Here is a 42,752-nt window from a genome sequence, read left to right as displayed (position 1 = left end):
CTCCCTGGTTCAGAGCGGATGCGGTAGCAGCTCCACTCTGCCGGGAGGTTCTCGTCACATCAGGGAAGCCAGATCAAACAACGTCCCTGGGCAGTACACCTAGCGCTCACCACCCGAGAACTCGGGGCACATGCCCCAGATGCCCAGGCCCTCGGCCTGGGCATCGTGCTGTGCGGCGAGCAGCGCCGCGTAGTGCGCGTCGTTGCGCCCCACCCGGATCGCCTCGCCCGCTCCGGATGCCACCAGCTCCCGGTTGACGAAGGTCCCGTCCTGGGTCCACACGTAGAGCAGCGCACGACCGTACCGATCGCGCTCCTCGATGTCCGCCGCCGCCCACACGGGCGCGCCCACCGGCGCCATCCGCCGCAGCGCCTCGCGCGCCTCGTCGGCCCCGCACTCGGGCTCATCCGACCCGGACGCCCCCGGCCCCTCGGGCGTATCCACCCCGATCAGCCGCACCCGCTCGACACCCCCGTCGGCCCGCTCCAGGCTCAGCGTGTCGCCGTCATGCACATACTCGACGACCCACCGCTCGGCCCCCTCCGGCACCCCTCCCGAAGGCGTCCCGGTCCCAGGCCGCAGGCCCGACCACCACACCAATGCGGCCCCGACCACGACCACAACAGCCGCCACCACGCTCAGTCCCCGCCGCATCCCGGCCCTCATCCCTCCCCCGTCACCTCGACCGCTGTCGCCCGCCCCGCGGCACAGCGCACCACCCCGCGGCACAGCGCACCACCCCGCGGCAGAGCGCAGGCGCAAGGGGGTCCGGTCGCGAACTAGGGGGGAGCGAAGCGACCCGGGCCCCAAGTTCGCGACCGGATCCCCCGGAGCCGGAGCGGTCTGAACCCCGGAGCCGAAGCGGCCCTGAAGCCGGAGCGGAACCTACCGCAGCCCCGCCGCGACAGCCGCCGTGACCTCCAGCCAGGCCTCCCGCGACTCGTCGCTGAGCGCGTCGTAGTCGATCACGTCGCCGCGGTCGAGCGCGGGGTCGAACGGCACGGACACGACCTCGCGCGTCAGCTCGCCCATGTGCCGCAGCAGGCGGCGCTCGAGGTCCGGGTAGCTGGTGGGCGACGGGTGGCTCATCACGGTGACGGCGTTGCGCAGCTTCTCCTCGTGGCCGTGCGCGACGAGCGTGTCGGCCATCGAGGCGAGCGTGCGGGCGCTGTCCTCCTTGACGATGGTGGTGAGCACGAGCACGTCGGCGGCCGCGACGGCGGACTGCCACGTGCCGGCCTTCGAGTTGTTTCCGGTGTCGACGATGATGACGCGGTAGGAGCGGGCGAGCGTGTCGTGGAGCAGGCCGAACGCCTCCTCGTCGATCACGTCGCTGTCGCCGTCGAGGCTCTGCGACGCGAGCACGTCGAACTTGTTCTCGCCCTGGGCGCGCACGAAGTCGATGAGGTCGGCGGCGCTGAGCGGCGCATCCGTCTGCTGCACGTGGTTGAGCAGGTCGATCGCGGTGTGGTCGTGGTCGGGCGAGCGCAGGGCTCGGATGCCGAGCGTGCCCTTGTACTCGTTGTTGTCCCACGCGAGCACGCTGCCGCCGCGCACGCGACCGAGGGTCGCGCCGAGCAGGTAGGTCGTGGTGGTCTTGCCGACGCCGCCCTTCTCGCCGATGACCGCGATGGTCTTGCGGCCCGAGAACGCGCGCTGGATGGTCTCGCGGCGGTCGCGGCGCGCCTGCTCCTCCTTGCCCGGCTTGAGGCGGAAGCCCATGCGGTTGAAGGATCCGCGCCAGCCCTCGGTCGCGGGGATGGGCTTGGTCGGCGCCGCGGTCTCGGCGAAGTCACGGGCCGTGAGCAGGCGGGCCGAACGTCGGGTGAGCGGCTCCGCGCCCGCGTCGTCGGGCACGACCGACTCGGTGTCGACGGGGGCGGCCGCGGCCGACACCGGGGCGGGCCCGGCGGGCGCGGGCTCCGGCTGCGCGGGGCTCTCGGCGGCAGCGACGGCCGGCGCGGACCGCGGCACGCTCGTCACGATCTCGGGCGCGAGCACGGACGGACCGGAGACGACGGCGGGCGCGGGCGACTCGATCGCCTCCTCGACGGCGCCGTCCGGAGCGACGATCAGCGTGCGCAGCCCGTCGCTGCCGCTCGCCGCGACCCGCACCGGGCGGCCGTACTGCTGCGCGACCTCGACGACCATCGCGAGCACCGCCTTGCGGGCGCCCGCGGCGTCCGGGGCGCTGACCGGACGGGTGGAGCCGTCGACGGTCACCATTCCGGACCCGTCGTCATCGGTCACGACCGAGATGCGGGGCCGGTCGGGGATGTCGTCGCGATCGGTCACGGGGTCTCCTTGGCTGTGCGTCGACGCGGGACCTGGCATTCTGTGCGGATCCGCGTGAAAGAACTCGGAATCAACCGTACCCGCGCGCGATCCGAGCTCCGCGCACGGAACGGGGCCGCCCGCAGCACGGATCGGCCCGTTCGCGGTTCGGCTCAGGCGCCGGGCGTCTGGGTCTGGCCCGCAGCGGGCTGGTCGCCGTCGAAGACGTCCTTGACCTTCTCGGTCGCGTCGCCGGCGACGTCCTGCACCTTGGCGACGACGTCCTCCGAGACGTCCTTGACCTTCTCGGTCGCCTCGGCGGCGAACTCCTTGACGTTCTCCGTGGCCTCCGTCGCGAACTCCTTGACGTTCTCGGTCGCCTCGGCGGCGAACTCCTTGACGTTGGCGGTCGCCTCGGTCGCGGCCTGCTCGGCGCCGCCGAAGACCGACTTGGCCCACTCCGTGAAACCCATGGTGATTCCCTCCCGAATCTGCGGGAGCGCGCTCGCGCTCCCTGCGCCAGGGTAGCGGTCGCACCCCCACTGTGTGGGACTGCGGCGGCGGGGAGGCCTCCCCAGGCGGCACCGCGTAATCTGGCGGAATGGCGCAGACGGGACGGGGCGGCAGGCGACGCGGCGCTCCCGCGCGCACGGCGCGCGCACGCACCCCTCAGCGGCGCGTCCCGAGCCCGCAGCCCGGGCCCGCACCGCGGCCCGCCCCGGAGGAGCCCCGCACCTTCCGGCTGGGCGCGGTGGCCGGCGCGACGCCCGGCAAGTGGATCGACCGCTGGCGCGAGCGGATGCCGCACGTCGCGCTCGAGCTGGTGCCGCTCGCCGCCGAGGAGCAACGCACGTCCATCCTCGCCGGCGACGTGGACGCGGCGATCGTGCGGCTGCCCATCGACCACGAGGACCTGCACGTGATCGCGCTGTACGACGAGGAGCCGGTCGTGGTCGCGTCCGTCGACTCGGCGCTCACCGCGGCGGACGAGCTCGACCCCGAGGATCTGGCGGGCGAGGTCGTGATCACCCCGCGCGACGACGTGCTCGGAACGCTCGAGCTGCCCGGCACGGAGCCGCCGCGCTTCGAGGCGCCCGAGACCACGGCCGACGCGATCGCGACCGTGGCCGCCGGGGTCGGCGTCGTGATCGTGCCGATGTCGCTCGCGCGCCTGCATCACCGGCGCGACGTGACGTACCGCCCGCTGCGCGGCGGGCCGGTCTCGTCCGTGGCGCTCGCGTGGCACGCCGACCGCACCACGCCCGACGTGGACGCCTTCGTGGGGATCGTGCGCGGCCGCACATCCAACTCGTCGCGCGGCTAGGCCCCGCCGGGAGGGTCGCGCAGCAGGTCGATGCGCTCCGCGAGGTAGGAGGCGAGGGGCATCAGCGCACCGGACGCCGCCCAGCGGATCATCGCCCGGTCGCCGTCCCAGGTGAGCGGGCCGTCGGATCCGCCCGCGGCCACGGCGGGCAGGTCGATCGCGCGCCAGCCCAGGTTCACCGTCTCGCCCGCCGCGAACCCGCCGCGCAGCGCCAGGGCGCGCAGCTCGGCGCGCCGCCGCGCGGACTCCGCCGCGTAACCGCGCCGCCCCGGATCCTGCGCGCGCAGCACCTCGTCGGCCTCGAGCACCTCGGTGTCGCCGATCAGCAGCGCGCCCACGCGCCACGCGTCGCCGACCCGCGTCATCCGCGGTCCGGCGCCCAGCACCGCGCGCACGCGTCCCGGCTCCCGGATCTCGCCGAGCGCCTCGCGCGGCAGCCCCGCGAGGCGGCCGCGGGCGTCGTCGAACAGCCGCGAGACGTCGTCCCTCACGATGCGCCCCGCTCCACCGTCCACCGCGCGAGCCGCCGGACCAGGGCGCGGTGCCCCTCCGGCTCGTACGAGCGCTCGTCGTGTCCCAGCACGTCGACCGCGATGCGCGCGGCGCCATGCTCGCGCACCCAGGCGGCCGGCTCGGGGCCCGTGCCCGCCTCGTCCCCCTCGTGCCAGGCGACCGGCGTCGACCGGCCGATCGGCTGCAGGCGGCAGTACCGCTCGTCCTGCACGTCGAAGTCCTCGCCCCAGTCCGCCTCGGTCCGGATCCGCGTGACCCCGGCGGCCGGGTGGAACGACGTGCCCGGCAGCCAGACCGCCCCCACGGCCGGCGCCCACTCCGGATGGTCGCGGAGGCTCGCGACTGCGCTGTGCAGGGCGAGCACCCCGATTCCGCGGGCGAGCGCGGCGGCGAGGCCGTCGACGGAGGCCGCCGGCGGCGCGATCCTCTCCCCCTCCCACCAGGGATCCCCGGCCGCGACCACGAGCAGGTCGACGCCGACGAGCGCGGCGAGCGCCCGGTCGACATCCGGCACCACGTCGACGTCGAAGCCGTCGCCGCGCAGGATGTCCGCGACCGCGGCGCCCGTGCGCGCGAACGGATGCCACGGGTCGGCATAGCGCCCGGTTCCGACGGCCACCAGTGCCCGCGGGGTGGTCTGCGTCGACATGCCGCCTCCGATCGGTCTCGTCGATCATCTCAGCGCACGCGACGGCGCCGCGCCCGGGGGAAGCGTGACGCCGCCTCAGGCGTGGGATGCGCGGCCCGACGGCAGCGTGCGCAGCGGAGCGACCGGCGCCGCGTGCTCGCCGTGGATCTCGCGATGGAGGCTCTCCATGCGCGCGTCGAGCTCCGCGGCCGTGATCGCGGCCTCTCGCAGGCTGTCGGTGAGCCGGGTCGGCACCTGCTTGTCGTACTTGTAGTAGATCTTGTGCTCGAGGCTCGCCCAGAAGTCCATGGCGATCGTCCGGAACTGCACCTCGACGGGCACGTGCACCGTCCCGGTGGACAGGAACACCGGGACCTCGACGATCGCGTGCAGGCTCTTGTAGCCGTTCGGCTTGGGGTTCGCGATGTAGTCCTTCACCTCGCGGACCGTGACGTCGTCCTGGGACACCAGCAGTTCGAAGAGCCGGTACACGTCACGCACGAAGCTGCATGTGACCCGCACTCCGGCGATGTCCGTGATCTGAGCCCGGATGGACTCGAGGTCCGGCTCGATGCCCTTGCGGGCGACCTTCTCGGCTATCGAGTCCGGCGACTTCAGCCGGCAGCTGACGTTCTCGACCGGGTTGTACGCGTGGGCGTGCTCGAAGTCCTCGCGCAGGATCGACATCTTCGTCTCGATCTCACGCATGCCGAAGCGGTACTCCGCGAGGAACCGGGTCATCTCGTCGCGCAGCCCGCGGACGTGCTCGATCAGGTCGTCGTCGACCGGGAGGGACGTCATGCCCGTCACGCTAGGAGCCGGGTCTACGAGTGGGCTGGGAGCCGGGAGGCAGCCGAACCTCTCCCGCGTGTTTCCGCGGGCCCACGCGCACGTTGCGTCACTCGCCAGGAAGGACCGTTAGGGTCCCAACGATTTCCCGTATCCTGGTCCACATGGGCATCCTTCACTACGGCACGGACTCGACGCCGATCCACATCGACGATCGAGCGCTGGCGCATCTCAAAGTGGTCGTCGTCAGCAAGCTCCGTCGCCAGGAGAGCTTCCCGGTGTCGTGGCAGCACCCCGAGGAGGACGGTGCGGGTCGCAGCACCATCTGGCTGAACCCCTCGATCCCCGTGCGCTTCCAGTTCGACGCGGCCGTGGCTCCCGAGCTGAACCGCGAGTGGCTCGAGGAGCTGGCGCAGTCGGCCAACGCGCTCGGCGGCATCACCCTGGTGTCCGAGCACGTCCACGGCGAGGCCTCACCGTCGCTCCAGCCGGCGGCTCCCGCCGCGACGCCCGCGGCCTGACCCCTTCAGACCCGCCCTCCCCCCGAAGCGAAGTCCCCGCCCGGCTGATGCCGTGGCGGGGACTTCGCGGTTCTCGGGTCACTCCTCCGGGGAGCCGATGTCCGCCGGGTCCGGCGGCTCGGGCATGACGGTCAGCCCGTTGGGCCCGCTCGCGGCCTTCATCATCTCGTCGAGCCACGCGCGATTGATGCGCGGCGCCCTGCCGCCCGAGAAGTGGAACTGGAGCGGCACGGACGGGTGCAGCCAGAAGCTCCGCCGCCCGATCCCGTCGCCCAGCTTGGTGTCGTACATGAACGGCTCGCCTCGGCGCAGCTTGTTCATGACGACGATGCGCAGATGCGCGAGGGTCCGGTCGTCGACCTCGACCGAATCGCCGCCTGCTCCGTAGATGAATCGCCCCATAGTCGCGACAATACTCACCTTGCGAGCGCGCGACAGTCCCGCGGCCCGCGGAACGACGCTTCGTGACCCTAAACGAAGGTATCGATACCGGTATACGAGCCGGGGACCCTCATCCGCTTCACTGGTCGGGACTGGTCTCCTGTCGTCCGTGGACCTCGCCGCGCCATCCGCCGGTCTCGGCGCCGCGGCTCTCGATGAACTTCTTGAACCTCTGCAGATCGAGCTGAGCCTGCGCGTCGTCGATGTTGAGGGCCGCGCCCACCTTCTCGATGAAGCCCTCCGGCTCCCACTCCATGCGCAGCTTCACGCGCGTCTCGTTGCCGTGCGGCTGGAAGTCGACGCGGCCGGCGTGGAAGGTCCCGTCCGTGCTCTGCCACGCGACGTGCGAGTCGGGCACCTGGTCCACGATGTCGGCGTAGAAGTCCTCCTCCTTGCCGGCGATGCTGACCGTCCAGTGCGTGCGCACGTCGTCGATCTGCCGCACCTCCTTCACCGCGCCCAGGAACTCCGGGAACGACTCGAACTGGGTCCACTGGTTGTAGACGACGTCGACCGGGGCGTCGACGTCGATCTCGGCGGTCAGGGTGGTGGTCATGTCATGCCTCCATTGCTCGGTCACTCACGTTGTGCAGTCGACGCTAGGCACGTCGCGCGCGGGCATGAACGGGGTTGACGTAGGCAGGAGCGGTCATTAGAACCCGCCCGCCTTCCCCCCTCCGGCTCACTGAGCGGGAGCACTTCTCGCCCGCGGCGCCGATTGTCAACCCCGTGGCGACCCGCCGCCCGGCGCTCGTAGCGTGCAGGCATGTCAGACACGAACAGCGACGAGACCGTCGAGGAGACCGCCGGCATGCGGTTCGCCTTCTGGAGCTGGATGGCGATCGTGATCGCGGGCCTCGCCGTCATGATCGTGCTGCCGCTGGCCGGGAGGTGAGCATGCGCGCCGTCAAGGACAACGCCCTGAGCCTGTTCTTCCTGGCCCTCTTCGCGCTCACGGTGCTGGGACAGGCGCTCGTCGGCCACGCGAACGAGAACGAGGAGCTCATCCGGCACGACCAGGCCCCCGTCTCGCTGGGCGAGTTCGTGACGTCGTCCGAGTTCCTGGTCGACGTGTCGGAGAACTGGCAGTCGGAGTTCCTGCAGTTCTTCCTGTTCATCCTCGCCACGGTGTGGCTCGTGCAGCGCGGGTCGCCCGAGTCGAAGAAGCCCGGTGACGAGGGGCTCGGCACCGACGAGGACCAGATGGTGGGACGCCACGCCCGCCCCGACTCGCCGCCGTGGGCGCGGGCGGACGGGTGGCGCCGCTGGCTGCTCGCGAACTCGATGCTGCTCGTGATGGGCACGATCTTCCTGCTGTCATGGTGGGCGCAGTCGCTCGGCGGGCTCGTCGTCGCGAACCAGGAGGCGATGGACCACGGCGAGCTGCCGATGACGTGGCTGTCCTACGTCGCGAGTCCCGAGTTCTGGAACCGGACGCTGCAGAACTGGCAGTCCGAGTTCCTCGCGGTCGGCTGCATGGTCGCCTTCTCGATCTACCTGCGCCAGCGCGGCTCGGCCGAGTCCAAGCCCGTCGGAACCCCGAACGGCACCGCGGCGCTCGAGTCGGAGTAGGCCCGCACGCGGAGAGGGGCGGAGCAGCTGCTTGAGCCGGTTCGACAGCTCCTGGCTCGTGTGGATCTCCTGCTCGGCGTTGGCCTTCAGGAGTGCGAGGGCGTCGGTCGCACCGAGCACCTGGACCGGCAGGATGAGCGCCTCGTACGCCGCCATCTCGTAGTGCTCGTTGCCGAGGGCCGCCGAGAGCGTGACCTGGTCGCGCAGCTCGGGCGCCGTGCGCGCGATGAGCGCCTCGGCCTGCTTGCCGATGCCCTTCGTGCTGGGCGACGCGGCGGTCGACTCGGGCACCTCGAGGAGCGTGAAGACCTGCTGCAGGTTCGCGATCTGCTCGCGGGTCTCCTCCGCGTGGTGCGTGAAGAGCTTCTTGATGTCGGCCGACTTCGCGGCCTCGGCGAGCTCGCCGAGCGCCGCGAGCGAGTCCTCCTCCATCGTCATGGCGGTGCGCAGCTGGAAGCGCAGCAGGTCCTCCGGGGTCTCCAGGTGGGTCTGGCTCATGTGGTCCTCCTTGCGTCTGCGGTCGCCGGCGGTCGGCCGGCACGTCGTCGACCGTAGGCATGCCGGCCGTGCCGTCGTCAGGGGATTGCGCCCGGCCGCATACGCCGCTACGCACGCCCGCTGGGCGGGGGTACGGCCGAGGCGCGCTTCTGTCAAGCCGCTTCTTGCCTCCGGGAACCGCTCCTAGCGTCGCTCCAGGGGGAGCGACGACGGGACTGGATCACATGAGAAGCAATCGAATGGCCGCCTCGGCGCTGATGGCGGGCGGGATCCTCGTCCTCACGACCGCGTGCGCGGTCGGCACGGGAGGTGCCGACGACTCCGGCGCCGAGTACGACTCGGAGGCCGAGCTCACCGGCGAGCTCAGCGTCATGGGCTTCGGCGGCGTGGACGAGGTCGCGACCACCCGCATGGACCTGGCGAAGGAGGCGCTCGGCGAGGTCGAGGTCTCGGTCGCCGAGGGCGAGCTCGACCTGCAGCAGTTCCTCTCGGCGGCCGCGACGGGCGACCCGCCGGACCTCATCTACGCCAACCGCGACCAGATCGGATCGCTCGCGGCGCGCGGCGCGATCGTCCCGCTCGAGCGCTGCATCGAGGGCGAGGGCATCGACACCGGGATGTTCGTGGAGTCGGCGATCGAGCAGGTCACGCTCGACGGCCAGGTCTACGGCATCCCGGAGTTCAACGTCGTGCAGGTCACGATGGCCAACGCCGACCTGCTCGAGCAGGCGAGCCTCGAGCTGTCGGACGTCGACGGGTCCGACTGGGAGGCCGTGAGCGCGGCGAACGAGGCGCTGACGAGCTCGGACGGGGGCAAGCTGAGCGTGATCGGGTACGACAGCAAGCTGCCCGAGTTCTTCCCGCTGTGGGCCAAGGCGAACGGCGTCGACCTGCTCAGCGCCGACGGCCGCGAGGCGAACCTCGACGACCCGGGCGCGATCGAGGCGCTCGAGTGGGCGGTGTCGATCTACGACGCGCAGGGCGGGTTCGGCGACGTGAAGGCGTACCGCGACTCGGCCGACTTCTTCGGCGAGGGCAACCAGTTCGCGACCGACCTCCTCGGCGCGATGCCCATGGAGCAGTGGTACATCAACGTGCTGGGCGACGTCTCGCCGGATGCGCCGATGGCGTTCACGACGGTCAAGGACCGTCAGGGCGAGCCGATCGCGTTCTCCTCTGGCTCGGCGTGGGCCATCCCGGCCGGCGCCGCCAACCCGGAGGCCGCGTGCCGCTGGGCGCGCGTGATGACCGCGGTCGACTCGTGGGAGGCCGCCGCGCAGGCCCGCGTGGACCTGCGCGAGGAGGAGGGCAAGCCCTTCACCGGCCTGCTGACGGGCAACGCCGAGGCCGACGAGCTCATCCGGGGCATGGTCACCTCGGGCGGCGAGCCGTGGGACACCGCGGTCGCGTCGACCTACGAGGCGAACGAGCACACGTTCGCGCTGCCCGCCAGCCCGGCCGACGCGGAGTTCGAGTCGGCGATGCAGGATGCGGTGAACTCGGTGCTCTCGGGCGAGGCTGAGCCCGCCGACGCTCTGGCGGAGGCGCAGCAGACCGCGCAGAAGGCGCCCGACGACGCCTGGGCCGAGATGGAGCAGTCGCAGGAGGAGGGATGACCCGGCGCGAGAACCGCGCCGCGCTGCTCTTCCTGTCGCCGTGGCTGATCGGGTTCGCGGTCTTCACCGCGTGGCCCCTCATCTACAGCGCCTACCTGTCGCTGACCGACTACGACGTGATCAACGATCCGACGTTCGTCGGCTTCGACAACTACGCGGAGCTGTTCTCCGACCCCAAGGTGGCCCTGGCCCTGTCGAACACCCTGTTCTTCACGGTCGTGCAGGTGCCGCTGTACGTGATCGTCTCGCTCGCGCTGGCCCTGCTGCTGGCGCGAGCGGGACGCGCGTCCGGGTTCTTCCGGACCGTGTTCTTCCTGCCCAAGATGACCCCGCCGGTGGCGGTGGGCATCCTGTTCCTGCTGCTGTTCAACGGACAGAACGGCCTGTTCAACACGGCGCTCGGCACGGTCGGGATCGACGGGCCGTCCTGGACCACCGACCCGGCCTGGGTGAAGCCGGGTCTGGTGATCATGAGCCTGTGGACGGTCGGCGCGTCCGTCCTCATCCTGCTCGCCGCACTGCGCGGTGTGCCGGATGAGCTGCACGAGTCGGCGCGCATCGACGGCGCCGGATGGTGGCGGCAGTTCCTCAGCGTGACGCTGCCCATGATCAGCCCGGCCGTGTTCTTCATCGTCGTCGTGAACACGATCGCGGGCCTGCAGACCTTCGACGAGGCCTACACCGCGTTCTTCGGCGCCGGCAACACCACCTACGGCAACGACGCCGCCCTGTTCTATGTGATCTACCTGTTCCAGCAGGCGTTCCAGTTCCTCAACATGGGGTACGCGGCCGCCATGGCGTGGCTCCTCTTCCTGGTGATCATGGTCGTCACGGCGATCCAGGCGGTCGTCTCGCGGCGCCTGGTCCACTACGAGGGAGGGACCGCGCGATGAGCACGCTGTCCGGATCGCTGGGGAAGCCCGGGCCGCTCGGTCAGGCCGAGGCCCTCGTCGCCGCCCCGGTGACGGCCGACGCGCAGGACGAGCCCGCGGTGCACCGGAAGCGCCTCCCGTCGCGGCGCCGACAGACGCGGGCGGGGCGCGTCCTGACCGTGATCGCGCTGACCGCGGTGGGCGTCGTCTTCCTGTACCCGTTCGTGTGGCTGGTGAGCGCCTCGTTCAAGCCGCGCGGCGAGGTGTTCGACAACCGGCTGATCCCCGAGACCTTCATCCTCGACAACTACGTGCAGGTCTGGCAGGAGGCGCCGCTCGCGCTCTGGCTCACCAACACGCTGCTGGTCACGGTCCTCGCGGCGACCACCGTGACGCTCTCCAGCGCGATGGTCGCGTGGGCCTTCGCGTACTACCGGTTCAGGGGGCGCGGGCCGCTGTTCGCGCTCGTGCTGGGGTCGATGATGCTGCCGGGGGCCGTCACGATGATCCCCACGTTCCTGATCTGGAACTCGCTCGGAACGGTGAACACGCTGATCCCGATGTGGGCGCACAACCTGTTCGGCAGCGCGTTCTACATCTTCCTGCTGCGCCAGTTCATGCTGTCGCTGCCGCGCGACCTGTTCGACGCGGCCCGGGTCGACGGCGCCAACCCGTGGCAGGTGTTCTGGCGGATCGGGCTGCCGCTCAGCCGCCCCGCGATCGCGGTGACGCTCGTGTTCGAGGTGCAGGCGGTGTGGACCGACCTGATGCGATCGCTGATCTACCTGCGGGACTCGGCCAACTTCACGGTGCCGCGGGGACTCAAGGCGCTCGTCGACAACTTCGGCTTCGGCGGCGAGTAGCACTGGGAGATCCTCGTGACCGCGAGCGTGATCACGACCATCCCCATGATCGTGCTGTTCTTCGTCGGCCAGAAGCACATCATCGAGGGCGTGACGGCCGGCGGCGTGAAGGGCTGACGCGGGCGTCTGTTCGGGCGCTCAGTCCTCGGGGCCGCGGCGCGCGTCGAACGCGCGCTCGTAGCGCTCGGCGGCCTCGTCGAGCAGCTCGGGCGTCAGCGTGGCGAGGGGCCGGATGTCGGCCAGCAGCGGCTCGCAGTCGGGCCCGCGGCCGACCGTGCGGCCGTCGAGCACCCACGCGAACCGGTCCGGGTTCTTCTCGGCGAGCTCGGCGTACTGGCGCACCTGTCGGGCGAGCCAGTCCTCGAGCGGACGCGTCCACCACGACTCGGGATGCAGCGGGTTGACCGACAGGCCGGGCAGATCGAGCCCGCTCTCGGTGTCGCGGCTCTGCTCGGCCGCGTCGTGCTCGGGGCCCTCCGAATAGCGGATGTACGACGCGTCGCGCCCGCGCACGAACTCCGCCAGCTCGGCGAGCGAGCCGAGCTTCGGCAGCGAGCCGGGGGGCGTCACCCTCAGTCGACCTGCTCCGACTGCGTCTCGATGTAGGCGCGGTCGTCGTCCGTCAGGCGCGCGCCCTGCCCGACGTCCTTCCCCGTGATCTCGGAGATCGCGGCGATCAGGGGCGGCGGCAGCTGCGCGTCCAGGTTGGCCAGGAGCAGGTGCTTCCCGTCGATCGGCAGCTCGGGCCACCAGGTGTGGATCGGCGGCAGTTCGGTGTGCATGGCGCCCCCTTCGGTCGTCCTGCTCCGACGGTAGGACGCGCGGGGGTCGCACTCAACGGGTTGACTTGTGCGCCGGGATCAGCCACGCGGCGAGTGCGATGCCGATCGCACCGCCGACGAGCTGCGCCGCAATGTAGGCCGGTGCGGAGCTCGGCGCGATGCCCGCGCAGCTGGAGCCCCACGTCGGCGGGCGACAGGCGGGCCGCCATGATCCCCGAGCCGATCACGACCGAGGCGAGCAGCGCCGATCCGAGGAACTCGCCGGCGAGCTCGCGCGGCGAGACCGCGCGCGGAGCGGGGGGAGCGCTGGGACGGGCGGCCGCGACCTGCTAATTCATAGACAGTCGCCTATGAATCGAGAGGAATCCGCGCGAATCAGCCCCGCAGGACGTCGGCGATGCGGTCGAGCGCCCCGGGCACCAGCGCGTAGTAGGCCCATGTCCCGCGCTTGCTGCGCGCCAGGAACCCCGCCTCGGTCAGCACCCGGAGGTGATGCGACACCGTCGGCTGCGCGAGCCCGACCGGGTCGATCAGGTCGCACACGCAGGCCTCCTGACCCTCGCTCGCCGCCACGATGGACAGCAGTCGCAGCCTCGCCGGATCGGCGAGGGCCTTCATCGTGCGCGCGAGGTCCTCGGCCTCGGCGGCCGCGAGCGGCTCGCGCTGCAGCGGCGCGCAGCACGCGCCGGCGGGCTGGATGACGTCGAGTGCGGGACCGGGCATGCATCGATCATAGTCGATATTGACATCCATCGATAGAGCGGTGCAGACTCGAACATCGACAGCCATCGATATCCTGTCCAGGAGCCGCACATGACCCTCATCGACCTCACCCCCGCTCCCGCCGCGACGGCGCGGGCGAACGCGCTTCCCGTCGCCATCATCGGCGCGGGGCCCATCGGGCTCGCCGCGGCCGCTCGCCTGACCGAGCGCGACATCCCGTTCGTCGTGCTCGAGAAGGGCGAGTCGGCCGGCGCCGCGATCCGCGAGTGGGGCCACACGCGCCTGTTCTCGCCGTGGGAGCACCTGGTCGACGACGCCGCCGTGCGACTGCTCGGCGCCTCCGGATGGCAGGCGCCCGCCGCGGGGCGCGCCCCCTCCGGTCGCGAACTGGTGGACGAGTACGTCGCGCCGCTCTCGGCACATCCGGCGATCGCCCCGCACCTGCGCACGGGCGTCGAGGTGCTGGCCGTGACGCGCGAGGGCATGGACCGGACGCGCACCGCGGGTCGCTCCCGGGCGCCGTTCGCCCTGCGCCTGCGGCTGGCGGACGGCACGATCGTCGACGAGACCGCGAGCGCCGTGATCGACGCCTCGGGCACCTGGGGACAGGCGAACCCGCTGGGGTCGGGCGGGCTCGCCCCGCTCGGCTGGGACGCGGTCGCCGACCGGGTCGCTCCGGCCCTCCCCGACGTGCTCGGCGCCGACCGGGAGCGCTTCGCCGGCCGCCACACGACCGTCGTGGGCGCCGGGCACTCCGCCGCGAACACGCTCATCGCCCTCGCGTCGCTCGCGCGCGACGAGCCGGGCACCCGCGTGACGTGGCTCATCCGCAACGCGGCGGCCGCCCGGATCTCGACCGGCGGCGACGAGCTCGAGGGGCGCGGAGCGCTCGGCGCCCGGCTCGAACGTCTCGTGGCGGACGGCCGCGTGGAGGTGCTCGACCGGTTCGAGATCCTGCGCGCCGAGCCCGCCGGCGACGGCGTGCGCCTGCACGGCCGGCGCGCGGGCGAGGCAGCGGCGCACGACACCGACCTGGTGGTGGCCGCGACGGGCTTCCGGCCGGACCTCGGCATGCTGCGCGAGCTGCGGCTCGAGCTCGACGACATCGTCGAGGCGCCGCGTCGCCTCGCGCCCCTCATCGACCCCAACGTGCACTCGTGCGGCACGGTGTCGCCGCACGGGTACCGCGAGCTGGCGCACCCCGAGCAGGGCTTCTTCATCGTGGGCATGAAGAGCTACGGCCGGGCGCCGACGTTCCTGCTCAAGACCGGGTACGAGCAGGTTCGCTCGGTCGTCGCGTGGCTCGCGGGCGACGCCGCGTCGGCGGGGCGCGTCGAGCTGACGCTTCCCGCGACCGGGGTGTGCTCGACGTCCGCGGGCGGATGCTGCTGACGGCCGAGAATGGATCCGTGATCTCGATCCGCGACCTGACGCCCGAGGACTGGCCCGCGGTCGAGCGCATCTACCGGGAGGGCATCGACACGGGCGTCGCCACGTTCGAGACCGCGACCCCGTCGTGGGAGGCGTTCGACGCGGGCAAGGTCGCCGCGCCGCGGCTCGTGGCCGTCGACGAGACCGGCGCGGTGCTCGGCTGGGCGGCCGCCTCGCCCGTCTCGGCGCGGCCGGTGTACCGCGGCGTGATCGAGCACTCGATCTACATCGCGTCGGCCGCGCGCGGGCGCGGCGTCGGGCGCGCGCTGCTGCGGGCCTTCGTCGCGGCGGCCGACGCCGCTGGGTACTGGACCATCCAGTCGTCGGTCTTCCCGCAGAACTCCGCGAGCTTCCGCCTGCACCTCGCGGAGGGCTTCCGCGAGGTCGGCCGCCGGGAGCGGATCGCGCAGGCCCAGGCGGGCCCGCACACGGGCGAGTGGCTCGACACGATCCTGCTGGAACGCCGCCGCCCCGACTGAGCGAGGACGCCCCCGTGGTCGTTGAGCGAGCGAAGCGAGTCGAAACGGCGTCGAACCCGCCGGCACGCTTCGACCGTTTCGTCTCCCTCGCTGGCGCTCGGTCGCCCAACGAGCACCCCGAGCGCCGCCGGCGGCTCCCACCGCACATAGACTTGCATCTATGGATGCCGCACGCTCGCTCGCGACGCTCGCGGATCCGACGCGCGCGCGCATCCTGCGGCTGATCCTCGACGCACCGGACGGGCGCGCTCGCGTCGGCGAGCTCGCCGAGCGCCTGGAGCTGCGCCAGCCGACCGTGAGCCACCACATGAAGGCGCTGCTCGCCGAGGGTCTGGTGACGCGCGAGCAGGACGGCCGCCGGGCCTGGTTCTCGGTCGCGCCCGATCGCGTCGACGCGGTCGCCGAGCTCGTGGGCGCCGCCCCGCGCGGCGCCGAACCCGACCTCGACCGCATCGCGGCCGACCTGGCGCTGCGCTTCCGCGGGGTCTTCAGTCCCGAGACCGTCGCGGCGTACGTGCGCGAGAGCCGCGACCTGCTCGCCCGCGGCGACGAGCCGCCCCGGCACCTCGCCTCGCGCACGGCGGCCTTCGCCGCCGGACGGCTCGAGGCCCTCGCGCGCGCGGACCGCTCCCACCGCGACCGCCCCGAGGTGCTGTTCGTCTGCGTGCAGAACGCGGGCCGCTCGCAGCTGGCGGCGGGCATCCTGCGGCACCTCGCGGGGGATCGCGTGCGCGTGCGCACCGCCGGGTCGCTTCCGGCGCCCGACATGCGCTCGACCATCGCGCTCGCGCTCGACGAGATCGGCGTGACGGTCGGCGGGGAGTTCCCGAAGCCCCTGACCGACGAGGCCGTGCGCGCGGCGGACGTCGTAGTCACGATGGGCTGCGGCGACGTCTGCCCGGTGTACCCCGGCATCCGCTATCTGGACTGGGATCTCGCGGATCCCGCGGGCCTGCCGCTCGAGGGCGTGCGCCCCATCCGCGACGACGTCGAGCGCCGCGTCCGCGCTCTGCTGGACGAGCTGCTCTGACGCCGGCGACGCCCGGAAGGTATGCGAAATGCATGCGGTGCGGCGTCGGAAGGTGCGTTTCGCATACCTTCGCACCCCGGCGCCGCTCAGCGGCGGCGCAGCAGCTCGATGAACTCGTCGGCCATCGCGAGCTGGGCGCGCGCCTTCTCGCGGCGCTCCTCCGCGTCGGCGATCAGGCGCGCCAGACGCTCCCTCGCGACCGCGTGCTCCGGGTCGGCATCGAGACCGTCGGCGATGCGCAGCAGCTCGGCCATCTGCTCGAGCGAGTATCCGAGCGGCTTCATGCGGCGGATCAGCAGCAGGCGTGCGAGGTCGCGCTCCGTGTAGAGCCGGAAGCCGCCGTCGGTGCGCGCCGAGGGCTTGAGCAGGCCGATCTCGTCGTAGTGCCGGATGGTGCGCAGCGACAGCTCTGCGCGCTCGGCGAGCTCGCCGATGTGCATGGTCCCGCTTCGCACGGCGTCGTCATCCAGCACGCGGCCCCCTCCCGGAGCTCAACCCTCACGTTACGGTAGGGTTGAGCGCGCCCGCGGCTCTCGCGCGGCGCAGTCATCCATTATCCGGCGGTCTCCCCTGCGTCCCGCGCGCCTGCCCACGCCCTGGAGGATCCATGCCCCCTGTCCTGACGTCGGCCGACGGCCGGTTCGCGACCTCCGTGCGCGATGCGCTGCGCTCGCCGCGACTGCTCACGCGCGAGGTGCTCGCCGGGCTCGTGGTGGCGCTGGCGCTGATCCCCGAGGCGATCGCGTTCTCGATCATCGCGGGCGTCGACCCGCGGGTCGGCCTGTTCTCGTCGTTCGTCATGGCGGTCGCCATCGCGTTCCTCGGCGGACGCCCGGCCATGATCTCGGCGGCGACCGGCGCGGTGGCGCTCGTGATCGCACCCGTGATGCGCGACCACGGCCTCGACCACCTGCTCGCCACCGTGATCCTGGCCGGCGTCATCCAGGTCGCGCTCGGCCTGCTCGGGGTCGCGAAGCTGATGCGGTTCATCCCGCGCAGCGTGATGGTCGGCTTCGTGAACGCGCTCGCCATCCTGATCTTCCTGTCGCAGCTCGAGCAGCTCGTCGACGTGCCCTGGATGGTGTACCCGCTCGTCGCCGCGGGCCTGCTGCTCCTGTGGCTGTTCCCGAAGCTGACCCGCGCCGTGCCCGCACCGCTGGTGGCGATCGTGCTGCTCACCGCCGTCGTCGTGGTGTTCGCGATCGACGTGCCGACCGTGGGCGATCAGGGCGCGCTGCCCGAGAGCCTGCCGTTCCTGCTCATCCCGAACGTGCCGCTCACGCTCGAGACGCTCGGGATCATCGGGCCGTACGCGCTCGCGATGGCGGCGGTCGGCCTGCTCGAGTCGCTCATGACGGCGAAGCTCGTGGACGACATCACCGACACCCGCTCGTCGAAGACGCGGGAGTCGTGGGGCCAGGGCGTCGCGAACGTGCTCTCCGGCCTGTTCGGCGGCATGGGCGGCTGCGCGATGATCGGCCAGACCATGATCAACGTCAAGGCGTCGGGAGCCCGGACCCGCATCTCGACCTTCCTCGCGGGCGTGTTCCTGCTGATCCTGGTCGTGGCGCTCGGCGATGTGGTCGCGATCATCCCGATGGCGGCGCTCGTGGCGGTCATGATCATGGTGTCGGCGCTCACCTTCGACTGGCACAGCATCCTGCCGTCGACCCTCTCGCGGATGCCGAAGAGCGAGACCGCGGTGATGGTCACGACCGTGGCGCTGACGGTCATCACGCACAACCTCGCGATCGGCGTGATCGTCGGCGTGATCGTCGCGGCCGTGCTGTTCGCGCGCCGCGTCGCGCACTTCACGACGGTCGAGCGCGCCGTGGCACCCGATGGCTCGGAGGCGCGCTACACGGTCGACGGCGAGCTGTTCTTCGCGTCGTCGAACGACCTCACCACGCAGTTCGAGTACGTCGACGACCCGGCTCGCGTCGTGATCGACATGTCGCGCTCGCACGTGTGGGACGCCTCGTCGGTCGCCGCGCTCGACGCGATCGTCACGAAGTACGAGCGCCACGGCGCCGAGGTCGAGATCGTCGGGATGAACGAGGCCACCGCGGGCATCCACGGCCGCCTCTCGGGAGGGCTCGGTGGCGAGCACTGACCCCACCTTCGCGGCGGGGCGATCCCGGTCTGGCGCAACACATAGATCGTGATCTATGCTTTAGGCACACCCCGCCGATCGAGGAGAGCGCCCATGACCGCCACCAAGCCCACCGTCCTGTTCGTGTGCGTCCACAACGCCGGGCGCTCGCAGATGGCCGCCGGATGGCTGCAGGCGCTCGCGGGCGACCGGGTCGAGGTCCTCTCGGCCGGCTCGGCGCCCAAGGACGAGATCAACCCCGTCGCGGTGCAGGCCATGGCCGAGGAGGGCGTCGACATCGCCGGCAACACCCCCAAGGTGCTGACCGTCGAGGCCGTCAAGGAGTCCGACGTCGTCATCACGATGGGCTGCGGCGACGCCTGCCCGATCTTCCCCGGCAAGCGCTACGAGGACTGGCAGCTCGACGACCCGGCCGGCCAGGGCATCGAGGCCGTGCGCCCCATCCGCGACGAGATCAAGGCCCGCGTCGAGGCCCTGATCGCCGAGATCGCGCCCGCGACGGCCCACTGACCCCCCCCGACGCGACGCCGAGAACCCGAACCCGCCGTCGCACCCCCGCTCCCGCACGCGGTCACGACCGAGGACCTCGCCACGGCCGACGTGGTCGTCACGATGAAGCCGGGCCTGCAGCTGCCCGGCCCGGTGCGGGGCGAGCTGGTCGAGTGGGTGTTCCCCGACCCGGAGAGCTGGGACGACGCGGGCATCCGCGGCCTGCGCGACTGCGCGGCGCGCAGACGCTCGTGCAGGGCTCCGCGGTGGCCGAGCGCTGGGGGACGCGCGACTACGGCGCGATCAACGGCGTGTTCGCCACGCCCATCACGATCGTCGCGGCGCTCGGCCCGACGCTCGGCCCCGTCGCGGCGACCGCCGCGGGCGGCTACGGCGCGGTCGCGATCGCGGCCGCGGGGGTCGCGCTGCTGGGCGCGCTGATCGCCCGGTGGTCCTGATCCGCGACGAGCGGGGGCCGATACTTCATCGATCGCGAAAGATCGCATGATCTTTCGGGGCATCGGACGGGCAAGAACCGTTGTGCGCGGTGGGAATCTGGTTCCACCCCACCGACATCCCGGAGCGACGATGACGAGCATTCTGGAGACCCCGGCCACGACGGCCCCCGCCCTGCCGACCACGGAGACCGCCGGCCACGCGATCGTCCGCACGCTCGAGGAGCACGGCATCCCGCGCGCGTACGTCGTACCGGGCGAGAGCTACCTCGAGGTGCTCGACGGCCTGCACGCCTCGTCGATCGAGACGATCGTGTGCCGCCAGGAGGGCGGCGCCGCATACATGGCCGAGGCCGAGGGCAAGCTCAGCGACCTGCCCGGCATCGTCATGGTGACGCGCGGCCCCGGCGCGGCGAACGCTCTGGTGGGGCTCCACACGGCCTGGCAGGACTCCACCCCGCTCGTGCTGTTCGTCGGGCTCATCCCGATGGACCACCGCGGCCGCGAGGCGTTCCAGGAGTTCGACATCCACGGCTGGTTCGACAAGGGCGCCAAGCGCGTGCTGGTGCTGGACTCGGCCGAGCGCGCCTCCGAGACCGTCGCCGAGGCGATCTTCGCGGCCCGCTCCGGCCGCCCCGGCCCGGTGGTCGTCGGCCTGCCCGAGGACGTCATCCGGCGCGAGGTGCCCGTCACGGTGCATCCGCCGATCCCGGTCGCCGCCGGCGGCGTCTCGATCTCCGACGCGGCCGCGCTCACCGAGGCGCTGCGCGAGGCCGAGAAGCCCCTGTTCGTCACGGGCGGCAGCGACTGGACCCCCGAGGCGTCGGCGCAGCTGACCGCGTGGCTCGAGAAGCACGGCATCGCCGCGGCCGCCGAGTGGCGCACGGAGGGCGTCGTGGGCTTCGACTCGCCGAGCTACGTCGGCCCCATCGGGTACGGCCGCCCCAAGCCCACCTACGACCTGTTCGAGGAGACCGACCTGCTGGTCTTCGTCGGCACGGTCCCCGGCGACGTGCTGACCAGCGGCTACATCGCCCGCCAGGGCTGGCACCGCCGCAACTTCCTGATCACGATGGACGCCTCGCTGCGCGGGCGCTCGGGCGCCGTGTCGCACCAGATCGTCGCCAAGCCGAGCGCGTTCGTCCGCGACCTGCAGGCGCTGGACGTGCCCACCAAGCCCGAGTGGGCCGAGTGGACAGCGCGGATGCGCGGCCAGCAGGAGGAGTTCGCGGCCCTTCCGCCCGCGCGCACCGACGCCGAGGCGCCCGCCCGCATGGACACGCTCATGGCGCACCTCGTGCCGCAGCTGCAGGACGACGCGCTCGTCACGCTGGGCGCGGGCGAGCACACGAACTGGGCGCACCGCTACTTCCCGGTCCGTCAGTATCCGGCCATGGTGAGCGCGGGCAACGGCTCGATGGGGTACTCGATCCCCTCGGCCGTCACCGCGTCGCTGCGCTTCCCCGGCCGCCAGATCGTCACGATCGCGGGCGACGGCGAGTTCCTCATGAACGGCCAGGAGCTCGCGACCGCGCGGCAGTACGGCGCCGCTCCCCTGGTCGTCGTGATGGACAACCAGGAGTACGGCACCATCCGCACGCACCAGGAGCGCCACCACCCGGGCCGCATCTCGGGCACCCAGCTCGTGAACCCCGACTTCGCCGCCATGGCGGTCGCCTTCGGCGGCTTCGGCGTGCGCGTGGAGCGCGACGCCGACGTGCCCGCCGCCGTCGCCGCGGCGCTCAAGGCCCAGCGCGAGGGCCGCTTCGCCCTCATCCACCTGATCGTCGGTCAGCGCGCCCAGGCGTACTGACCGTCACCCCATCCGCCGCTCACGAAACGGAGAACACCCATGAAGCACGAGTTCGACACCGACGCCCTCCTCCACCTCGGCCGCCCCTACTGGTTCGACAGGCACCCCTCGCAGGCCGAGGGCGAGGACTTCTGATCCCCTGAACCGCCCGGTTCGGTCGCGGCGCGCGGAGCACGGACGCCCGCGCGCCGCGTCATGTCCGGGCACCACACGCGCGGCCGGCATCCACGTCTCCCGTCTCCGGATGCCGGCCGCGTGCCGTGTCAATCCCCTGGCGCGGGCGCGGCGCGCCGCGCGACGCTGGCGGCACCGAATGGAGGTGCCACATGAGCGAGAACACGACCGACCCGAACGAGCACCGCGGCCCGGAGGACGACCTCGTCAGCGAGGATCCGGATCTCTCGACGGGTGAGGACCCGGTGATCGAGGACGGTCCCGCCGAGCTGGACGACGAGCCCGGCATGGCCGACCCGCCGACGGACGTCCCGCCGGCCGGCGGAGGCGCGGACCTCGGCGTCGAGGACGCCAACCAGGGCGGCGCGACCCTGGGCGGCGGCGAGGTGGGCGGCCACCACGAGTACAGCTACGGCGGCGGCCAGCACCCCTCGCAGGCCGAGGGCGAGGACCCCGACGACCCGCACGACGCGGACACGCTCCGCCCGGAGGGCCACCCCTCGCAGGCCGAGGGCGAGGACGACGCCACCGCCTGACCGGCGCTCGTGGCCCCGACCTGCCGGAACGATGCGGCAGGTCGGGGCCACGGCCGGGTGTCACAGGTCGCGGTAGGTCGTGCGCGCGTAGTGGTGGTACGGCGCGGGGGCGACCGTGGCGCCGATGCGGGCCTGCACGTGCGGCTCGACGTTGCTCTTGCGGGAGTTCGGCTCCTCGCCCCACACGACCTCGACGCGCGCGCCGTCGGGCACGTCCACGTCGACCGACGCGAGCGACAGGTAGAGCTGGTCGTACGCGACGTACCCCGCGTCGGTCGAGACGCCGACGCGGCGGCCGTCCTGCCGCACCTCGTCGAACTGGTAGAACCCGTAGCGCGCCTTGGGGAACTCGAGGTACTTGGCCGGCGTGCCGGGCGTGAGCTGCGACTCGACGACCTCCGCGACGTCCGCGGCGTCCCAGATCAGCGTGACCTTGCGGCGCGCGGGCGACTCGGCGATCCGCTCCAGCGCCTCGCGGCCGATGAAGTCGTGGTCGAACTTCACCGAGCGGCCGAGGCCCAGGTCGTACGGGGTCAGGTAGAAGTCCTCGACCGGCGCGTGCAGCGATCCGCCGATCGATCCGGTGCGGGCCAGCGGCAGCCACTCGCGGTACTCGACGAACAGCGGGTCGTCGCCGAAGATCGCCGGGAACGGCGTCGGCACCCAGCCCGACTCGAGCGGCGTGACCGAGTACGCCTTGGCGCCGATCCGCACGATGCCGAACTCCGCGCCCGCATCGAGCAGCGCCTGCCGCACCGTCTCGCCCTCGGCGTACGGGCCGAAGAACTCGAAGCCGGGCTGCCCGGCCATGCCGTGCCGGAGCCCCTGGACCGTCGTGCCCGCGAACGCGAAGTCGTGGATGTGGAAGAACCTCACCTCGGGCACGGGGCCGCCCAGCAGCTTCTCGAGCACGTCGTGCGCGCGCGGGCCCTGCAGCTCGTAGCGGTAGAACGTCGGGTCACCCTCGCGCATGTTCGAGTTGCCCTCGAGGCGGTACCGGACGTCCTTGCCCGAACGCTCGACGTGGAATCGCACCCAGTCGATCAGCACGTGGTGGCCGATCAGCACGACCGTCTCGCCCTGCGCGGTCGCGTGGTTCAGGTTGAACAGGATGCCGTCGCCGATCACGTGACCTTCGTGATCCACCGAGATGAGCTGCTTGGCGACGCCGGGCCGGAAGTTCGTGAACGTGTTCACCGCGATCGGGCTCAGCACCTCGGCGATGTCATCGCCCGTGAGGAACAGCTGGGTCATGTGGTGCGACTGGTCCATGAGCGCGACGGTCTCGTTCCACGACCGCGACTCGGAGCGCCAGTTGCTGAACTCCGGATGCACCGGGAACGTGAACGCCGGGTAGTCCACGTTGCGCAGCAGCTCGACCGGATCCCCGACGCGGGCGAGCCCCTGTGCGAGTGTCTCGGACATGTCGATCTCCTTCGATCGATGCGGGTCAGGATGTCGCCGGTCAGCCTAGGAACCGCGCACCGCGATCGGAATCGCCTCTTCCTTTCAACGGAAGCGTTCCCCATGCTGGTTGAGCGAGGGAGCGCCAGCGACCGAGTCGAAACCGCCGAAGCATCCCAGGAGGTCCGGATGGCGAGATCGTCCGACGGAGCCTCCGCGCTCACGCGCGTGCTGGCGGTGCTCGACGCGTTCGCGGCCGACGCGCCGTTCCTCACGCTCACGCAGATCCACCGGCGCTCGCGCATCCCCCTGTCGTCGGTGCATCGCATCGTGACGGAGCTCGTGGCGCACGGCCTGCTCGAGCCCGTCGCCGGACGCACGTACCGGCTGGGCAACCGGCTGTGGGAGATCGGCAGCAAGACGCCCGGCGCCCTCGGCCTGCGCGAGATCGCGGAGCCCTACCTGCGCCGCCTGCACGACGAGGTCGGGCAGCACGTGCAGCTGGCGGTGCGGATCGACACCGACGTGCTGATCATCGAGCGGATCTCCGCCCCGGATGCGGTGATCAACGGGTCGATCGTGGGCGGGCGCATCCCGATCCAGCTGTCGTCGAGCGGCCTGGTGTTCCTGGCCTTCGGCGAGCCGGGCCTGCTCGACGCGGTGCTGGAGGGCGGCATCCGGCCGATGACGTCCGCCGGGCCGCAGACCGCCGAGCAGCTGCGCGCGGCGGTCGACGCGACGCGCGCGCACGGGTACGCCGACGCGGAGGGCTGGATCCACCCGGCCTCGCGCGGGCTGGCCGTGCCGGTGCGCGGGTCGGAGGACGTGGTGGTGGGCGCGCTCGGGGCGGTCGTCCCGAACGACGGCGCGTCGCCCCGGCGCCTCGCGGCGCTGCTGCAGGAGACCGCGCACCGCATCTCGGATGCGCTGCTGCGCGCCTACCTGCCGGCCGGCCACCCGCGCGCGCTGCCGGGCGGCTCGCTGCGCGCGCTCGTCTCCTCGTCGGCGCAGTCGATGCAGTACCTCGAGCGCCGCGCCCGCGCGCGCTGACAGCTCGTCAGGATCGCGGCGAGTCGAACGTCCAGGACGACGGCTCGATCGCGGTCGCCACGTCCCAGTCGTCCTCGTCCCAGGTGAAGGTCGCGACCGCGCAGGTCGGCATGTGGCCGATGGCGCCGTCGGACAGCTCCTCGGCGAGCGCGGTCATCCCCGGGTCGTGCGCGACCACCATCACGGCGGGCAGCCCCGTGGCCGCCGCGGCGGCGAGCAGCGCGCGGGCGGGCGCGCCGTACAGGCCGGGATCCAGGGCCACCGGCACGCCGAGCTCGGCGGCGAACGCCTCGGCTGTGGTCCGTGCGCGCAGCGCGGTGCTCGACAGGATCGCGTCGGGGCGGAAGCCCGTCTCGGCCAGCCGGCGCGCCATGCGCGGCGCATCCCTTCGGCCCCGGTCGTTCAGCGGGCGGTCGTGGTCGTCGAGCCGCGGATCGCCCCAGTCCGACTTCGCGTGCCGCACCAGCACCAGCGTGGTCACGGCGTCGTCCGTTCCATCGAGCCCGTCACGTCCTCGACGCTACTCCTGCCGCGGGATGCTTCGACGCGTTTCGTCTCCGCTCGCTGGCGCTCGCTCCGCTCAACGACCGAGAGCGCCCGGTCGTTGAGCGGAGCGACGAAGGAGCGGAGACGAAACGCCCGCCCGACCCGCGCGCCGCCGAACGGAGGACAGACGCGGCGGGACGCCCGGGCCTAGGGTGATCGCATGAGCCAGCCCAGCGCCGGGATGCCGCTGCGGGACTACCGCATCCACCGGTACGTCAACGCGTTCTGCCCGCGCTGCCACGAGGAGGATCCGGATCGCCCGCTCTCGGAGGTGCGGCGGCTGTCGGGGTGGCTCGCGAACCGGGACGGACGCATCTGGCTCGAGCGGGGATGCCCCGATCACGGGCTGATCCGCACGATGTACGACGAGTCGGCCGAGATCCTCACGTACCTCGAGCAGTGGACCGCGCCGACCAAGGTGCACGCGCCCGATCTCATCGGCAACTTCAAGCCGGTCCCGTCGGCGTATGAGGACGGCCTGCCGCAGATGCAGACGCAGCACACGTGCATCCTGCTCGAGGACATCACCGATCACTGCAACCTGCGCTGCCCCACCTGCTTCGCCGAGTCGAGCCCCGCGGCGAGCGCGGTCGCTCCCCTCGCCGAGGTGCTCGCGTCGGTGGACGCGCGCCTGGCCAAGGAGAACGGCCGCATCGATGTGCTGATGCTCTCGGGCGGCGAGCCGACGCTGTACCCGTGGCTCGAGCAGCTTCTCGAGCACCTGGTCGCGCGCCCGGTGGTGCGCATCCTGATCAACTCGAACGGGCTCCGGATCGCGCAGGACGACGCGTTCGTCGAGGTGCTCAGGAAGCACCGGCAGCGGATCGAGATCTACCTGCAGTACGACGGTGAGTCCAAGGAGGCGTCGGCGTACCACCGCGGTGCGGACATCCGGCGGTTCAAGGAGCGCGCGCTCGAGCGGCTGTCGGCGGCGGGCGTCTTCACGACCCTGACGATGACGGCCGCGCTCGGGGTGAACGACGGCGAGATCGGCGCCGTGATCCGCCGCGCGCTCGACACCCCGTTCGTGGGCGGCGTCACGATCCAGCCCGTGTTCGGCTCGGGGCGCTCGGCGGGGATCGATCCGGATGACCGCCTCACCCACACGGGCGTGCTCGCGCGGCTGGGGCCGCAGACCGACGACCTCGTGACGTGGCGCGACCTCACGGCGCTGCCGTGCAGCCATCCGCACTGCTGCTCGGTCGGGTATCTGCTGAAGGACGACGCGGGCGAGTGGAAGTCGCTCGTCGGGCTGATCGGCCACGACCGGCTCAAGCAGTTCCTCGATCTCGAGCCCGACCTGATCGCCAACCGGATCGCCGACTCGCAGGTCAACAGGCGCATCCGCGAGGTCGTCAAGACGTCGCTGCTCGACCTGCTGAGCGAGCAGTCGTCGCTGTCGCACCCGTCCATGACCGACATCTGGCGCGACATCTGCCAGGCGTGCGACCTGGGCATCGGAACCCTCGCGACTCTCGCCGCCTCGCGCCTGCCGGGTCAGCACGAGCGCCTGCGCCGGATGATGGGCGAGCGCGTCAAGCGGATCACGATCAAGCCGTTCATGGACATCCACACGATGATCGAGGAGCGGCTCACGCAGTGCTGCGTGCACGTGGCGACCGTGAACGAGACCACGGATGCGCACCAGTGCGCGCCGTTCTGCGCCGTGCAGGCGTGGGCGCCGCTGGGCCGCACGCGCCTGTCGACCGCGACCGGATCGCGGGACCGGGCCGAGACGCTGACCCCGGTGCGCGAGACGCGCCGCGAGCTTCCGGTGGTGGCCACATGAGCGTGCACGGGCTGAACCAGTACGACGCGACCGTCGGCGATCCGGTGCCGTCGTTCGATCCGCTGCGGCTCTGCGTGTACACGACCGTCGCGCTGCTCGCGTGTCTGCTCGGCCCGCTCGCGGTGCTGGCCTTCGCGGGCATCGCGATCGCCGGCTACACCCGCGCCCGCCGCGCGGGGCTGCTGCGCTCGCGCTGCAAGCTCGGCGACACCCGCCTGGTGCTGCTGTACCTGTGGGTGATCGCGCTCCTGTCGGCCGCCGCCATCCCGCTGTGGGTGGGGCTCTGGATGCGCCTGCTGGGGTGACGCGATGTTCCCGACGCTGCAGGACCTCGCCGGCTGGCTGCCGCGCGTCGACAACCACTCGGCGTTCGTCGCGCTCGGGATGCTCGCTGCGGGCCTGATCTTCGTGACCGAGAAGCGGCGCCGCCGGGTGTCGGACCACCGCATCTGGTACCTCGTGCTCGGCGCGCTGGTGGGGGCGTCCGTGCTCGCGCGGCTGGGCACGTGGGCCCAGAACCTCGACCCGGCGAAGAACCTGAGCCTGGTCGACCAGCTCGCGTACGGCAACGCCTCGATGCTCTCGGCGCTGGTCGGCGCGTGGCTCGGGGTGCACGTGGCCAAGCGCATCGTCCGCTACCCGCACCGCACGGGCGACCTGTTCGCGCCCGCCGTGGCGCTCGCGATGGCCGTGGGGCGGATCGGCTGCCTGCTCACGGAGGAGCCGGGCACGCCCACCGGGGCCTCGTGGGGCGTCGTCCTCGACGCCGATGCCGCCGCGTACACGGGGTCGGTCGCCGGCGTGCCGCTGCACCCGAGTTTCGTGTACGAGATCGCGTTCCACGCCGTGGCGTTCGCGCTGCTGTGGTTCTGGCTCCGGCACCGGTCGATCGCGCCGGGCGAGACGCTCACGCTGTACATCGCGGCGTACGGGGTCTTCCGCTTCGCCGTGGAGTTCGTGCGCGGCAACGACATCGCGTGGCTCGGCCTCACCCGGCCGCAGCTGTTCCTGCTGGCGACCATGCCCCTCCTGTTCGCCCGGATCGCGTGGATGATCCGCACCGGGCGCTTCCGCACCGCACCGACCGCATCGGGGCTCGGCCCCGAGGCCATCCCCGCATCCGCCACGTCAGAGAGGACGGCGACGAGTGAACAGCACGCCTGACCACCCCACAGAGCCGGATCAGCCCGGCTCGCCGGTCCCGCACGCGCCGGGAACCCCGATTCCTCCCGCCCCGCCGGAGCATCCGCCCGTCGCGCCCCAGCCGGGGCCGCCCCCGCCGGTCCCTCCGTCGCCGCAGCCGCCGCCGCCGAAGCCGCCCATCCCACCCGGCGCGCATCCGCCGGAGGTGCCGCCGGGGGCGCCCGGGGCACCCGCCGCCGCGCCCGCCGACGCCGCCGCGCCGTATGGAGGCCAGCCGGGCCATCCGGGCTCCCCGCCCCACCCGCAGTCCTACGCGCCGGGGTACGCCCCGCCGGGCGCGCCGTACGGCTACGCTCCGCCACCCGAGCCGCGCGGGCTGTTCGGGCTCTCGTTCGGCTGGGGCGTGCTGGCGGGCTTCGGCGCCGGGGTGGTGCTGGAGGTCGTCGCCGTGCTCGTCTGGCTGAGCGGCGGGGAGCAGTGGCGATTCTTCGTGGGCAGCGGCCTGCTCGCCGTGATCGCGCTCGGCGGCATCGGGCTGCTGGTCTGGCGACCCGGTCGGGCGATCGGCACCGGCATGCTGTGCAGCATCGCCATCGCGCCGATCGTGCTCTTCGGCGTGTGCGTGGCGGTGATGGGGAACTACTGACGCCTACGCCGTCACGGGCGTGATGCGGAACTCGTCGACACCGCGGATGTGCGCGTGCACCTGCCGCTCGGCCTCGGCCGCGATCCGTTCGGCCTCGGCGAGCGGCACATCCGTCAGCGCGATCAGCGCGTCCCCGCGCAGGCGATGGCCGACCCAGCGCAGGCGCACCTGCTCGACGCGGTCGATCCCGTCGACGTGGGCGAGGGCGTGCTCGGCGCGGTCCAGCAGCTCGGGCTCCACGCCGTCGAGGATGCGGCGCCCGACGCTGCGCACCGTCCCCCACAGAAGCACGACGATCGCGAGCGAGATCAGGATGCCGACGATCGGGTCGGCGAGCGGGAAGCCCGCCATCACGCCGAGCGCGCCCAGCACGACCGCGAGCGAGGTGAACCCGTCGGTGCGGGCGTGCACGCCGTCGGCGACGAGCGCGGCCGATCCGATGCGCCGGCCGACCCGGATCCGGTAGATCGCGACGGCCTCGTTGCCGAGGAAGCCGATCACCCCGGCCGCGATCACCCAGCCGAGGTTCTCGAGCGGCTGCGGGTGGACGATCCGGTCGATCGACTGCCACGCCGCCACGACGGCGGACAGCGCGACGACGAACACGATGAACAGGCCCGCGAGGTCCTCCGCGCGGCCGTAGCCGTACGGATAGCGCCGGGTCGCCGCGCGGCGGCCGAGCAGGAACGCGATCCACAGCGGCACGGCCGTGAGCGCGTCCGAGAAGTTGTGCACGGTGTCGGCGAGCAGCGCGACGGATCCGCTGATCAGCACGACGACCAGCTGCAGCACGGTCGTCAGCAGCAGCGCGACCAGGCTCACCTGGAGCGCGCGGATGCCCTGCGCGCTCGCCTCGAGCGCGTCGTCGACCGAGTCGGCCGGGTCGTGCGTGTGCGGCACGAACAGCTCGTGCAGGAAGCCCCGGATGCCGCGCGGGTGAGCGTGGCCGTGGCTGTGGTCGCCGTGATCGTGGTCGTGCGGGTGCTCGTGGGCGTGCGCGGTCACGGCGTCGCCGCCTCGGCGCGGTGGTGGTGCGGCGTGCCGAGCGCGTGCTCGGCCTGGAAGATCGCCTCGGTCACGAGCTTCGCGGCGTGCTCGTCCACGAGGCGATAGAAGATGCGCGTGCCGTCCTTCCGCGTCGCGACCATGCGCGCCAGGCGCAGCTTCGCGAGGTGCTGCGAGACCGCGGCGGGGCTCTTGTCGACGATGTCGGCGAGGTGGTTCACCGACAGCTCGCCGTGCTCCTTGAGCGCCAGGATGAGCCGCACGCGCGTCGGGTCCGCGAGCATCCCGAACACCTCGACCGCGAGCTCGACGAACGAGCTGTCCGGCAGCCGCCCGCATGTCCGCTTATCTGCATTCATACGCAGATTATTGCAGAGTCCTCGTCCGGGGACCCCGGCTTCTCAGGTCCATCCGGCGCATCCGGCCCTGAGAACCGGGGATCCCGTGGCGTGGCCGGCCCGTATCCGTGACGAGCGCTCGGGAGTAGCCTTCGCGCATGGATCTGCTCGAGCGCGACGCGCAGCTCGGGGCCCTGCAGGAGTACGCGGCCGAGGCGGCCGCCGGCGCCGGGCGCCTCGTGCTCGTCGCGGGCGAGGCCGGCGTGGGCAAGTCGACGCTGGTCGAGGCGCTCGAGCGGAGAGTGCCCGGCGCCCGCTGGGCCTGGGGTGCGTGCGATCCGCTGACGACGCCGCGACCCCTCGGGGCACTGGTCGATCTCGCGCCGCAGCTCGATCCGGAGCTCGACCGGATGTGCCGCGACGGCGCCCCGCGCGAGCGCCTCTTCGACGCGGCGCGGGAGGCGCTCGCGGGCGGCGGTGCCCCGACCTGCGCGGTGTTCGAGGACGTGCACTGGGCCGACGACGCCACGCTCGACCTGCTGCGCTTCCTCGGGCGCCGGGTGCGCGACCTGCCGGTGCTGCTGATCGCGACGTTCCGCGACGACGAGCCGCGGCCACGTCTGCTCGAGGTGCTCGCCCAGCTCGGCGCGATGCGCACCACCCGGCGCATCGACCTGCCTCCGCTGTCGGCGCACGCGGTCGACGCGCTCGCCGCCGGGCGGGGCGTCGACGGCGGCGAGCTGTTCCGCGCGACCGGCGGCAACCCGTTCTTCGTGAGCGAGCTGCTGCGATCCGGGCCCGGCGACGGCATGCCGTCGTCCATCCGGGAGCTGGTACTCGCCCGCGCGGCACGCCTCTCGCCTCCCGCGCGCGAGGCGCTCGACGCGGCCGCCCTGATCGGCCTCACGGTGCCGCCCGCGCTGCTCGGCCGGGTCGGCTCGGCGGCGCCGCGCGACGTCGACGAGATGCTGACCTGCGGCGTCATCCGCGCCACGACCGACGCGTTCGCCTTCCGGCACGAGCTGGCGCGCCGGGCGGTCGACGAGGCGATCCCGCCCCACAGGCGACAGGCGCTGCACCGCGCGATCCTCACCGCGCTGGAAGAGCTCGAGGTCGCGCATCCGGCACGGCTCGCGTTCCACGCCGAGGGCGCGGGCGACGCCGCGCGCGCCGTGGCGCACGCGCGCCGCGCCGGTCGCGAGGCGGCCGCCCTGGGCGCGCACCGGGAGGCGCTCGTCCAGTTCGAGCGTGCCCTGCGTCACGCCGACGGGCTGCCGGAGCGCGAACGGGCGGAGCTCCTCGACGCGCTCGCTGCCGAGGCCGCCGTGGTCGACCAGGGAGAGCGAGCCCTGGATGCGCGGCGTCAGGCGAGCGAGCTGTGGCGCGGGCTCGGCGACACCGTGCGCGAGGGCGACAGCCTGCGCGGTCTCGCCCGCGCGCAGCTCCGCGTCGCGGACGGCACCGGCGCGACGGCGACCGCGGAGCGCGCGCTCGAGCTGCTCCAGGCGCACGGCGACACCCGCGAGTACGCGGCGGCGCTGGCGCAGCTGGCCGGCGACCGGATGCTCAACGGTCGCGACGACGACGCCGTCGTGCTCGCGCGCCGGGCCCAGGCGCTGGGCGAGAGGCTCGGCCTTCCGGGGGTGCAGGCCGACGCGCTGGACACCCTGGCGTGCTCGCTCGCCGTGACGGGCGGGGACTGGGAGCCGCCGATGCGCGAGGCGCTGCGCCTCGCGCTCGAGGGCGGCGTCGCCGACCAGGCCGGGCGCGCGTTCAACAACCTGCACTGGGCGCTCGGCTCCGAGCAGCGGATCGACGAGGCCATCGCCGTGTACGAGGAGGGCTGGGCGTTCTGCGAGGCCCACGACGCGCTCAGCTTCGGATGGTGCCTGCGGATGGAGCACGCCGAGATCGTGGAATGGCGCGGCGACTGGGACGAGGCGCTGGACATGGCGGAGGGCACCGCGGGCATGCCGCTCACGCCCCTCAACCGGTACACGTGCCTGTCGGTGGCCGGGCGCATCCGGTCCCGGCGCGGGGAGCCGCGAGGCATGGAGCTGCTGCGCGAGGCCGATGCGATCGCACGCGGCTCGGGCCAGCCGCAGTACGAGGTGCAGTCGGCGCTGAACCTCGTCGAGGCGCACTGGCTGGCCGGCGACCTCGACGCCGCGCGACGCGAGGCCGCCCGCGCGCTCGACCTCGCACCCGGGACCGTGGGATGCATCCGCGACTCGGTGCTCGAATGGGCGCACCGGCTGCTGGGCCCGGCCGCCCGCGACATCGACGCCGCCGACGTCTGGGACGCGCCGCGCCACGAGCTCGCGGGCAGGCGCCGCGAGGCCGTGGCCGCGTGGGAGCGCATCGGATACGTGAACCACGCCGCCCTCGTGCTCGCGTTCTCCGACGACGAGGCCGACCTGCGCGACGCGATCGCGCGGTTCGACCGGCTCGGCGCGACCGCCGCTGTGCGGGCCGTGCGGCGCCGGATGCGGGAGCTCGGCCTGCGCGCGATCCCCGCCGGATCCCGATCCGCCACCCGGGCGCACCCGGCGCACCTGACGCGCCGCGAGCAGGATGTGCTGGCGCTGCTGTGCGAGCACCTCAGCAACGAGGAGATCGCCCGCCGCCTCGTGCTGTCGGTGCGCACGGTCGACCACCACGTGTCGGCGATCCTCGCGAAGCTCGGTGTCGCCTCGCGCGCCGAGGCCGCGGAGGCCGCGCGCCGCACGGGTCTGGTCCCCGTCGCGGGCTGAACCGTCGCCGGCTGAATCCGTCGTCGAAAACCGGGCAACCGCGATCCGGAAACCGGGCACCGGTCGCCGATCCGCCGCGCGCGCGTGCGGGCTGTGCTGGAGGCATCGGATCGACCGCTCGGAAAGGAGCACGGAATGCCTCTCTACATGGACGTCCACACGCTCGGCTCGGCCGTGAGCATGGACGACGTCGCCAAGGCGCATGCCGCCGACCTGCAGACGCAGGCCGCGCACGACGTGCAGTACCTGCGGTACTGGGTGGACGAGGGCGCGGGCAGGATCTTCTGCCTGGTCGACGCCCCCGACGCCGAGGCCGCCAACCGCGTGCACCGCGAGGCGCACGGGCTCGTCGCCGACGAGATCTTCCCCGTGAAGGAAGGTGCGTGATGCGCGCGCGGATGCGCCTCGCGGGAGCGCTGCTCGCCGCGGCGCTGCTGCTCGCCGGCGCGGCTCCGGCCGCCCACGCGCATGGCTCCGGCGACCTCACGTCCCAGTCCGAGCTCGCCGAGGTGCGGGCCGCGACCGCCCGCTTCGCCGATGTCGACGCCGCCATCGCCGCCGGCTACGGCGAGCTCGTCGACGCCGCCGGCATCGCGTGCATCGACTCGCCCGCGGGCGGGATGGGCATCCACTACGTCGACGTCGACCTGGTGCTCGACCCGGCGCTGGATCCCGCGATGCCCGAGGTGCTGGTGTACGAGCCCGACAGGCACGGCCGCCTCCACCTCGTCGCGGTGGAGTACGTCGCCTTCGAGTCCATGCTCGGCGGCGTCGTGCCGGAGCTGTTCGGGCAGACGCTGCACCGGATGCCCGGTCCGAACGAGCCCGCGGCGCAGAACCGCTACGGGCTGCCCGCGTTCTACGAGCTGCACGTGTGGCTCTGGAAGCACAACCCCGACGGCATGTTCGAGGACTGGAACCCGCGCGTCGACTGCCCGTGAGACGGCCGCCGCCGTTCCGGTGCGATCCGGCCCCTATTCCGCGCGGTAAGGTCCGGATCGCACCCGCTTCATCAGGGGATCCCGGCTTCTCAGGGCCATGCTGCGCATCCAGGCCCTGAGAAGCCGGGATCCCCTCCCGTGGACGCGCCGGGGCCCCGGATCACCCGCGCAGCAGCGCGCGGAGCGACTCGATCGTGTCGGCCTCGGCGGGGCGCTTGTCGGGGCGGTAGCCCTTCACGCGGGCGAAGCGGAGCGCGATGCCGCCGGGGTAGCGGCTGGAGCGCTGGACGCCGTCGATCGCGATCTCGACCACGGTCTCAGGGCGCACGTGCACGGCGTAGGCGGTGCGGTGCGTCTCGATCGTGGGGAAGTGCTCTGTCTGCCAGCGCAGCGTCGCGTCCGTCAGCCCCTTGAAGGTCTTGCCCACCATCACGAAGCCGCCCGGCTCGCCGAACCGGCCCTCGGGGTCCCGCGCGCCGAGGTGGAGGTTCGACAGCTGGCCGCGGCGACGCCCCGACCCCCACTCGACGGCGAGCACGACGAGGTCGAACGTGAGCACCGGCTTGACCTTGAGCCAGCTCTTGCCGCGCCGCCCGGCGGCGTAGGGCGAGTCGAGCGCCTTCACCATGACGCCCTCGTGGCCCGCGGCGAGCGCCTGCCGCGAGAACTCCTCGGCGCGATCCGGGTCATCCGTGACGATCCCGGGCATCCGCGATGCGCCGACCACGCTCTCCAGCACCTCGAGCCGCGTCGACAGCGGCTCGTCGATCAGGTCGCGCCCGTCCAGGTGCAGGATGTCGAAGAACCACGGCCGCAGCGCGACGGCCGCGGCGGCCTCCGACCCGAAGCGCGACATCGTCTCCTGGAACGGGCGGGGCCCGCCGTCCTCGTCGAGCGACAGCGTCTCGCCGTCGAGGATGACCCGCTCGGCCGGCAGCGCACGGACCGCCTCGACGATCTCGGGCACGCGGTGCGTCACGTCGGCGAGGCTGCGCGTGTAGATCCGGACGTCGTCGCCGTCGCGATGCACCTGGATGCGCGCGCCGTCGAGCTTGTACTCGACCGACGCCTCGCGGCCCAGCGTCGCGAGCGCCTCGGCCGTGGAGCCCGCGGTCGACGCGAGCATCGGCATCACGGGCCGGCCGACCCGGAGCCCCACCGCCTCGAGTTCCTCGGCCGCGCCGGTCAGCGCGATGCGCGCGGTCTCGCCGAGGTCGCCCGACAGCATCGCGGCCCGCCGCACGCTCGGGGCCTCCCGCTCCGCCGCCTTCGCGATCGCATCCAGCAGCACGCCCTCGAGCGCGCCGGTGCGCAGCTCGCCCAGGATGACCCGCGACACGAAGTCCCATTCCGGCGCCGTCGCGCGCCCGGCGAGGCCCTCGAGCTCGCGCCGCCGCGCGTCCACCGAGCCGCGCCCCTCGGCCGCGGCGAGCCGGTCGAGCGCCGCGTCGACGTCGAGCACGGTCAGGGTCGGCGCATCCGCGTGTTCGACCGCCAGACTCGCCAGCCCGCGCCATCCGACGCCGATCCGCCCCTGCCGCGGGCTCGCGGTGAGGAACCCGATCGCGGGCCCGATCTCGTCGGGCTCGAGCTCCCGCAGCACGGCGGCGAGCGCGGCGATCTTCGCGAGCCGCGACGACGTCGCCGCCGCCGCGTCGGTCGCCTCGACCAGTGCGCTCAGCCGCATGCGCCCATCATGCACCCGGGCGGGGACACGGCGCCCGACCCGCAGGGTTCCGGTGCGCTTCGGCCCTTATCCACGCCCAAACGGGCCGGACGGCACCGGTTCACACGCGATGCGCGGGCGTCACTCCATCCGGTGCTCGTGCAGGCCGGAGGTCAGCGAGGTGCCGTTGAGGTCGAGGTAGAGCTGCCCCTCGGTCACCGACAGCGTCATGGCGTTGCGGCGCGCGAGCGCGGCCACCGCGCCGTCGACGAACCCGGCGTCGAAGTTGCGCAGCACGAGGTGCTCGGAACGGTGGATGCGCTTGCCCGCCCACTGCGCGAGCACCTTCTCCGGGTCGCGGTGCGTGTAGACCGCGACGCGCTCGGCGGCCTTGCTGCCGAAGTGCAGCCGCTCGGCATCCGGCGCGCCCACCTCGATCCACGCGACGAGCGCGCCCGTGAGATCGCGCACGACGACCGCGGGCTCATCCGTCTGCGAGAGGCCCTCGCTGAACGCGATGCCCTCCTGGTGCTCGAGGCAGTACGCGAGCAGGCGTGTCACCATGAAGGCGTCGGTCTCGGACGGATGCCGCGCCACCCGGAGCGAGAGCTCGTCGTAGACGCCGCGGTCCACATCCGCGAGCTGGACGTCGAAGGTGTGCATCGTCGCGCCGAGGGCCATGAGCGTCGAGCCTACGGGAACCCGGATGCACGAGACCCCCTCACGCGGAGGGGGTCTCGCAGGGCACGGGCCTCAGCCGAGCAGGGTCCGGTCGTCGACCACGGCGCCCTTGATCTTGGCGAACTCGCCCAGCAGCGACTCGACCGTCGCCTCGCGCTTCTGCCGCGCGTCGAGCTCCAGGATGATCCGGCCCTCGTGCATCATCACGAGCCGATTGCCGAGCTGCAGCGCCTGCTCCATGTTGTGCGTGACCATGAGCGTCGTCAGGCCGTCGCGCTCGACGATGCTCTTCGTCAGCTGAGTCACGAGCTGGGCGCGCTGCGGGTCGAGCGCCGCGGTGTGCTCGTCGAGCAGCAGGATGTCCGGCTTGGTGAAGCTCGCCATGAGCAGCGACAGCGCCTGGCGCTGACCACCGGAGAGCAGGCCCACGCGCGCCTTGAGGCGGTTCTCGAGGCCGAGCTCGAGCGCGCGCAGCTCGTCGCGGAACAGCTCGCGGCGCCCGCGAGTGACGCCCATCGCGAGGCCGCGGCCGCGCCCCCGCCGCAGGGCGAGTGCGAGGTTCTGCTCGATCGTGAGGTCGGGGGCGGTGCCGGCCATCGGGTCCTGGAACACCCGGCCGACGAAGCTCGCGCGGCGGTGATCGGGCAGGCGCCCGACGCTGCGGCCGTCGATCTCGATCGTGCCCGTGTCGGCGGGGATCCGGCCCGAGATCGCGTTCATGAGCGTGGACTTGCCGGCGCCGTTGCTGCCGATCACGGTGACGAAGTCGCCGGCCTCGAGCGTGAGCGACAGCCCGTCGAGCGCGACGCGCTCGTTGACCGTGCCGGGGAAGAACGTCTTCGTGACGTCGTGGATGCGCAGCATCAGGCGGCCTTTCCGTATCCGCGGGCGGCGGCGAAGCGAAGCTTCGGCAGCCGCTTGAGGAAGCCCCATCGCGGCAGCAGCAGCGCCGCCACCACGAGAACGGCCGAGATGAGCTTCATGTCGTTCGGGTTGAGCCCCGCGGCGAGTGCGAAGAAGATCACGAGTCGGTAGAGCACGGCGCCCGCGATCACGCCGAGCGTCGCGAGGATGACCGTCCGCGTGCCGAAGATCGCCTGACCGATGATGACCGACGCGAGGCCGACCAGGATCAGGCCGATGCCCATGCTGACATCGGCGAAGCCCTGGTACTGGGCGATCAGCGCGCCGCTCAGCGCGACGAGCGCGTTCGACAGCGCGAGCGTCAGGATGGTCGTGCCGTGGGTGTTCACGCCGAAGCTGCGGATCATCTGCTCGTTGTTGCCGGTCGCCTGGATCGCGAGGCCGAGGTCGGTGTGCAGGAACCAGTCGATCAGGGCCTTGAGCAGGAACACCCCGACCGCGAACAGCAGGATCGCGACGGGTGAGCCGAGCAGGCCGCCCTCGCGCAGCGGGGTCATGACCGTGTCCTCGCGCAGCAGCGGCACGTTGGACTTGCCCATGATCCGCAGGTTGATCGACCACAGCGCGATCATCGTCAGGATGCCGGCGAGCAGGCCGTCGATCCGGCCCTTCGTGTAGAGCAGGCCGGTCACGGCGCCCGCGACCGCGCCCGACGCCGTGCCGGCGAGGGTGGCGAGCGGAGCGGGCACGCCTCCGACGATGAGCGAGGCCGCGACGGCGGCGCCGGTCGTGAAGCTGCCGTCGACCGTCAGGTCGGGGAAGTTCAGCACCCGGAAGGTGAGGTAGACCCCGAGCGCGGTGATCGCGAACAGGAGCCCGAGTTCGAGCGTGCCGGACATGGCCGCGTCACTCCACGATCTCGTCGGCGCGCTCGACGACCGCGGCCGGCAGCTCGACGCCCTGGCGCTCGGCTGCGGCCTCGTTGATCACCAGGGTGTACTTCGCGAGCGTCTCGACGGGCATCTCGGCGGGGTCCGCGCCGTCGGTCAGCACGCGGACGGCCATCTCGCCGGTCTGGTAGCCGAGCGCCGTGTAGTCGATGCCGTAGGTCGCGATCGCGCCGCGCTCGACCTGGCTCATCTCGGAGCCGAACAGCGCGATTCCGTTCGCCTCGGCGTGCTGCACCACGGCCTCGAGGCCCTCGACCACGCGGTTGTCGGTCGGGACGTAGATCGCGTCGACGTCGCCGAGCGACGCGACGGCCTGGCCGACCTCGCTCGAGTTCGTCACGGTGGCCTCGGCGATCTCGAGGCCGAGCTCCTCGGCGGCCTCCTTGGCCAGGCCGACCTGGATCTCGGAGTTGACCTCGCCCGAGCTGTACACGATGCCCACGCGCTCGGCGTCGGGCAGAACCTCGGCGATCAGGTCCATCTGCTCGGCCACGGGGTTCATGTCGCTCGTGCCGGTGAGGTTCGCGCCCGGGGCGTCGAAGCTGGCGACCAGTCCGGCCTCGACCGGGTCGGTGACCGCCGTGAACAGCACGGGGATGTCGGCGATCGACTGCGCAGCGGCCTGCGCCGTGGGGGTCGCGATCGCGAGCACGAGGTCGACGCCCTCTGTGGCGAAGGTGGTCGCGATGGTCGTCGCGGTCGCCTGCTCGCCCTGCGCGTTCTGCTCGTCGTAGACCGCCTCGATGCCGGCGTCCTCGAGCGCCTGCTTGAAGCCCTCGCGCGCCGCGTCGAGCGCGGGGTGCTGGACGATCTGCGAGATGCCGATGCGGAGCGCGCCGGGCGCGCCCTCCGGGGCGCCGCCGCCGGATCCGCATGCGGTGAGAGTGAGCAGCCCGAGGGCCGCGAGCGCGGCCGGGACGATGCGTGCGTTCATGGGTGTGTTGCCTCCTGTGGCCCTCCTGCGGCGATGCGGGAGGAGCGTCTGCGCCATTGCGGCGGCAACGATACGGATCCGCGGATCGCATGACAATCAGCATCCGGATGAACGAGCAGACTGCACAGGATCACCGGCGCTCTATCACCGGAACTAGTCAGGTTGTATGGTCGGCGCCATGAAGCTCGATCCGCTCGATCATGACATCGTCAGCCTGCTCAGCAGCGACCCCGGCATCAGCATCGTGCAGGTCTCGCGCCGCCTCGGCGTCGCCCGCGCGACCGTGCAGGCCCGGCTCGACAAGCTGCACGCGGCGGGCGTCATCCGATCCGACGCGCCGCAGCTCGACCCCGCCGCGTTCGGGTTCGGGGTGATGGCGATGTGCGAGATCCAGATCGAGCAGGGCGCCGGGCGCGAGGCGCTGCACGCGACGCTCGAGGCGATCCCCGAGATCATCGACGCGTACACGACGGCGGGCGAGGCGGACATCCTGGCCCGGATCGTGGTGCGCAGCAACGCCGACCTGCAGGACGTGATCGACCGGATCGCGGCGATCCCGGTCGTGCAGCGCACGCGCAGCGAGCTCATCCTGACGACGTGCTTCGAGGGCAAGACCCTGCCGCTGCTCGCACTGGCGGCGGGTGTCGAGCCGAGCCGGACGGACGGCCGCCGCACCCCCGCGCGCGCGGGTGCACGCTAGACAGTCTGCATAGCTGTGGTCCGCGGTCAGTCGACATCCTGTACAGACTGAGCAGCGATCCGAAGCACAGTTGCAAAGCCCTTCGGCGGCACGGATCATCATCCGTGTTCGTGTTCGGCGCCCCGACGAGGGGGCGCGATCGATGGAGAGGTGTGCACGGGTGATGAGCGACGGCGATGGCGGCGTCACGGTCCTGGAGCGACTGAAGGCCTTCGAGGGGAAGCACCCCGAGATCGTCTTCGAGTGGAAGGACGCCGAGACCCCGGCGCGGGGCTGGCTGGTGATCAACTCGCTGCGCGGCGGCGCCGCGGGCGGCGGCACGCGGATGCGCGCCGGTCTCGACCGCGACGAGGTGGTGTCGCTGGCGAAGACCATGGAGGTCAAGTTCACGGTGTCGGGCCCGGCGACCGGCGGCGCCAAGTCGGGCATCGACTTCGACCCGCGCGACCCGCGGCGCCGCGAGGTGCTGGACCGCTGGTTCCGCGCGGTCGCGCCGCTGCTGAAGACCTACTACGGCACGGGCGGCGACCTCAACGTCGACGAGCTCGCCGACGTCGTGCCGGCGACCGAGCCGCTCGGAGTGTGGCACCCGCTCGAGGGCGTCGCGAACGGCCACTACGGCGGCGCGACCGGCGAGGACGCGCACCGCGTGCGCCGCATCGGCCGCCTCCGCGACGGGGTCTCGCGCGTGGTCGCCGATCCCCGCTTCACGCCGTCGCCGGAGCGCCGCTACACGGTCGCCGACCTCGTGACCGGATGGGGCGTGGCCGAGTCGGTGCGCCACCACTGCGCGCTCACCGGCGAGGACCTCGCGGGCAAGCGCGTGCTCGTGCAGGGCTGGGGCAACGTCGCCTCGGCCGCCGGATGGTTCCTGGCCGACGCGGGCGCGCGCATCGTGGGCGTGATCGACCGGGCGGGCGGCGTCATCCGCCCCGACGGGATGGAGCGCGAGGAGGTGCGCGAGCTGTACCTGCGCAAGCAGGGCAACGCGCTGGCCGCCGACGACCTGCTGCCGTTCGACGAGGTCGATGCCCGCATCTGGGACACGCCCGCCGACGTGTTCGTGCCGTGCGCGGCGTCGCGCCTGGTCACCCGGGAGCAGATCGACCGGCTCGTCGCGGCCGGCGTCCAGGTGATCGCGAGCGGCGCGAACGTGCCCTTCGCCGATCCGGAGATCTTCTACGGCGCGACCTACGCGTACGCGGACGAGCGCCTCGCGGTCATCCCGGACTTCATCGCGAACGCCGGCATGGCCCGCGTGTTCGCGTACCTCATGGAGGGCACCGGGCCGCTCACCGACGAGGCCATCTTCGGCGACGTGTCGGCCACGATCGGCGCCGCGCTGCGAGACGTCCACGCGACCGGCGCGACCCGCACCCGCCTGGCCGCGGCCGCCCTCGAGGTCGCGCTCGACAAGCTCGGCTGAGGCCGCTGAGAGACCCACACGGGAGCGGCGGGCCGGGCAGACCCCGCCGCTCCCGTGTGCTGGGGCTGGATCAGCGTCGGCGGGGCGCTCCCGGTCGCTTACGCCCGGCGAGCCACTTGAGAAGCACGAGGCCGGCGAACATGGCACCGACGAGTGCCCAAGGACCGGGATTCAACTGCACCGCCGCCCAGAGCTGCCCCGGCACCTGCAGCATCGCGTCGAGCAGCAGGTCACCCAGGCTGGGCATCTCCGGCGTCGCCGGCGCGCTCACTGCCGCGTCTCATCTTCGGTCGTCTCTGGCACCACGGACTCCCTGCGCGTGAACAGTGTGCCGAGGGCCCCAGCGACTCCGGCAGCCGCACCCTTGAGAGCCGCACGCGCTTCCTCAGCGGCAACCGCCGCGCGAGGCCTGTCTGGGACACCGTCGCCATCGAGGTCGACCGCGCGGAACGCTTCGGTGGCCCGATCGAGCGTGGAGGCTCCGACCCGCGCGGCTACCGCGGCACCCTCGGACGCCGACGCGAACACCTTCTCTCCTACCTCGGTCGCCGCCTGCCCCCAGCGCCGCGCGTCGTTCGACTCGTGGCGTGACTCGATGCTGAGACGCCCCCGGAAGGCGACGACCGCGTTCGCTACGCGATTGCTCGATTTCACAGCGGCTGGCGAGTCTGAAGCGCCCTGAGTTTGTTGGAGGCTCCTGACCTTGGAAACGAGGATGGAGTCATGCCGAAGGAACTGGCGARTGGGAAGCCGACGACGCGTCGCTACTCGAGCGAGGAGAAGGCCGCTGCGGTGCGGATGGTGAGGACGCTGCGCGCTGAGCTCGGCGTCACGCAGGGGACGGTGCATCCTCGGTGACCTCGAGGCGGATCGGCGGGCCGAAGCGGCGCCGCAGCAGCTCGGCCTCGAGCGCCTGGATGAGGGTCTCGGTCTCGTCCTCCTCGATCACCATGTCCTCGTTNTGGGAAGCCGACGACGCGTCGCTACTCGAGCGAGGAGAAGGCCGCTGCGGTGCGGATGGTGAGGACGCTGCGCGCTGAGCTCGGCGTCACGCAGGGGACGGTGCAGCGGGTCGCGACGCAGCTGGGTTACGGGGTCGAGTCCGTGCGGATGTGGGTCAAGCAGGCCGACATCGACGACGGCGTCACCCCGGGCGTGAGCAGCGCCGAAGCGCAGCGGGTGCGGGAGCTTGAGCAGGAGAACCGGRRGCTTCGCCGCGCCAACGAGGTGCTCAAGCGTGCGGCGTCTTTCTTCGGGGCGGAGCTCGACCGCCACTACCGGAAGTAGTCGCGTTCATCGACGCGAACAAGGACGACCTGGTCGACGGTCGCCGGCTCGGAGTCGAGCTCATCTGCAGACTGCTGCAGGTGGCTCCGAGCAGCTACTACGCCGCGAAGACCCGCGCCCCCTCGGCTCGCGCGCTGCGGGACGAGGAGCTGATCCCGCGGCTGGTCGAGCTGTGGGAGATGAACTACCGCGTCTACGGGGTCYGCAAGCTGTGGAAGGCGGCCCGACGAGCGAGGATCGTGATCGGTCGGGATCAGACCGCCCGGCTGATGCGGGTCGCGGGGATCGAGGGCGCCCGACGGTCGAAGCGGGTGAAGACCACCCGCCCGGATCCGGCGTCGGCGCGGCASCCGGACCTCGTCAAGCGCGAGTTCACCGCGACCGCACCAAACCGGCTCTGGGTGACGCTGACGTTCGTGCCCACCTGGGCCGGCGTCGCTTACGTGTGCTTCATCGTCGACGCGTTCAGCAGGATGATTGTGGGCTGGCGGGTCGCGTCCCACATGCGCACCGAGATGGTCCTCGACGCGATCGAGATGGCCCGCTGGTCCCGCGGACGCCACCACGCCGATCTGCGCTGTCACAGCGACGCGGGCTCTCAGTTCACGTCGATTCGCTACGGTGAACGCCTCGCGGAGATCGGCGCGACACCCTCGATCGGAACGGTCGGCGATTCGTATGACAACGCCCTGG

48 protein-coding genes, 3 pseudogenes and 1 other annotated feature are annotated in these 42,752 nt (G+C 72.3%); of the genes and pseudogenes, 26 read left to right on the top strand and 25 right to left on the bottom strand.

Annotation, left to right across the window (positions count from 1 at the left end):
- Nucleotides 1-99: 99 nt before the first annotated feature.
- From ASD19_RS04330 to ASD19_RS04320, 3 genes are all read right to left on the bottom strand, one after another.
- On the bottom strand, nt 100-549 hold the full coding sequence (locus ASD19_RS04330) for a thermonuclease family protein (RefSeq protein WP_162246647.1): 450 nt from the start codon (nt 547-549) through the stop codon (nt 100-102).
- Between the two features lie 336 nt (nt 550-885).
- Nucleotides 886-2,295, bottom strand: coding sequence for a MinD/ParA family ATP-binding protein (locus ASD19_RS04325; protein ID WP_055988924.1), 1,410 nt, complete (start codon nt 2,293-2,295; stop codon nt 886-888).
- Nucleotides 2,296-2,447: 152 nt separating this feature from the next.
- Complete coding sequence (locus tag ASD19_RS04320) at nt 2,448-2,747, bottom strand: hypothetical protein (RefSeq protein WP_055988923.1); 300 nt, start codon at nt 2,745-2,747, stop codon at nt 2,448-2,450.
- A 128-nt stretch (nt 2,748-2,875) separates the two neighbouring features.
- Between ASD19_RS04320 and ASD19_RS04315 the strand changes: the two genes are divergently transcribed.
- Nucleotides 2,876-3,598 (top strand): LysR family substrate-binding domain-containing protein, encoded by a 723-nt coding sequence (locus tag ASD19_RS04315; RefSeq protein WP_082542969.1) that lies wholly within the window; start codon nt 2,876-2,878, stop codon nt 3,596-3,598.
- On the opposite strand, the gene ASD19_RS04310 is transcribed toward ASD19_RS04315, so the two are convergent.
- The 3 genes from ASD19_RS04310 to ASD19_RS04300 all read right to left on the bottom strand — a co-directional run bounded on the left by ASD19_RS04310 (nt 3,595) and on the right by ASD19_RS04300 (nt 5,540).
- The gene (locus tag ASD19_RS04310) at nt 3,595-4,089 is read right to left on the bottom strand and encodes a hypothetical protein (RefSeq protein ID WP_055988931.1); all 495 of its coding nucleotides are present in this window, start codon (nt 4,087-4,089) and stop codon (nt 3,595-3,597) included. The genes ASD19_RS04315 and ASD19_RS04310 overlap by 4 nt on opposite strands.
- Nucleotides 4,086-4,760, bottom strand: coding sequence for a ThuA domain-containing protein (locus tag ASD19_RS04305; protein WP_055988922.1), 675 nt, complete (start codon nt 4,758-4,760; stop codon nt 4,086-4,088). Before ASD19_RS04305 ends, ASD19_RS04310 begins: the two co-directional genes overlap by 4 nt.
- A gap of 75 nt (nt 4,761-4,835) precedes the next feature.
- Nucleotides 4,836-5,540, bottom strand: coding sequence for a GTP pyrophosphokinase (locus ASD19_RS04300; protein ID WP_055988930.1), 705 nt, complete (start codon nt 5,538-5,540; stop codon nt 4,836-4,838).
- A gap of 152 nt (nt 5,541-5,692) precedes the next feature.
- Between ASD19_RS04300 and ASD19_RS04295 the strand changes: the two genes are divergently transcribed.
- Nucleotides 5,693-6,049: a DUF7882 family protein gene (locus tag ASD19_RS04295; RefSeq protein WP_055988921.1), complete on the top strand. Its 357-nt coding sequence runs from the start codon at nt 5,693-5,695 to the stop codon at nt 6,047-6,049.
- Between the two features lie 78 nt (nt 6,050-6,127).
- Here the strand turns inward: ASD19_RS04295 and ASD19_RS04290 are convergent, their stop codons facing one another.
- Nucleotides 6,128-6,451 carry a DUF7882 family protein gene (locus ASD19_RS04290; RefSeq protein WP_055988920.1) on the bottom strand — a complete coding sequence of 108 codons (324 nt, stop codon included), beginning with the start codon at nt 6,449-6,451 and terminating at the stop codon, nt 6,128-6,130.
- Nucleotides 6,452-6,569: 118 nt separating this feature from the next.
- Nucleotides 6,570-7,046: an SRPBCC family protein gene (locus tag ASD19_RS04285; RefSeq protein WP_055988919.1), complete on the bottom strand. Its 477-nt coding sequence runs from the start codon at nt 7,044-7,046 to the stop codon at nt 6,570-6,572.
- A 210-nt stretch (nt 7,047-7,256) separates the two neighbouring features.
- Here ASD19_RS04285 and ASD19_RS14895 point away from each other — a divergent pair, with 210 nt between their 5' ends.
- Nucleotides 7,257-7,385 (top strand): hypothetical protein, encoded by a 129-nt coding sequence (locus ASD19_RS14895; protein ID WP_268777923.1) that lies wholly within the window; start codon nt 7,257-7,259, stop codon nt 7,383-7,385.
- A gap of 2 nt (nt 7,386-7,387) precedes the next feature.
- Nucleotides 7,388-8,062, top strand: coding sequence for a DUF6766 family protein (locus ASD19_RS04280; RefSeq protein ID WP_055988918.1), 675 nt, complete (start codon nt 7,388-7,390; stop codon nt 8,060-8,062).
- Between the two features lie 84 nt (nt 8,063-8,146).
- Here ASD19_RS04280 and ASD19_RS13950 read toward each other — a convergent pair.
- Nucleotides 8,147-8,494 (bottom strand): annotated as a pseudogene (locus tag ASD19_RS13950) (DUF892 family protein); the annotation flags it as partial.
- 305 nt (nt 8,495-8,799) lie between these two features.
- On the opposite strand from ASD19_RS13950, the gene ASD19_RS04270 reads away from it, so the two are divergent.
- The 3 genes from ASD19_RS04270 to ASD19_RS04260 are packed head-to-tail and all read left to right on the top strand — an operon-like array spanning nt 8,800 to nt 11,911.
- Nucleotides 8,800-10,176: an ABC transporter substrate-binding protein gene (locus ASD19_RS04270; protein WP_235562968.1), complete on the top strand. Its 1,377-nt coding sequence runs from the start codon at nt 8,800-8,802 to the stop codon at nt 10,174-10,176.
- A complete protein-coding gene (locus ASD19_RS04265) occupies nt 10,173-11,069 on the top strand; it encodes a carbohydrate ABC transporter permease (RefSeq protein ID WP_055988915.1) in 897 nt (298 codons plus the stop codon). The genes ASD19_RS04270 and ASD19_RS04265 overlap by 4 nt, the downstream gene beginning before the upstream one ends.
- The gene (locus tag ASD19_RS04260; protein ID WP_235562967.1) at nt 11,066-11,911 is read left to right on the top strand and encodes a carbohydrate ABC transporter permease; all 846 of its coding nucleotides are present in this window, start codon (nt 11,066-11,068) and stop codon (nt 11,909-11,911) included. Before ASD19_RS04265 ends, ASD19_RS04260 begins: the two co-directional genes overlap by 4 nt.
- Before the next feature lie 138 nt (nt 11,912-12,049).
- Here ASD19_RS04260 and ASD19_RS04255 read toward each other — a convergent pair whose 3' ends face one another.
- The 3 genes from ASD19_RS04255 to ASD19_RS04250 all read right to left on the bottom strand — a co-directional run bounded on the left by ASD19_RS04255 (nt 12,050) and on the right by ASD19_RS04250 (nt 13,416).
- Nucleotides 12,050-12,481, bottom strand: coding sequence for a DUF6098 family protein (locus ASD19_RS04255; RefSeq protein ID WP_235562966.1), 432 nt, complete (start codon nt 12,479-12,481; stop codon nt 12,050-12,052).
- Between the two features lie 2 nt (nt 12,482-12,483).
- Nucleotides 12,484-12,693, bottom strand: coding sequence for a hypothetical protein (locus tag ASD19_RS14270; protein ID WP_156377106.1), 210 nt, complete (start codon nt 12,691-12,693; stop codon nt 12,484-12,486).
- A 375-nt stretch (nt 12,694-13,068) separates the two neighbouring features.
- Nucleotides 13,069-13,416, bottom strand: a complete 348-nt coding sequence (locus tag ASD19_RS04250) for an ArsR/SmtB family transcription factor (RefSeq protein WP_055988914.1) — start codon at nt 13,414-13,416, stop codon at nt 13,069-13,071.
- A gap of 90 nt (nt 13,417-13,506) precedes the next feature.
- Between ASD19_RS04250 and ASD19_RS04245 the strand changes: the two genes are divergently transcribed.
- The 3 genes from ASD19_RS04245 to ASD19_RS04235 all read left to right on the top strand — a co-directional run bounded on the left by ASD19_RS04245 (nt 13,507) and on the right by ASD19_RS04235 (nt 16,356).
- On the top strand, nt 13,507-14,808 hold the full coding sequence (locus ASD19_RS04245; RefSeq protein ID WP_055988913.1) for an NAD(P)-binding domain-containing protein: 1,302 nt from the start codon (nt 13,507-13,509) through the stop codon (nt 14,806-14,808).
- Nucleotides 14,799-15,326 (top strand): GNAT family N-acetyltransferase, encoded by a 528-nt coding sequence (locus tag ASD19_RS04240; RefSeq protein WP_055988928.1) that lies wholly within the window; start codon nt 14,799-14,801, stop codon nt 15,324-15,326. The genes ASD19_RS04245 and ASD19_RS04240 overlap by 10 nt, the downstream gene beginning before the upstream one ends.
- A 160-nt stretch (nt 15,327-15,486) precedes the next feature.
- Nucleotides 15,487-16,356, top strand: a complete 870-nt coding sequence (locus tag ASD19_RS04235; protein WP_082542967.1) for a metalloregulator ArsR/SmtB family transcription factor — start codon at nt 15,487-15,489, stop codon at nt 16,354-16,356.
- An 86-nt stretch (nt 16,357-16,442) separates the two neighbouring features.
- On the opposite strand, the gene ASD19_RS04230 is transcribed toward ASD19_RS04235, so the two are convergent.
- Nucleotides 16,443-16,796 (bottom strand): MerR family transcriptional regulator, encoded by a 354-nt coding sequence (locus ASD19_RS04230; protein ID WP_055988912.1) that lies wholly within the window; start codon nt 16,794-16,796, stop codon nt 16,443-16,445.
- 167 nt (nt 16,797-16,963) lie between these two features.
- On the opposite strand from ASD19_RS04230, the gene ASD19_RS04225 reads away from it, so the two are divergent.
- The 5 genes from ASD19_RS04225 to ASD19_RS04205 all read left to right on the top strand — a co-directional run bounded on the left by ASD19_RS04225 (nt 16,964) and on the right by ASD19_RS04205 (nt 21,936).
- On the top strand, nt 16,964-18,469 hold the full coding sequence (locus tag ASD19_RS04225) for a SulP family inorganic anion transporter (protein WP_055988911.1): 1,506 nt from the start codon (nt 16,964-16,966) through the stop codon (nt 18,467-18,469).
- A gap of 93 nt (nt 18,470-18,562) precedes the next feature.
- Nucleotides 18,563-18,979: an arsenate reductase ArsC gene (locus tag ASD19_RS04220; protein WP_055988910.1), complete on the top strand. Its 417-nt coding sequence runs from the start codon at nt 18,563-18,565 to the stop codon at nt 18,977-18,979.
- A 245-nt stretch (nt 18,980-19,224) separates the two neighbouring features.
- Nucleotides 19,225-19,416, top strand: coding sequence for a hypothetical protein (locus ASD19_RS04215; protein ID WP_156377105.1), 192 nt, complete (start codon nt 19,225-19,227; stop codon nt 19,414-19,416).
- Nucleotides 19,417-19,546: 130 nt separating this feature from the next.
- Entirely contained in the window at nt 19,547-21,226 is a 1,680-nt protein-coding gene (locus ASD19_RS04210; protein WP_055988908.1) for a thiamine pyrophosphate-dependent enzyme, read from the top strand.
- Between the two features lie 326 nt (nt 21,227-21,552).
- Entirely contained in the window at nt 21,553-21,936 is a 384-nt protein-coding gene (locus ASD19_RS04205) for a hypothetical protein (protein ID WP_055988907.1), read from the top strand.
- 60 nt (nt 21,937-21,996) lie between these two features.
- Here ASD19_RS04205 and ASD19_RS04200 read toward each other — a convergent pair whose 3' ends face one another.
- Nucleotides 21,997-23,361: an aminomethyltransferase family protein gene (locus ASD19_RS04200; protein WP_055988906.1), complete on the bottom strand. Its 1,365-nt coding sequence runs from the start codon at nt 23,359-23,361 to the stop codon at nt 21,997-21,999.
- A gap of 168 nt (nt 23,362-23,529) precedes the next feature.
- On the opposite strand from ASD19_RS04200, the gene ASD19_RS14265 reads away from it, so the two are divergent.
- Nucleotides 23,530-24,390, top strand: coding sequence for an IclR family transcriptional regulator (locus ASD19_RS14265; protein ID WP_055988905.1), 861 nt, complete (start codon nt 23,530-23,532; stop codon nt 24,388-24,390).
- Nucleotides 24,391-24,397: 7 nt separating this feature from the next.
- Here the strand turns inward: ASD19_RS14265 and ASD19_RS04190 are convergent, their stop codons facing one another.
- Nucleotides 24,398-24,871, bottom strand: a complete 474-nt coding sequence (locus ASD19_RS04190; RefSeq protein WP_055988904.1) for a SixA phosphatase family protein — start codon at nt 24,869-24,871, stop codon at nt 24,398-24,400.
- 225 nt (nt 24,872-25,096) lie between these two features.
- Here ASD19_RS04190 and ASD19_RS04185 point away from each other — a divergent pair, with 225 nt between their 5' ends.
- The 4 genes from ASD19_RS04185 to ASD19_RS14260 all read left to right on the top strand — a co-directional run bounded on the left by ASD19_RS04185 (nt 25,097) and on the right by ASD19_RS14260 (nt 28,514).
- On the top strand, nt 25,097-26,725 hold the full coding sequence (locus ASD19_RS04185; protein WP_055988903.1) for a radical SAM protein: 1,629 nt from the start codon (nt 25,097-25,099) through the stop codon (nt 26,723-26,725).
- On the top strand, nt 26,722-27,030 hold the full coding sequence (locus ASD19_RS04180) for a hypothetical protein (RefSeq protein WP_055988902.1): 309 nt from the start codon (nt 26,722-26,724) through the stop codon (nt 27,028-27,030). The genes ASD19_RS04185 and ASD19_RS04180 overlap by 4 nt, the downstream gene beginning before the upstream one ends.
- A gap of 4 nt (nt 27,031-27,034) precedes the next feature.
- Complete coding sequence (locus ASD19_RS04175) at nt 27,035-27,889, top strand: prolipoprotein diacylglyceryl transferase (RefSeq protein WP_082542965.1); 855 nt, start codon at nt 27,035-27,037, stop codon at nt 27,887-27,889.
- Between the two features lie 184 nt (nt 27,890-28,073).
- A complete protein-coding gene (locus ASD19_RS14260) occupies nt 28,074-28,514 on the top strand; it encodes a hypothetical protein (RefSeq protein WP_055988901.1) in 441 nt (146 codons plus the stop codon).
- Nucleotides 28,515-28,517: 3 nt separating this feature from the next.
- Here the strand turns inward: ASD19_RS14260 and ASD19_RS04165 are convergent, their stop codons facing one another.
- Together ASD19_RS04165 and ASD19_RS04160 are read right to left on the bottom strand one after the other, a co-directional pair.
- A complete protein-coding gene (locus ASD19_RS04165; protein WP_055988900.1) occupies nt 28,518-29,519 on the bottom strand; it encodes a cation diffusion facilitator family transporter in 1,002 nt (333 codons plus the stop codon).
- Complete coding sequence (locus tag ASD19_RS04160; RefSeq protein WP_055988899.1) at nt 29,516-29,878, bottom strand: ArsR/SmtB family transcription factor; 363 nt, start codon at nt 29,876-29,878, stop codon at nt 29,516-29,518. Before ASD19_RS04160 ends, ASD19_RS04165 begins: the two co-directional genes overlap by 4 nt.
- 137 nt (nt 29,879-30,015) lie before the next feature.
- Here ASD19_RS04160 and ASD19_RS04155 point away from each other — a divergent pair, with 137 nt between their 5' ends.
- The 3 genes from ASD19_RS04155 to ASD19_RS04145 all read left to right on the top strand — a co-directional run bounded on the left by ASD19_RS04155 (nt 30,016) and on the right by ASD19_RS04145 (nt 33,551).
- Complete coding sequence (locus ASD19_RS04155) at nt 30,016-32,610, top strand: ATP-binding protein (protein WP_055988898.1); 2,595 nt, start codon at nt 30,016-30,018, stop codon at nt 32,608-32,610.
- A 135-nt stretch (nt 32,611-32,745) separates the two neighbouring features.
- Entirely contained in the window at nt 32,746-32,997 is a 252-nt protein-coding gene (locus ASD19_RS04150) for a DUF4242 domain-containing protein (RefSeq protein WP_055988897.1), read from the top strand.
- Entirely contained in the window at nt 32,994-33,551 is a 558-nt protein-coding gene (locus ASD19_RS04145) for a hypothetical protein (RefSeq protein ID WP_200941060.1), read from the top strand. The genes ASD19_RS04150 and ASD19_RS04145 overlap by 4 nt, the downstream gene beginning before the upstream one ends.
- A 160-nt stretch (nt 33,552-33,711) precedes the next feature.
- On the opposite strand, the gene ASD19_RS04140 is transcribed toward ASD19_RS04145, so the two are convergent.
- The 5 genes from ASD19_RS04140 to ASD19_RS04120 all read right to left on the bottom strand — a co-directional run bounded on the left by ASD19_RS04140 (nt 33,712) and on the right by ASD19_RS04120 (nt 38,646).
- Nucleotides 33,712-35,238: an ATP-dependent DNA ligase gene (locus ASD19_RS04140; protein ID WP_055988895.1), complete on the bottom strand. Its 1,527-nt coding sequence runs from the start codon at nt 35,236-35,238 to the stop codon at nt 33,712-33,714.
- 120 nt (nt 35,239-35,358) lie between these two features.
- Entirely contained in the window at nt 35,359-35,898 is a 540-nt protein-coding gene (locus ASD19_RS04135; RefSeq protein WP_055988894.1) for a YaeQ family protein, read from the bottom strand.
- 72 nt (nt 35,899-35,970) lie between these two features.
- Complete coding sequence (locus tag ASD19_RS04130; RefSeq protein WP_055988893.1) at nt 35,971-36,762, bottom strand: ABC transporter ATP-binding protein; 792 nt, start codon at nt 36,760-36,762, stop codon at nt 35,971-35,973.
- Complete coding sequence (locus ASD19_RS04125) at nt 36,762-37,661, bottom strand: ABC transporter permease (RefSeq protein WP_055988892.1); 900 nt, start codon at nt 37,659-37,661, stop codon at nt 36,762-36,764. The genes ASD19_RS04130 and ASD19_RS04125 overlap by 1 nt, the downstream gene beginning before the upstream one ends.
- A gap of 7 nt (nt 37,662-37,668) precedes the next feature.
- Complete coding sequence (locus tag ASD19_RS04120; RefSeq protein WP_055988891.1) at nt 37,669-38,646, bottom strand: ABC transporter substrate-binding protein; 978 nt, start codon at nt 38,644-38,646, stop codon at nt 37,669-37,671.
- A gap of 178 nt (nt 38,647-38,824) precedes the next feature.
- Between ASD19_RS04120 and ASD19_RS04115 the strand changes: the two genes are divergently transcribed.
- Both ASD19_RS04115 and ASD19_RS04110 read left to right on the top strand, forming a co-directional pair.
- A complete protein-coding gene (locus ASD19_RS04115; protein WP_055988926.1) occupies nt 38,825-39,346 on the top strand; it encodes an Lrp/AsnC family transcriptional regulator in 522 nt (173 codons plus the stop codon).
- A gap of 163 nt (nt 39,347-39,509) precedes the next feature.
- Complete coding sequence (locus ASD19_RS04110) at nt 39,510-40,772, top strand: Glu/Leu/Phe/Val dehydrogenase dimerization domain-containing protein (protein WP_055988890.1); 1,263 nt, start codon at nt 39,510-39,512, stop codon at nt 40,770-40,772.
- A 70-nt stretch (nt 40,773-40,842) separates the two neighbouring features.
- On the opposite strand, the gene ASD19_RS04105 is transcribed toward ASD19_RS04110, so the two are convergent.
- From ASD19_RS04105 to ASD19_RS14255, 3 genes and pseudogenes are all read right to left on the bottom strand, one after another.
- Nucleotides 40,843-41,019 carry a hypothetical protein gene (locus ASD19_RS04105; RefSeq protein WP_156377103.1) on the bottom strand — a complete coding sequence of 59 codons (177 nt, stop codon included), beginning with the start codon at nt 41,017-41,019 and terminating at the stop codon, nt 40,843-40,845.
- Between the two features lie 20 nt (nt 41,020-41,039).
- Complete coding sequence (locus ASD19_RS04100) at nt 41,040-41,426, bottom strand: hypothetical protein (protein WP_055988888.1); 387 nt, start codon at nt 41,424-41,426, stop codon at nt 41,040-41,042.
- Between the two features lie 193 nt (nt 41,427-41,619).
- Nucleotides 41,620-41,733, bottom strand: a pseudogene (locus ASD19_RS14255) (hypothetical protein); the annotation flags it as partial.
- Between the two features lies 1 nt (nt 41,734).
- Here ASD19_RS14255 and ASD19_RS13925 point away from each other — a divergent pair.
- Nucleotides 41,735-42,752 (top strand): annotated as a pseudogene (locus ASD19_RS13925) (IS3 family transposase); the annotation flags it as partial.
- Nucleotides 42,014-42,148, top strand: a sequence feature (AL1L pseudoknot). Its footprint overlaps the pseudogene before it by 135 nt.

Origin of the sequence: Microbacterium sp. Root53 (assembly GCF_001426925.1) — a bacterium.
GTDB lineage: Bacteria > Actinomycetota > Actinomycetes > Actinomycetales > Microbacteriaceae > Microbacterium.
This window is presented reverse-complemented; position numbering and strand designations above follow the sequence as displayed.

Coding starts and splice junctions, on each gene's coding strand:
- ASD19_RS04285 (WP_055988919.1), bottom strand. CDS start 7,046: ATGACCACCACCCTGACCGCCGAGATCGACGTCGACGCCCCGGTCGAC.
- ASD19_RS04120 (WP_055988891.1), bottom strand. CDS start 38,646: ATGAACGCACGCATCGTCCCGGCCGCGCTCGCGGCCCTCGGGCTGCTC.
- ASD19_RS04265 (WP_055988915.1), top strand. CDS start 10,173: ATGACCCGGCGCGAGAACCGCGCCGCGCTGCTCTTCCTGTCGCCGTGG.
- ASD19_RS14270 (WP_156377106.1), bottom strand. CDS start 12,693: ATGCACACCGAACTGCCGCCGATCCACACCTGGTGGCCCGAGCTGCCG.
- ASD19_RS04250 (WP_055988914.1), bottom strand. CDS start 13,416: ATGCCCGGTCCCGCACTCGACGTCATCCAGCCCGCCGGCGCGTGCTGC.
- ASD19_RS04280 (WP_055988918.1), top strand. CDS start 7,388: ATGCGCGCCGTCAAGGACAACGCCCTGAGCCTGTTCTTCCTGGCCCTC.
- ASD19_RS04205 (WP_055988907.1), top strand. CDS start 21,553: ATGAGCGAGAACACGACCGACCCGAACGAGCACCGCGGCCCGGAGGAC.
- ASD19_RS04210 (WP_055988908.1), top strand. CDS start 19,547: ATGACGAGCATTCTGGAGACCCCGGCCACGACGGCCCCCGCCCTGCCG.
- ASD19_RS04300 (WP_055988930.1), bottom strand. CDS start 5,540: ATGACGTCCCTCCCGGTCGACGACGACCTGATCGAGCACGTCCGCGGG.
- ASD19_RS04295 (WP_055988921.1), top strand. CDS start 5,693: ATGGGCATCCTTCACTACGGCACGGACTCGACGCCGATCCACATCGAC.
- ASD19_RS04200 (WP_055988906.1), bottom strand. CDS start 23,361: ATGTCCGAGACACTCGCACAGGGGCTCGCCCGCGTCGGGGATCCGGTC.
- ASD19_RS04290 (WP_055988920.1), bottom strand. CDS start 6,451: ATGGGGCGATTCATCTACGGAGCAGGCGGCGATTCGGTCGAGGTCGAC.
- ASD19_RS04105 (WP_156377103.1), bottom strand. CDS start 41,019: ATGCCCAGCCTGGGTGACCTGCTGCTCGACGCGATGCTGCAGGTGCCG.
- ASD19_RS04245 (WP_055988913.1), top strand. CDS start 13,507: ATGACCCTCATCGACCTCACCCCCGCTCCCGCCGCGACGGCGCGGGCG.
- ASD19_RS04180 (WP_055988902.1), top strand. CDS start 26,722: ATGAGCGTGCACGGGCTGAACCAGTACGACGCGACCGTCGGCGATCCG.
- ASD19_RS04130 (WP_055988893.1), bottom strand. CDS start 36,762: ATGCTGCGCATCCACGACGTCACGAAGACGTTCTTCCCCGGCACGGTC.
- ASD19_RS04150 (WP_055988897.1), top strand. CDS start 32,746: ATGCCTCTCTACATGGACGTCCACACGCTCGGCTCGGCCGTGAGCATG.
- ASD19_RS04270 (WP_235562968.1), top strand. CDS start 8,800: ATGGCCGCCTCGGCGCTGATGGCGGGCGGGATCCTCGTCCTCACGACC.
- ASD19_RS04235 (WP_082542967.1), top strand. CDS start 15,487: ATGGATGCCGCACGCTCGCTCGCGACGCTCGCGGATCCGACGCGCGCG.
- ASD19_RS04240 (WP_055988928.1), top strand. CDS start 14,799: ATGCTGCTGACGGCCGAGAATGGATCCGTGATCTCGATCCGCGACCTG.
- ASD19_RS04305 (WP_055988922.1), bottom strand. CDS start 4,760: ATGTCGACGCAGACCACCCCGCGGGCACTGGTGGCCGTCGGAACCGGG.
- ASD19_RS04135 (WP_055988894.1), bottom strand. CDS start 35,898: ATGGCCCTCGGCGCGACGATGCACACCTTCGACGTCCAGCTCGCGGAT.
- ASD19_RS04125 (WP_055988892.1), bottom strand. CDS start 37,661: ATGTCCGGCACGCTCGAACTCGGGCTCCTGTTCGCGATCACCGCGCTC.
- ASD19_RS04185 (WP_055988903.1), top strand. CDS start 25,097: ATGAGCCAGCCCAGCGCCGGGATGCCGCTGCGGGACTACCGCATCCAC.
- ASD19_RS04155 (WP_055988898.1), top strand. CDS start 30,016: ATGGATCTGCTCGAGCGCGACGCGCAGCTCGGGGCCCTGCAGGAGTAC.
- ASD19_RS04320 (WP_055988923.1), bottom strand. CDS start 2,747: ATGGGTTTCACGGAGTGGGCCAAGTCGGTCTTCGGCGGCGCCGAGCAG.
- ASD19_RS04160 (WP_055988899.1), bottom strand. CDS start 29,878: ATGAATGCAGATAAGCGGACATGCGGGCGGCTGCCGGACAGCTCGTTC.
- ASD19_RS04220 (WP_055988910.1), top strand. CDS start 18,563: ATGACCGCCACCAAGCCCACCGTCCTGTTCGTGTGCGTCCACAACGCC.
- ASD19_RS04110 (WP_055988890.1), top strand. CDS start 39,510: ATGAGCGACGGCGATGGCGGCGTCACGGTCCTGGAGCGACTGAAGGCC.
- ASD19_RS04315 (WP_082542969.1), top strand. CDS start 2,876: ATGGCGCAGACGGGACGGGGCGGCAGGCGACGCGGCGCTCCCGCGCGC.
- ASD19_RS04140 (WP_055988895.1), bottom strand. CDS start 35,238: ATGCGGCTGAGCGCACTGGTCGAGGCGACCGACGCGGCGGCGGCGACG.
- ASD19_RS04225 (WP_055988911.1), top strand. CDS start 16,964: ATGCCCCCTGTCCTGACGTCGGCCGACGGCCGGTTCGCGACCTCCGTG.
- ASD19_RS04230 (WP_055988912.1), bottom strand. CDS start 16,796: ATGCACATCGGCGAGCTCGCCGAGCGCGCAGAGCTGTCGCTGCGCACC.
- ASD19_RS04175 (WP_082542965.1), top strand. CDS start 27,035: ATGTTCCCGACGCTGCAGGACCTCGCCGGCTGGCTGCCGCGCGTCGAC.
- ASD19_RS04260 (WP_235562967.1), top strand. CDS start 11,066: ATGAGCACGCTGTCCGGATCGCTGGGGAAGCCCGGGCCGCTCGGTCAG.
- ASD19_RS14895 (WP_268777923.1), top strand. CDS start 7,257: ATGTCAGACACGAACAGCGACGAGACCGTCGAGGAGACCGCCGGCATG.
- ASD19_RS14265 (WP_055988905.1), top strand. CDS start 23,530: ATGGCGAGATCGTCCGACGGAGCCTCCGCGCTCACGCGCGTGCTGGCG.
- ASD19_RS04115 (WP_055988926.1), top strand. CDS start 38,825: ATGAAGCTCGATCCGCTCGATCATGACATCGTCAGCCTGCTCAGCAGC.